Here is a 56,537-nt window from a genome sequence, read left to right on the forward strand (position 1 = left end):
GACCTTGCAGCGGCTAGACAAACACCATGCAGAGAAGCTCGCCTAGCCACCGGGCAAGCAGAATCCCTTGGTCTACTTGGCGACCAGGCGGCCAATCAATCGCTCGCGGCGCACAACGGCATCAGAATCGCTTCGACAAGTGAAGCGCTGCGAGACGTAGGCTTGCGGAGCCCGTGGATGACGGCGGCACTAAGCTTGGTGGGCATTCAAGTCCGACGCCGGAACGAGGCCATCACAAGGCGTCGACGCCGATCCGAAGGCCGCAAAAGCGGTCAGACGCGCGGCACGCGTTCACTCGGCGCGTCTGGCATCGAGTTGACTTCGGGCGACCGGCCCGCACCGGGAATGCCTTCGCCGATGCGGCGTTCGGTCTCGACGCCAACCTTGGGCGCGGTGCCTACCTTTGTAACGCCTTGGCCGCAGCAATCGGACGGGCCGCCTGGGACCGCCGTTGCCCCATGGCGCGGGCGGTGATCTCCGTCAGCCTGGTACGCGTGATCCTTGCCGCTGATCGGTGTCGACTCCATCGCTTCGGTGGCCTCGGCACGCTCGCCGTTAGGATCGAGCTGAATGTTGCTGGACATGCGTGGCTCCTGGAAGTGATGCTGCAGACTAGTCGTTGAGCGCTGGCCTGAATGTCGGACGCGCAGACGCCGATCAGCGTGGGTCCCGCCGACTGCATTGCATGGCCCGCACCCACGAAGCCGTCCGCACGCGTTCTCCGGATCACAAGGCGTCATCGCAAGTCCAGACAGCGCTCCAGCCGCCCGCCACGTAGCCCGGCCTGGGGTGCCCGCCGTGGCCAACCTGTGGCCGCGCCGAGGAGCGCAGGACTGCGGGCGGCGGCGCAGCACGCCTCAATGACTGACTCATTGCACTTGTTCGAGGTGAGTGAACGCAGTGAACGGTGCGAGTTGTGCAATGCGCCCGCAGGCCGAGCACCGCAGGCTGCCCGAGCCCCTAGGCGAGGGACGCGTCCACCGGGCGGCCACGGCGGGCACCCCAGGCCGGGCGGACACCAGTGAGCGCGGCCCCCAGAGAGAGCGCCCCTCCCGACTGCAAAGCGAACGTGAATCGCATGGGGCTAAGAACCGCGCGCTGGCCGCAGTTGCCTTCGCCAGTCGTTGATTGCCAAACACCGCATGTTCGCAACACACTTCCGCCCTCGGCGTTGGACAGCGACACAACATGAGTCGCAACCGAACGACGACCGTTTGCCTCACAGTGACTGGACCCATGACCGACCTCACTCCCGACCAACTCACCCGCCACCTGCGCCGCGCCGACGTGGTCGCGCGTCGCGCCATGGCCATGGGGCGCCACCCGTTCGGCGCTCTGCTGCTGGCACCCGATGGCGAGACCGTGCTGGCCGAGCAGGGCAACATCGACACCGTGAACCACGCCGAGTCCACCCTCGCCCGCACGGCAGCGCACAACTACCCGGGCGCCTATCTCGCGCAGTGCACGCTGGTGACCACCTTCGAGCCCTGCGCCATGTGCGCCGGCACCATCTACTGGGCGCAGATCGGCCGTGTGGTCTATGGCGCTGGTGAAACGGCGTTGCTGGCGCTGACCGGCAGCCACCCCGAGAACCCCACGCTCTCGCTGCCCTGCCGCGAGGTCTTCGCGCGCGGTCAACGGGCGGTCGAGGTGATCGGCCCCGTGGCCGCCGTGGCCGATGAACTGGTGGCCACGCACCAGGGTTTCTGGAGCGCACGATGAGCACCGCCACCTGGGTGCTGCTTGCCGTCGTCGCCATCGCGCTGGTCTGGGCCATCGCCGCCTACAACCGTCTGGTGCAGGCACGCAACCGCATCGCCAATGCCTTTGCACAGATCGACGTGCAGCTCAAACGCCGGCACGATCTGGTGCCCAACCTGGTCGAGGTGGCCAAACGCTATCTGGCGCACGAGGCCGGCACGCTGCAGGCCGTCACGCAGGCCCGTGGCGCGGCCCAGGGCGCTGCCGCTGCCGCGCGGCTGCAGCCGGCCAGCGCCGCCGCCATCGGCGCATGGGGCGCGGCCGAGCAGGCGCTGGGAGGCAGCCTGGGCCGGCTGCTGGCCGTGGCCGAGGACTACCCCGCGCTCAAGGCCGACGCGACCATGCAATCGCTCAGCGAAGAGCTGACCAGCACCGAAAACCGCATCGGCTTTGCGCGGCAGGCCTACAACGACCAGGTGCTGCACTTCAACGACGCGGCCACCCGCTTCCCCGATCTGCTGGTGGCGCGGCTGGGCGGCTTCGCGCCGGCGGCCATGCTGCAGTCCACGCAGTCGGCTGACGAACGCAGCGCGCCCAAGGTGCAGTTCTAGGGCGTCGCCACGGGTCCGACGGCCGTGCGCTTCTTCGAGCACCAGGACGAAGCCCGCCGCCAGACGCTGCAGCTGCTGGCCGGCTTCGCGCTGGCTGTACTGGCCACCGTGGCCGGCGTGCACGCGGCCTTGGCATTGGCATGGCAGGCACTGTCATGGGTGCTGGGCGGCCTGGCCTTCCCGGCGTTCTTCTTCAGCGTGAACGTGGGCGTCACGCTGCTGCTGGTGCTGGGCGGCTGGTGGATCGAGGTCTCCGACCGCGACGCGCCCGGCGCCGCCGAGCGCCTGGCCCGGCGCGCTGGTGCACGCGAGGCGCGGCCCGCGCAATCGCACGCCGAACAGCGGCTGTGCAACATCGTGGCCGAGATCAGCATCGCCGCCCACATGCTGCCGCCGCGCGCCATGGTCGTCACGCGCGAGCCGGGCATCAACGCCTTCGCCACCGGCTGGAGCGAGCAGGACGCCGTCGTCGCCGTGACCGAGGGCGCGCTCGAATGCCTCACGCGCGATGAGCTGCAGGGCATGGTGGCACACGAGTGCAGCCACATCCACGAGGGCGACACGCGCCTGAACATGCAGCTCAGCGGCATGGTCTACGGGCTGGAGCTGGTGCACCACTTCGGCACCACGCTGTGCGAGCGCGGTGGCCTGGCGGGGCTGGCGGGCTGGCCGGTGCGCGTCATGGGATCGTTCGGCTGGCTGGCCGGGCGCGTGCTGCAGGGCGCTGTGTCGCGCCAGCGCGAATACCTGGCCGACGCCCGCACCGTGCAGTGGACGCGCAGCCGTGACGGCCTGGGTGGCGTGCTGCGCAAGGTGATGACCGAGCAACGCCAGGCGAGCGCGCTGCATTTGCCCGCACACCCGTTGCACCCTGCCCTGCACCACCTGCTGCTGGTCAGCGACGGTGGGCCGGGCGCCGGCTGGTTCGACGCACACCCGCCACTGACCGAGCGCGTGCGGCGCATCTACGGCAGGCCGATGCCGCCGCTCGCGTTGGCGCCGGTTGAAGTCGATGCAGAGCCGGCTGTGGCCCGCGCCGCGCCGGTGGTCGAGGGGCCGTTCACGCTGGTGTAGTGGGGGCGCGGCTGGGCTCGGTGGCAAGGCGAGGCGCCGAGGTGCCGCCGTCGCCGCGCCCGCTCAGCTCTCCATGCTCATCGGCACGGCATACCCATGCGTCTTCAGCAAAGCATGGCGGCGGGCCACTTCGAGATCGGCGGCGACCATCTCTTGCACCATCTCATCCAGCGTGATCTGCGGCACCCAGCCCAGGTCCGCCTTGGCCAGCGCCGGGTCGCCCAGCAAGGTTTCGACTTCCGACGGGCGGAAGTAACGCGGGTCGACCTGCACCAGCACATCGCCCACCTTCACAGCCGGGGCCTTGTCGCCCCGCACGGCCGAAACGATGCCCTTCTCGTCCACACCCTTGCCTTCGAACTTCAGCGTCACGCCCAGCTGCGCGGCGGCCTTGGAGATGAACTCGCGCACGCTGTACTGCACGCCGGTGGCGATCACGTAATCCTTGGCCTCCTGCTGCTGCAGCATCATCCACTGCATGCGCACATAGTCCTTGGCGTGGCCCCAGTCGCGCAGCGCGTCCATGTTGCCCATGTACAGGCACTTGTCCAGACCCTGCCCGATGTTCGCCAGGCCGCGCGTGATCTTGCGGGTGACGAAGGTCTCGCCGCGGCGCGGGCTCTCGTGGTTGAACAAAACGCCGTTGCAGGCGTACATGCCGTAGCTCTCGCGGTAGTTCTTGGTGATCCAGTAGGCATAGAGCTTGGCCACGCCATACGGGCTGCGCGGGTAGAACGGGGTGCTCTCTTTCTGCGGAATCTCTTGCACCAGGCCATACAGCTCGGAGGTGCTGGCCTGGTAGAAGCGCGTCTTCTTCTCCATGCCCAACAGGCGGATCGATTCGAGCAGGCGCAGCGTGCCGATGGCGTCCACATCGGCGGTGTATTCAGGTGCCTCGAAGCTCACCGCCACATGGCTCTGCGCGCCCAGGTTGTAGACCTCATCGGGCTGCACCTCTTGCACGATGCGCGTGAGGTTGCTGGTGTCCGTCAGGTCGCCGTAGTGCAGGTGCAGCTTGCGGTTGTCGACGTGCGGGTCCTGGTAGAGGTGGTCGATGCGCTCGGTGTTGAAGGACGAGGCGCGGCGCTTGATGCCGTGCACTTCGTAGCCCTTGTCGAGCAGCAGCTCTGCAAGGTAGGAGCCGTCCTGGCCGGTGATGCCGGTAATGAGTGCGCGTTTGGACATATTTGGATCTGGAGAGAAAAAAAGGGGTCTGGGGTCAGGCCGGCTGCTGCTGCAGGAAATCCTGGTACGCCTTGGCAATGCCATCGCGCAGCGGCACGCTGGCCTGCCAGCCCAGGTCACGCAGGCGGGTCACGTCCATCAGCTTGCGCGGCGCACCATCGGGCTTGGTGGCGTCGCAGGCGATCTCGCCCTGGTAGCCCACCACCTCGGCCACCAGGCCGGCCAGTTCGCGGATCGACAGGTCCTCGCCCGTGCCCACGTTGATGTGGCTGAGCATGGGCTTGGTGTGGGCGGCGTAGACATCGTGCGCCAGGTCCATCACGTGGATGCTGGCGGCGGCCATGTCGTCCACGTACAGAAACTCGCGCTTGGGTGTGCCCGTGCCCCACATCACCACCTGCGGCGCGCCGGCCTCGCGCGCCTCATGGAAGCGGCGGATCAAGGCCGGCAGCACATGGCTGTTTTGCGGGTGGTAGTTGTCGCCCGGGCCATACAGGTTGGTGGGCATCACGCTGCGGTAGTCGATGCCGTGGCTGGCGCCGTATTGGCGGTTGTAGCTCTCGCACAGCTTGATGCCGGCGATCTTGGCGATGGCATAGGGCTCGTTCGTCGGCTCAAGCGTGCCCGTCAACAGCGCATCTTCGGCCATGGGCTGCGGCGCCATGCGCGGGTAGATGCAGCTGGAGCCGAGGAACAGCAGCCGCTTCACGCCCGCCGCAAACGCCTGGTGGACCACGTTGGCCTGCAGCATCAGGTTCTGGTAGATGAACTCGGCCGGGTAGGTGTTGTTGGCGTGGATGCCGCCGACCTTGGCCGCCGCCAGATACACCTGGCCGATGCCCGGGTTCTGCGCGAAAAAGTCTTGCACAGCGGCTTGGTTCGTCAAGTCCAGCTCCGCATGCGTGCGGGTGACGATCTGATCGGCCGGCACGCCGCGCGCGCGTAGCTGGCGCAGGATGGCGCCGCCCACCATGCCGCGGTGGCCCGCGACGTAGATCTTCTGTTGGCTGTTCATGTGCTCGCCCATGGGAATTGCAAATTCAGGTTGGATTGTTCCTTAAGTCACCCACCCACCCGCAAGCAGGCCGGCGGCGACGTGCTCAGGGTGCTCGCGGTCGCACTGAAGCGCTTCGCACCATTCCGGACTTTCGGCACACAATATTTGTCCATCGTTATGCATACTGCTGTGAACACCACGTCAGATGTCAGAAGACGGAGTCCCCATGTTGGATATGTTGCTGCTGTCCGCCAGTCTGTGGATCTCACCCGCAGTGCCCCTGGACACGGCGCCCCCCGTGCCCGTCAACGTCCATGTGGGCCTGGACAGCTGGGTCCGCCCAGACGTGTGGTCCATTCCCGTCTACAAGGCTGCGCGAAGCGACCCGGCGGTGCAGATCCTGTTCAACCCGAACGCCTGGTACAAGGTGGCCGCTGGCGAATGGCAGCGATCGGCCAACCGGGCCGATGTGGAGGCAGAGATCCTGGCGTCGTCCACGCCGGTGTTCCCGTTCCGCGGCAACGTGTTCTCGTCGACCTCCACCACGAGCTGGCAGCTGCCTGCCGTGTTCAACGAAATCAAGAACGTGCCCGGCGCGACGCCCACCATGCTGTTGCCCAAGACCGCCCTGCCGGCCCCGGGCCCTGACGGCCACATGGTGGTCTACCAGCCGAACGGCGATGTGGTGGAGACCTTCGCCACCATCAGACTCTCGTCCGGCCCGGTGGTGGTGCTGTCATACAGCCGAAACCGGGCCGATCGCATGGGCGACGGCCACGAGAACGGCCAGACCGCCTCGATGGTGCCGGCCTACCTGGGCCTGATCAACGAGGAGGAACTGAAGATGGGCCGCATCGGCCACGCCATGGCCATCACGATACCGAGCCACATGCTGACGCCCGTCGTGGCCTATCCGGCCTATGCCTTCGACAGAGGCGCGATGACCGAGGTCCCACGCTATGCCGGCACCCTGCCGATGGGTTCGCGGCTGGCGTTGAGCGCCCACGCCCAGCCCGACGCGCTGGGGCTGCAAACCCCTGAAGGCAAGGTGATCGCGCGGGCCGCGAAGGAGTTCGGCTTCTTCGTCGTGGATCGCGGCGGTGAAGGCATTTCGCTGCGCGTGCAACGCAACCCGAGCGGCCGGCCCAACAAGACCATGCGCAGTTGGAACTACGGCCTGCATCTGGACCTGTACAAGATCTTTCAAAACCTGGTGTGGGTGTCGCAGCCTGGCAGCGCCGCCAGCGCCGCTGCGGCCGCAGACCGGTAGAGGCGGCCGCTCAGGCCGGCGCCCCGCCCATCCGCAGCCGTTGGAAGCCGGCCGTCAAGCTGCGGCGCAGCGCCGGCTCGACATAGCGGGCGACGGTCCACGCCAGTCCCACGATCACCGCCAGCGGCACCAGGGGCAGCCATGGCAGCGCGGCTTGCGGCAGCTGCGGCCAAGCCTTGCCTAGCTGCGCGGTCATCGAGATGAGCGCGTTCTCGTGCAGCAGGTACAAGGGGTAGCTGATGAAACCTGCAAACTGCCACAGCCGCATGTTCAAGAAGCGCTGCACAAGGGGGCTGCGCAGCGACGCCACAAAGAACAGCACGACCACGATGGACGCGGCAGCCGCCACGCCCCTGGAGCCCGGCAGCACCGCCGACGCCGAGCCCAGCGAGCTGAAGATCGCCAGCGCCAGCCCGGCCACGAGCCAGCCCCGGCGGCGCTGCACATAGAACACATACAGCATGGCGCCGGCCCCAAACCAGCCGAAGTGCTGGAACGACATCGCCTGCGCTGCGGCGAAGGCCAGGTCGGTCTGCGGTGAAGGCAGCGCCATCTGCAGCACGCGCAGCGCCACTGCCAGTCCATAGGCCGCCGTGGTGCACACCACCAGCGCCAGACGACCACGCCAGAAGTACACGAACGCGGCGAACACGTAAAACTTCGCCTCGACATAGAGCGACCAGAACGATTCCTCCAGCGGCGTCTGCACAAGGCCAGTGGCCCACTGCCACACAGCGGGGCTGAGAAAGGTGATGCCGGGCAGCAGGCTGGCGAGCGTGGGCTGCCCGCCTGGGCGCTGCGTGAGCCAGTCCGCGGTGCCGAGCAGGAGCAGCGAGCAGACCAGCATGCCCGGGAACAGCCGCAACCAGCGCCGGTGCAGGAACTCGCCCCGGCCAGCGCACTTCTCCAGGGTCATCAGGATCACGAACCCGGAGGCGAGGAAGAACAGGCGCACCCCGAGCCAGCCGAACTGGAACAGCGGCACCTGCGCGAAGCGATCGCCATAGGGCACGCTCTCCGGCCAGCGCGCGAACAGGTGATAGCCGATCACCAGGGCAATCGCCACACCGCGGTGGCCGTCGAGAAAGGCGATGCGGTGGTCTTGCAAGGCCATGTGGATCACACCCAACGGTAGAGCCACGCGGGCAGGTACTTGCGCCGCCGGTTGAACACCGTCCCCAGCACCTTGCCACCGAAGCGCTGCACTTCATCGCGCGCCCAGCGCACCGCCTCACGGCGACCGTGCTCGGCACGCACCACGATCACCGTGCCGTCGCAGTAGCGGCTCAATGCGAGCGAGTCGACCTCCACAGCGGCGGCCGCGCAATCCAGCACCACGGCGGCGAAACGCTGCTTCAGCAAATCGAGCAGGTCCTTCATGTCCTGGCTGTCGAGCGCCAGCAGCGGGTTCTGGCCATCGGCCAGGCGCGCGCTGTGCAGGAACGGCAGGTCCGGCACCGCCTTTGCGGCTTCCCATGCCTGCCCGCCTGCGGCCAGCGTGCCGATGATCGACGGGCCGCCACCACGGGCGCAGTCCAGCAACAGCACCGGTTTTCGATATTCCATCGCGGCGGCCATGCTGAACTCGCGCGCCACGGTGGTGGTTCCGGCGCCGGCAGCCGCCGCAATGAACTGCAGCGCATAGGGGGCGTCGCTGGCGCGCAGGCCATCGACCGCATAGAACAGCGCGACCACGTTGGCGTCCAGCCGTGGCGACGTCTGGTTGCGCTTTTGCATGCTGTCCTGCAGCCGCGCTTGCAGGGATGCGGCGAGCGTTGGCGCGGTGGGTGGTGCGGGCTCGGGCGACGAACCGAGCACCCCCGGCTCGGCACCCGCTCCGGTGGAGAACACGGGCACGCGCCGGTCGTTGAAAGGCTGTTCGACGCGCATGGGCTTGCCTAGAAGATGCTCTCGCCGACCTCGACGGTGTCGCCGGCCCGCAGCAGCAAGGTTTCGGTGGCCCTGGCACGCGGCATGCCGGCCCGGGTGACGTAGATCCTGTAGCGGCTGGCCTTGTCGTTGTAGCCGCCGGCCAGGGCGATCGCTCTGAGCACCGTCATGCCAGGGGCATAGGGGTACTTGCCGCCCTGCATCACCTGCCCCATGACGTACACCGGCCGGTACTCGACCACATTCACCGCCACCTCGGGGTTGCGCAGTTCACCCTTCAGAAGCTCGGCAATGCGCCGTTCGGCCTGGCGCATGCTGAGCGAGCGCAGCTCCACCGCACCGGCCTTCAGCAGTGAGACGCGGCCCGTGTCGTCCAGCGTGTAGCGTCCAGACAGATCGGTCTGTCCATAGACGTCGACCTGAATCTGGTCGCCTGCATCGAGCGTGTAGGCGCCGGGCGCGTCCTGCGGCATCTGAGGCAACGGGACGCAGCCCACCAGCTGCACCAACGCGCAGAGCAGCGCGCAGACCCACGCGGCAAGGCGCGCGACGGGCCCGGTCAAACCATGGCGCATCGGGCTGGCCATCTCAGGGAGCCCGTTCATCGGCGTGCCGGCGATACAGCAGGGGCCGCAACAACTTCATGACGGCGATGGACGCTGCAAACCGCAGGCGGCTCGGGATCGCCAGCGCGCCAGCGACGGCAAACACCCGCGGGTCCATGATGAGCCTCGGCCACAGCGTCAAAGCCCTGGTGAGCAGCTGGAAGGCGACCGCGTTCTGCCCCGATGTGGCAGCTCGCCATGCGGCGATGCGGTAGTGCTCCGCATGCCCCTCGCGGAACCTGCGGTCGGGCACGCAGGGCATCTCCTTGCGCAGGAACGCCATGGCCGCGTCCGCGTTCAGGGTGAACTTGGACCAGTTCGCGGTGAGGCTCGTCTCACGCAGGCGGTACTGCGTGAGTGGCAGCGGCAACCCCTCGGCCCGGTACTCGGTCGCCCAGAGGATGCGGCACCACATCTCGTAGTCCTCGCAGCTCTTGAGTTCCTCGCGGAACACCCCGGCCATCTCGAAACACGCTCGGCGGGCGATGACCGTGGAGCCGTTGCCGAAATGGTTGCGCCGCAGCATGTCGTGCAGCGAAGGCTTGAGCTTGCGCGCCACCAGCATGCCGTGCGTGACCTCGCCGGCATCGCTCATGTAGCGCGAGTGGCTGAAGGTCAAACCGACTTGCGGCGTGCTCTCGAGCAGCCTCACGTGGTGCGCCAGCTTGTCGGCGCGCCAGATGTCATCGCCATCGAGAAAGCCGATGTACTGGCCGCGCGCGTGGGCAATACCGGCATTGCGTGCGGCCGAGAGTCCACCGTTGCGCTGCGTGACGCAGCGCAGCCGCGGGTCGCGCCGCGTTGCGATCAGGCGCTGGATGATGGCGGCGGTACGGTCGGTGGAGCCGTCGTCCACCGCGATGACCTCCAGCAGGCCGTAGCTCTGCTCCAGCGCCGACACGATGGCCGCTTCCACATAGGCCTGCACGTTGTAGCAAGGGATCACGATGCTCACCATCCCAGCCACGGGCGTGGGTGCGGCGTCGTGGGACGCCAAGGTCGGATGCACCTGGGCGATGGGCGGTGGTCTCTCAGAGCTCAGATCGGTATGCATGGGTTCTGCTCCACGAATGGTTCAAGGCAGCGATGTGAGGCGAGCTCGCACCGAAGTCGGTTGTGCACCGCCCGCGCGCGCAGCGGCATGCCCGGGACCCAGCGTGGCGCCGATCCAGACAAAGAAAAAAAAGCAGGGCAACGTGAGGCTGTAGAGCGACTCGTAGAACGATGCCAGGCACAGCACCGTCCACAGGCAGAAGGCGACGGCCAGGTCCTTGCGGTGCTCCGGCTCGCGCGTACCCGCAGCCGCGATGCCGATGGCCACCAGCGTGATCGCCATCGCCGCGACGAAGGCGCCGAACACCGGCGCGCCGCCCGTGTACAACAGACCGAACACGGTCGAATGGCTGCCGATGGGCAGGTGCTCGATCGGATGCACGGATGCGCCGACCCAGCCATGGCCGATCCAGGGCGATTCCAGGAAGCCAGCCCAGCTGGCCTCGTAGATCAGCGTGCGCGCCATGGACGAGCCGGACCGCGCTTCGCCCACGGCGGTCTGCGCGTCAACCACCGTGCTCAGGGCGTCGAAGCCGTTCAGATAGGCCAGCAGCATGAGGCACACACCGCCCAGCACTGCGGTGGCACGCAGCCACGCCGGCAGCCGCAGCAGCAGCATGAGCGCGGCCACGGCGACGGCGCAGCCCATCGCCAGCCGGCCCCAGCTGAACACGACACCCAGTGCACTGCCAGCCCAGCCGAACCAGCGCCATCCGCCGTGGCCCACGCGCGAGCAAATGAGCCCGAGACCCACGCTGCCGATGCCCAGCGCAGGCGACCACGGGTACATGAGGCACAGGCGGGTGGTGACCTCGCCCAGCGTGGACTCCCGCACGAAGAACAGCGCCGAGGTATAGAAGCGCACGGCTTCGCCGCCACCGGCCAGCATCATCACGGGCGTCGTCCAGGTCAATTCCTCCACGCCGCTCCAGCTCAGCAGCAACGCAGGCACGCCCAGCACCAGCGTGTAGATCGCCAGCCAATTCATGAGGGCGGCCAGCTGCTTGCCGTGCTGCCCCATCGCGGTGCCTGCAGCCATCGCCAGGCCAGCGGCCACCCAGCCCAGCACGGTGAAGGACAGCGCATTGCGCAGGCCGAGCGCCAGATCGCCCACGACGATCCCATTCAGCACCGAGGCCAAGGCCTGCGCCACGCCGACACCGATCCACAGGCAGCAGGTCAGTGACAGCAGCGCGGGGCGCGGCCATCGCCGGCAGGCCATGGCGGCGATCAACACGGCAAGGCCGGGGTACAGCAGTCCGCCCAGCCACAGCAGTGGCGACCAGCGGATCACCCTGGCCAACGCCCGCGCCAGCGGATCGACCGTGTGCGGCGCAGGGCCGGGGTCCATCGCGGGATGGGCCAGCACCTGCGGCGCGGTGAACGGGGGGACGCCGGAGAAGACGCTCATCGCGGGAGTGGCTCCGTCGGCTGGACCGGGGCCAAGGCCACCTTCTTGAGCTCGCGGTGCGCGGCCCAGGCGATCAAAGCCGTCTGTAGCACCAGCGCCAGGGCGATGCCCCACACCCGCCCCAGATGCAGACCGATCGGCACCAGCAGCACCAGCGCGCACTTGAGCAGGACCAGGCGGTTCACTGACACCAGCGCCTCACGCGCCCGCAATGCGATCTCGATCGGGCCCGAGATGTAGCGAAACGGCACGCAGCACAGGAAAAGGGGGGCCAGCCACGCCACCTCGGGGGCGCGATAGGCCAGCCAGGCGAGCAGCGGCGCCACGACCATCAACACGGCCGCAGTGAGCAGGCCACGCATCAACATCTGCCAGCGCAGTGCGTGCAGAAGAGAAGGGTCCGCGCACAGGCGCGGGTACCAGACCACGAGGCGCGACCACAGGGGCGTGTCGGCCACCGTCAGGAACTGGCGGCACAAGCCGAATCGGCCGAGTTCTTCTCGCGTGGCGAACGGCGTGACCACCATCACCGCCATCTGCTCGGCCACCAGGCCCAACGTGTCCGGCACCAGAAAGCGCATGCCGCGCCGCAGATGCTGGCCGATGGCCGCCAGCCCGCACCAGCGGTAGGAGACCCCCGAGAACACCAGCGCGATGCCCACCATCCGGCCGACGGCCAGCGCCCCGGCAAAGGCCACCAGGCTGTCTGCGAAGAAGGCGCCCCACAGCATGCCGCACAGGCTGCCCAAGGGCCCGAAGACGACCCGGCGCGTCTTGTCCTGCAGCACCAGCAGGGCGTCCGCGATCGAGGTGTGCGCAAAGTAGCTGCCGCCGAGCGCCAGCAACATGATGGCCGCCGCTTCGTCATGGTCTTGGCCGAACACCAACCCCAGCAATGCGCTCACGGGCAGCGCCAGCAGCAACGCCAGCACGGCTGCGCACAGCCCCAGGGCATTGCGCTCGCCAGCCGCCAGCTGAGACTTGGCCAGCACGTAGGGCATGCCGAAGGTCAGCATCGTGGCCTGCACCACCACGCCCACCGAGGCGATGGTGAGCGTGCCCACGCCGGCCATGCCGAAGCGGTGCAGCACGATGATCGACAGCAGGAAGCCCAGGCCGTTCTGCAGCAGCCTGGCGATGGTGACCATCCGTGCCCCACCGGCTTCGGCCAGCCGCGCGTCGGCCCTGCCCGAAGCCCAGCGCGCGCGCAGCCCTTGCAGAAAACAGGCAGCCGATACCAAGGCTCAGCTCCGCACCTGCTGGCGCATCGGGCGACGGGCTGCCGCCTGTTCGTACACGCGCACGTACCGAGTGGCCACCTGTTCCCAGCGTGGAATGCGCGATGCATCGACAGTGGCACGCACGCCGCCGTCGGCCGAGCGCGCCGCGATGGCGGCCGACAGGCCGGCCACGTCGCCGGCGGTAAAGCACACCGGCGCCGCCCCCACGACCAGCTTGTTCTCTGGAATGTCGCTGACGATCAACGGCAGGCGGTACGCGATGGCCTCCAGCAGTGCCAGCGACATGCCCTCGATGTAGGAGGGCAGCACGAAGGTGTGCGCGTTGCTGAAGATCTCGCTCAGCTCGCCGCCCTGCAGGTGGCCCACGAACACGGTGCGCGCAGGGTCGGCGATGGCGCGGATCTGCGCGATGTAGTCCTGCGCACCGTTGCCGCCCGCAATCACCAGCTTCAGGGCGGTGGGGGTGTTGTTGAATGCGTGGATCAGATCGTGGCAGCCCTTCTCCGGCGTCAGGCGGCTGGCGAACAGCAGGTAGCTCCTGGGGGCCAGCCCGTGGCGGGCCAGCAGCGCACCCGGCGGCACGGGCACCACCGCCGGATAGCCGTTGGGCACCAGGTCGACGGGCAGGTCGTAGCGGCCGCGGAAGTAGCGGCGCAGGTTCTCGGACACCACCGTCAGCTGGGTCGCGTTGCGCACCAGCGACTTCTCGGCCAGGCTGAGCGCAGTCTTGGCCAGCACGCCCCATTTTTCGCGCTGCTGGTCGAGCGCATGCACCGTCACCACCGACGGCTGTCCGGTCAGGCGCGTGAAGGCCGACAGGATGCCAGGCCCCGTGGCGTGGAAGTGCAGCACGTCGTAGCGGCCGCTGGCACGCGCGGTGGCCAGCATGCTGCGCGACAGGTTCGACAGGTGCTTGCCGCCGAATGAGCGCGTTGGCAGGTTGCGCACGCCCGCCACGGCGCTGACCGGGCTGCCCTGCTGCGCGTAGACGTCCACCTCGTGGCCCATCGCCGCGAGACGGGGGCACAGCTCATCGAGGCACCGTTCGATGCCGCCGTAGTAGGTACCCAGGCCTCGCGTGCCGATCATTGCAATGCGCATGGCGTGTTCCTTCCGCTTTCAGCAAGCGTCATGGCGTGCCTTCGAAGCGGTGCAGCGCAGGGAAGGCGAAGCCGGGGCCATGGCCCGGGCGCTGTTCATCGATGCAGGCCAGCACCGGCAGACCGAGTTCCGTTGCCAGTCGCTGCGGATCGATGAAGCTGCGACGAAAACTGTGGCCCAGTACCGCTGCAATGGCTGCCGACAAGAGGCCGAGCAAGACGCCCGCAGTCGCGATGGCCAGACGCGATCGTGTCGGTTCGCGTGCCGGCTCCGGTGGCGTCAGGACCCTGACGTTGGCCACGCGCTTCGACTCGATCTCTTCGATCGAAGCGCGCTCCTGCAGCGACTTGGTGGACGACACGTAGGCCTGTTCGGTCAGCGTCTTCTGGCGCACCAGCGATTCGAAGTCGGCATGCTTGTCCTGCAGCGCGGTGACCTGTGACCGCACGCTGGCCACCTGACCACCGAGTTCGTGTCTGCGCTGCGCCAGCGAAACCGATTCCGCTTGCGCCCGCAGGAAGGCGAGCTCGGTGTTGGTGCGGATCTCGTTGGGGCCGCGTCGAACCGTGGATGGCGCAGATGCGACCAGCAGGTTGGCCAGTTCCATCTGCAGCGCGTCGATCTGACCTTGCACCACCGTCACCTTCTGGCTTCTTTCGGTAAAGGTCTCCAGCAGTTGGGCGCGCTGGCGGCGCAGGTCAGACAGGCTGTCGCGCACCGCCTGTGCGCGCCTGTCGGATTCGGCGTCCACGTACTGCACCACGCTGTCCGGCATGCCCACCAGCTGGGCCTTGAGCGTGGACAAGCGCTTGGCAGCCTCGCCCAGTTCGGTACGGGCCGCCTGTTCGGCCCGCTGCAGGTCGGACAGTCGGCGCAGCAACAATTCCATCTGCACCTGGTAGTCGGAGATGCCGCTGTCCGCCTGGTAGCCGGCCAGTGCGCGCTCGGCAGCCGCCAGGCGACTCTTGGCGTCGGCCACCTTGGTTGCGATCAACTCGGACTGTGCATTGCGGTACAGCGATGCGCGGCGCCTTTGGAACGCCTGCAATACCTGCTCCAGCACCCTGGCACCGATCACGGGATCGGAATGGCTGAAGCTGACGGTGAGCGTGCCGCCCCGCTTGTCGCTTATGGCCCTGAGCGACCGCAGCACGCGGTCGGTCGCGACCTCGGCAGGGTCGCTGGCACCTTTCAAGCCAAGATGGACAAGCAGAGCGCCCAGCGCACCCACGTGCTCAGCTGCGGGGTAGATGCCTTGGGGCGAGAGGCCGCGCACCACCTCTCGCACGATGCCAGGGCTCGTGAGGATGCTCAGCTCAGCGTTGAGGATGGCCTCGCGCTCCATCACCATCGGCGCCGCAGTGGCCTGCGTGGACAACGCGACCGGCTGGTTGCCATAAGCGTCGGACGCCAGCACGAGCAGGGTACTGGACGTGACGTAGGTCGGTGGCCGCAACAGGCTGACCGCAAGCGCCACCGCCATGACCAAGGCGCCGATGGCGGCAAGGCGAACCCTGTCATGCCAGATGGAAATCAGGAACGAGCGCATTCAGCATGGGCTTGCTGCGCAGCCCCACGAACAGGCGGGCATGGCCACTCGATGTTGTCCACGGTGCTCCCGGCCTTCATCGATCGAGGAGTCGCCTTAGCGCGATGCACGCGACCAGGCCCCAGCTGGCGAGGATCAGCCCCAAGCTGGCCCCCGGTTCTTCATCCACCCTGGCCTGTGCAGTGACCTGCGCTTGGGCGTTGCGCGCTGCCTCGATCTTGGGTGGCGGGTCCTTGGGCAAGACGAGCGCGGGAATGCCAACGATCGCGTCGCTGCCCGACCTGGCGGTCGCGTGAACGGCTGCTTGTGCGGGGCCGTGCTTGGCCAGCGGCATTGCATTGGCCACGGCAGACCAAGCCACCGTCGCACACGCCACATGGCAAAGGACAACACCCCATCGCTCGGTTCGATCCATCTCGTACTCCCTGAAGACCGCGATCGGCATTTTTTTCGGCACACACCGGTATCGAAGATATTTACTTGTGTACGCATATGCAAAGAATCTTGTGTAAAACTTTTATGCATGCACCATGTGACCATCGTCATCTCGGCACCCCATCTGCGCAAAGGTGTCGCGAATGCTCCAGGGGGGTGCCCGATCCATGGGGATGCTGAAAAATGATCAACGGCCTTGACACCGATAAGAGCTTCTTGCGGCGCCGGTTCACGTTGACCAGCGCGGCAGAAGCCTTTCTCGATCCGGTGGTGGCTCTGCTCACGCTGCAGCTGTGCTTGGCGCTGTATGGCGGTGTGCTCACGCCGCGCTACTTGCTAATGGGACTGCTCGCGTTCTCGCTTCTGTTTCCGAGCAACGTCGGCTTTCATGAAGAGCATGGGCGCGTACTGCGCAAGGTCATCACGAACTGGTTCGTGTTCGTGCTGATCCTGGCCACGGTCGAAATGTTGACCGGTTACCTGGCCGGCTTTCACAGGCCTGTATTGATCGCCTGGGTGGTGCTCACACCGTTCACGCAACTGATCTGCCACGCGCTGCTGCGCCGCTGCATTCCGCTGCTGCTCCGCTGGCTGACGGAGGAGCGGTTGGCGCTGGTGGTAGGCGCCAACGAGGTGGGGCTGCAGTTGATGCGCCAGATCGACGGCAACGCGCACCTGCACACGCGGGGTGGCCGGCTTCTTTGACGACCGGCATTCGGAGCGGCTGGACGAACTGGGTGACACGCCCATGCTGGGGCCGTTGAACGACATGCCGGCCTATGCGAAGGGGCACCGGGTGCACGAAATCTATCTGGCGCTGCCGATGGCATCGCAGCCGCGCATCCTGCACCTGCTGGAAGAGCTCAAAGACACCACGGCCTCCGTCTACTTCGTGCCGGACATTTTTATGACGGACTTGATCCAGGGCCAGATGATCACGGTGGGCCCAATGCCGGTGATGGCCATCTGCGATACGCCTTTCCATGGAATCCATGGGGCAGTGAAGCGGGCGTCCGACATCGTCATCAGCACCGTGGTGCTGGTGCTGGGCGCGCCGCTGCTGCTGGGGCTGGCAGTGGCTGTCAAGCTCAGCTCACCGGGGCCGGTGATCTTCAAGCAGCGGCGCTATGGGCTGGATGGGCAGGAGATCCTGGTCTACAAGTTCCGCTCGATGACGACGACGGACAACGGGGCCGAAGTGAAGCAGGCCACGCGCAACGATGCGCGCATCACGCGGCTCGGCGCCTTCATGCGCAAGACATCGCTGGACGAGCTGCCGCAGTTCGTGAACGTGCTGCAAGGCCGCATGAGCATCGTGGGCCCGCGCCCACATGCGGTGGCGCACAACGAGCTGTACCGCAAGTTGGTCAAGGGCTACATGGTGCGGCACAAGGTGCGCCCGGGCATTACCGGCTGGGCGCAGGTGAGCGGCTACCGGGGCGAGACGGAGACGGTGGAGAAGATGAGCAAGCGCATCGAGTACGACCTGGAATATCTGCGCAGCTGGTCGCTGGGGTTCGACCTGTGGATCATGGTGAAGACCGCGTTGATGGTGTTCAACGACAAAAGGGCCTATTGACGGCCAGCAAGCGCACCCCACTGGCGTTGCCCGCACGCTGGCCAACCAGCTCACGGCCGGCAATGGCTGGGCCGACCTCCCACACGTGACCGGAATTCACCTCATGGATGTCGAGCTGTTCGAACAGGAGCAGGCCCACTGGTGCTTCGAGCTTCCTGCTTCGACCCTCTCGGTGCGGAGCCCGCACGAGGTGTTCGAGTAAGCCCGCTTCGCGCAGGGCGAGCAAGACCATCCAAGGACGGTACCCGTGGCGTATCGATTCAGGGTGTTGCGGCGACGTCCCACGACCGCGGCGATGCCCGTCCGCTACATTGATCGCCATGTTGCAACGCAGAACACTATTGACCGCAGGCGGCACCGCTGCCGCCCTGGCCGCGCTGGGCCTGTCTGAACAGGCGCTGGCGCAGTCGGGCCTGAAGCTCGGGCCCGCCAAGCCATTTTCCTTCGACGACCTCGTGGCGCAGGCCCGGGCGCTGGGTTCCAGGCCCTACACGCCACCGCCGCCGTTGCCGGCCGACGTACTGGAGCGCATCGACTACGACGCGCACGGCAAGCTCAAATACAAGTCCGAGTTCGCCTTGTTCAAGGATGGGCCAGGGCCTTTCCCGGTGACGTTTTTTCATCTGGGGCGCTACTTCCAGGTGCCGGTGCACATGCACGTGCTGGATGCGGCGGGCGGCGGCGGCAAATCGCGCGAGCTGCTGTATGACACGGCGTACTTCGAGATGCCGGTCGACAGCCCGGCGCGCGCGCTGCCGCCCGGTGCGGGGTTTGCGGGCTTTCGCTTTCAGGAGAGCCGGCTGGGTGACCAGAGCAAGCTGCCGTGGCAGGGCAACGACTGGGTGGCGTTCCTGGGCGCTTCGTACTTTCGCGCCATCGGCGAGCTGTACCAGTACGGTCTGTCGGCGCGGGGCATTGCCATCGACGTGGCAGCGGCGGGCCGGGCTGAAGAGTTCCCCTCGTTCACGCAGGTGTGGTTCGAGCCGCCGGCCGAGGGGGCCGACACGGTCGTCATCTACGCGCTGCTGGAGGGGCCGAGCGTGGCTGGCGCCTACCGCTTTGCGATGCGGCGCAGCAAGTCGGTGGTGATGGACATCGACTGCCGGCTGTTCCTGCGCAAGGATGTGGCGCGGCTCGGCATTGCGCCGCTGACGTCGATGTACTGGTATTCAGACAAGCTGAAGCCGGGCGGTATCGACTGGCGGCCCGAGGTGCACGATTCGGACGGGCTGGCGCTGTGGACGGGCAGCGGCGAGCGCATCTGGCGGCCGCTGAACAACCCGGGGCGCACGGGCATTTCGTCGTTCGCAGACAAATCGCCCAAGGGCTTCGGCCTGATGCAGCGTGACCGCAACTTCGACCACTACCTGGACGGCGTGCACTACGACAAGCGGCCCAGTCTGTGGGTGGAACCGCTGGTCGATTTCGGCGAGGGCGCGGTGGAGTTGGTGGAGATCCCGACGGACGACGAGATCCACGACAACATCGGCGCGTTCTGGGTGCCCAAGGCGCCGGCAACTGCGGGCAGCAGCTACAACCTGCGCTACCGGTTGCACTGGGTCGATGGCGAGCCCTTCCCCAGCCCGCTGGCGCGCTGTGTGGCCACGCGCATCGGCCGCGGCGGCGTGCCGGGCCAGCCACGGCCGGCGGGGGTGCGCAAGTTCATGGTGGAGTTTCTGGGTGGGCCGCTGGCCAGCCTGCCGTTCGGCGTGAAGCCAGAGGCGGTGCTGACGGCCTCGCGCGGGCAGTTCTCGTATGTCTTCACCGAGGCCGTGCCCAACGGCGTGGCGGGGCACTGGCGGGCGCAGTTCGACATCGCGGCCGAGGGCAATGAGCCGGTGGAGCTGCGGATGTACTTGAAGACCGGCGAGCAGACGCTGTCGGAGACGTGGCTCTACCAGTTGTTGCTGGCATGAGCCTCGCCCGGCCGCCCGAAGAGGCTCGCTCCGCAGGCGAAGCCGAAGGTACCCCAGCGAGCTGGCACGCCTCGCTCGCGCTGCGCTACCACCACGAGGCCGCCCGCACCGTGGCGCGCCACCGGCACGAGGGGCCGCTGCGCATTCTGCAAAGCCTGTACCCCGAGGGCGACGCGGTCTGCCACAACGTGCTGGTGCACCCGCCCGGCGGGCTGGTGGGCGGCGATGTGCTGGACATCACAGTGGATGTGGACGCCGGTGCGCACGGGCTGGTGACGACGCCGGGCGCGGCGCGCTTCTACCGGTCTGAGGGCGAGCCCGCCGTGCAGCGCAGCAAGGTCCAGCTGGCCGCCGGTGCGCGACTGGAATGGCTGCCCGCCGAGGCGATCTGCTATGACCAATGCCGGGCTGAGAACAGCCTGGTCTGCACGCTGGCACCAGGCGCCGAGATGATGGCGTGGGACGTGACTGCGCTGGGCTTGCCGCATGCGCACAAGCCGTTCTTGCGCGGCAGCCTGCAGCAGCATCTGGAACTGCCCGGCCTGTGGCTGGAACGCGCGCGCATCGATGCGCAGGACCAGCGTTTGATGGACAGCCCGCTCGGCCTGGCCGGCCAGCGTTGCATGGCGACGCTGCTGTTCGCGTGTGGCGAAAAGCTGCCGCGCGCCCGGCGCGAGAAGGTGCTGGACGCGGCGCGCGCCGTGATCGACGCGCACCCGCTGAAGCTGACCGCCGGCGCGACGAGCCCGCACGCGCAGGTGGTGGTGGTGCGCGCGCTGGCGCCCGTGGTCGAGCCGGCGATGGCGCTGATGCAGCAGGTGCGCGCAGCGTGGCGCGCGGCGTGTTGGGAGATGGCGGCGACAGCGCCGCGGATTTGGGCGATGTAGTGACTTGTTGGGCCACTCCCTCCTCGTGCGCGAGGGGCTGGCCACCACGACACCCTGCGTCCAACGGACGCCGTACCTGCAAACGATCTGAACCGCACTGGAGTCTCAAGGAGTGGGAGGCGCCGCGACCCGCATGCGCGCGCGTGCGCAACATCCCCCAGACAGTGGACGCGCGCCACTCGCCCCGCGCGTACATTTCTTCACACCCTTCACGGTAGGAGACCCTCATGCGGCTGGGCTGGATGACCGTGGTGGCGGCAGCCACCTTGTTGCTGGGCTGTCCGTTGCCGCCGCCGCGCGCCGAGCGGCCGACGCCGGTCGACCAGACGCCTCACGGCCTGCTGGCAGCGGCGCAGCTGGCGGCCGAGCAGCCACGCATCGACGCGTTCTGGCGCGACCTGGGCGTGGCGGGTGCGTTCCAGGGGGTGGATGGACTGACCATCCGCTTCATGCGCTTTCGCCAGCCGCAGCCGGGGCCGGCGATCGTGATCTCGGCCGGGCGGACGGAGTTCACCGACAAGTACCGCGAGCTGGTGTTCGACTTCTGGCGTCACGGCTACTCGGTCTACATCCACGACCACCGCGGTCAGGGCCGTTCGGACCGGTTGCTGCCCGACAAGCCGCAACTCGGCCACGTGGAGCGCTTCGACGACTATGTGCAGGACCTGCACAGCTTCGTTCAGCAGGAAGTCGCCGGGCACGCGGTGAAGTTCGTGGTGGCGCATTCGATGGGCGGCGGCATTGCGACGCGCTACCTGCAGCAGCACCCTGGCGTCTTCCGCGCTGCGGCGCTCAGCTCGCCGATGCACGCGCCGAACCTCGCGCCGCTGGGCCAGATGGGCTGCCCGTGGATGCGGACGCTCGGGTTTGTCTGCCCCACCTGCTATGCGCCACTGTTTGTCGGCGGGCCCTACAAAGCGCCGACGTTCAGCGGCAACATCTACACAACGTCAGCCGAGCGCTTTGCGGCGTGGCAGTCGGCGGTACAAGGTCTGCAAGAGAACCAGCGGCTGGGCAGCGCCTCACGCCACTGGGTGGCGCAGGCGTGCGTAGCAGCCGATGCCATGCTGGCCGACGTGGGCCAGATCAAAGTGCCGGTGATGGTGTTCCAGTCGATCCAAGACAAAGCGGTTGCGCCCGCCGCGCAAGACGCCTTCTGCGCCGCCATGGCCCAAGCCGGCAACGCCTGCAAGCCCCACGGCTGGCCGGTGCCCCACGACGCGCAGCACGAGCTGTTCATCGAGCGCGACGAGGTGCGCAACGATGTGGTGGCGCGGACGCTGGATTTCTTCGGCCCATTGCGCGGGCCGTGAAGTTGCACGTCCAGGGAGGGCATCTCGCCAGCAGTCTCGGTGCTATCCTCTGCTGCATGAACGCCCGGGTAGACCGCCTCCTCGATGAAGCTCTCGACCTGCCGATGGATGAGCGGTCAGCGTTGGTCGCCGCGTTGCTGGACAGCCTGGAAGGCAGCGACGACGCTGCGATTTCCGATGCCTGGCGCCAGGAGCTCCTGACGCGCCGGGCAGCGCTGCGATCCGGAATGGTCAAGCCCGTTCCGTGGTCAGAAACGCGGGCCCGACTGAGCGCCCTGTGACTGTGTTCACCGTGGAGGTTCTGCCTGAAGCTGAGGCAGAAATCGGTGACGCGTTCCAGTGGTATTTCGAGCGCAGCCCCATGGCGGCTGACGCGTTCCGAGCAGAAGTCTTTGACGCGATCGATCTGCTCGCCACGGACGCCCTGATGTGGCCTGAGGACGCAGACGCATTCAGGCGCTACATCTTGCGGCACTTTCCCTACAAGATCTTCTACGACATTGTCGGCACGACGGTGACAGTGATGGCCGTCGCACACCACCGGCGCGCGCCTGGATACTGGCGAAAGCGTTGACTGTCGCTAAGTCCGTTTACCCCGCCCCCACCAGCAGCTGCACAAACATCTGGATCTTCGCGTTCGTCTCCGAACTGATCGACGTGAACTCCAGCCCGGCCAGCAGGCGCTCGCCTTCGCGCTTGACCTTGGCGACGCGGGCGCGGATGTCGCCGACGTGGTGTTCGACCAGCGTCAGGTCGAAATCGAGCACGACTTCGACCTGGTGCGCCAGCGGGCGCTCCAGCTCCAGCAGCAGGCCGTGGTAGCCGATGTCCCGGATCAGCGCGCGCACCGGGGCGCCGACGGGGGCGCCGTCTTCCAGCAGGCGGAAGCTGCAGGGCACGCGCACTTCCACACGGTGGCTGCGGCGGAATTCCTGGCGCGGCACCTTCAGGCGGCGCGAGGCGATCGCGATGAGCTCACGCACCTTGACCGGCAGGCTCTTGCCGGCGACGAACACATCCTTGGGCTCGGTGGCCGAGACCACACCGTTGCAACGCGCGTAGGTGTTCTCGCTGATCAGCACCTGCCCGCGCAGGCTGAACGATTCGATACGCGAGGCCAGGCTGACCTGGTTGCCGATGACGGCGTACTCCGAATAAGCCTGCGTGCCGAAGCGCCCCGCCATCACCGCGCCGGTGTTGATGCCGATGGCCAGGTGCAGCTCGGGCATCTGGCGGCGCAAGTAGTGGTTGTTCAGCTCCAACATGGCCTGTTGCATCTCGACGGCGCAGCACAGCGCGCGCAGCACGTCGTCCTCTCGCGCCACGCTGGCGCCGAACAGCACCTGCAGTGAATCGCCGGTGAACTTGTCGATCGTGCCTTCGTAGCGGAACACCACCTCGGACAAGCGCGCCAGGCACAGGTTCAGCATGGTGACGATGGTGCCTGCCGGCTGCGTGGCCGTCAGCGCCGTGAAGCCGCGCAGATCGGCGACCAGGATGGTGACTTCGCGCTGCTCCACGCCCAGCTTCATCTGCGCTGCGGGAGCGCGGGCCAGCAGGCCCGCCAGCTCGCTCTGCACAGCGCCAGATACCGGGGCTCCGGTCTCCCGGGCGAGCAAGGCAACGATGGGGGCGAGCGCGGGATGGGGGTCTGCCAATGGGTCCATGCGAAGCGGTCCTTGCGAGTGAGCGGGCCGAGTGGGCTCCGCGCGGCAGTATAGGGGCGGGGACCAACAGGATCGTCAAGGCAATTTGTCACTACAGTGTGCGTATTCCGACAGGTGCATAGGACGTTTCCTACACGAATACGGCATCCACATTTCTAGAATCCCGCACTCCATGCCCACCACCGATCTGCCGACGACCTCACTTTCGCGACGCTTGCCTGCCGGCTGCGTTGCTTTCGCACGGCTGTGAACGCGCGCGACGTGACGTCGGCCAAGGCCGTGCAGGGTTGGGGCGGGGTACACGCGCGGCTGCCGCTGCCGCTGGGCGCGCTGGCCGGGTTTGCCGTTGCACTGCTGGCGGTGCTGGTGATCGCCTGGTTTTCCTACAGCTCACTGGAGACTCGGGCCGTCGCCGCGCGCAGCGTGTCGCAGAGCAACGCCGTGCTGGAGCAGTTGCAGGTCACGCTGGGGGCCATGAAGAACGCGGAGACCGGGCAGCGCGGCTTCCTGTTGACCGCCGCTGACCGGTACCTGGAGCCCTACAACAACGCCCGCGTGACGCTGCTGGTGCAGTTCAAGCGCCTGGCGGGGCTGATGGCCGACAACCCGCAGCAGCTGGAGCGGCTGGACGCGATGCAGCGCTACGGCGACCTGAAACTCGACGAGATGGCGCAGACCATCACGCTGCGTCGCACCGGCGACATGGATGCGGTGCTGGCCGAGCTGCAGAGCGACCGTGGCAAGAATGCGATGGACCGCTTCCGCGCCATGGTGAACGAGGCCGCGCAGGACGAGCGGCTGCGGCTGCAGTCGCGCCAGGAGGAATGGGAACGCGCGGTCAACACCTCCTCGCAGGTGCAGGCGCTGGGCGCGGCCACCTTGCTGACCCTGATCCTGGTGGCCGGCGCCATCGCCACGCGCGACCACAAGCGCCGTGAAGATGAGGTCTGGCTGCGCGCCGGCCACGCCGGGCTGAGCGTGCAGGTGCAGGGCGAACATCGGCTGGACGTGCTGGGCGACCGCGTGCTCAGCCACCTGGCCGACACGCTGGAGGCGCAAGTGGGGGCGCTCTACATCGCCGAGGCGGGCACGTACCGGCGCGTCGCCGCGTTCGCCGCGCCGGCCGACGATGTGCGCGTGCACCCCGGTGAGGGCCTGCTCGGCCAGGCCGCCAAGGACCGCCGGCCCATCCTCGTGCGCGATGTGCCCGATGGCTATCACCTGCCGATCAACTCCACGCTGGGCCGCATGAACCCGCGCGAACTGCTGCTGGCCCCGGCCATGGTCGACGGGGTGGTGCGCGCCGTGGTCGAGCTGGGTTTCGTGCGGCGCCTGCAGCCGCTGGATTTGCAATTGCTCGAGCGCGTCTCCGAAGTGCTGGGCGTGGCGGTGCGCAGCGCGCACGACCGCACGCGTCTGGAGGAGCTGCTGGAGGAAACCCAGCGCCAGGGCGAAGAACTGCAGGCGCAACAGGAGGAACTGCGCGTCTCCAACGAAGAGCTGGAGGAGCAGGGCCGCGCGCTGCGCGAGTCGCAGGCGCAACTGGAATCGCAGCAGAGCGAGCTGGAGCAGAACAACGCCCAGCTGGAGGAACAGGCCCAGCTGCTGGAGGCACAGAAGGACGAACTGTCCCGATCGCAAGCGGTGCTGACGGACCGCGCCGCCCAGCTGGAGAAATCGAACCAGTACAAGAGCGAGTTCCTGGCCAACATGAGCCACGAGCTGCGCACGCCGCTGAACAGCACGCTGATCCTGGCCAAGCTGCTGGCCGACAACAAGGACGGCAACCTGACGGACGAGCAGGTGAAGTTCGCGCAGACGATCTCCGGCGCGGGCAATGATCTGCTGACGCTGATCAACGACATCCTCGATCTGTCCAAGATCGAGGCCGGCAAGGTCGAGGTGCACCCCGAGCCGGTGCGCCTGGCCGGCATGCTGGAGGGTTTGGTCAAGAGCATGCGGCCGGCCGCCGACCAGAAGGGCCTGCGGCTGCTGCTGGAGATGGCGCCGGGCATGCCGGCGCAAATCGAGACCGATGTGCAGCGGTTGGGTCAGATCCTCAAGAACCTGCTGTCCAACGCGCTCAAGTTCACCGCCCTGGGCGAGGTGACGCTCGCCGCCGCAGCTGCGCCAGACGGGTGCTTGCGCCTGGAGGTACGCGACACCGGCATCGGCATCGCGCCGGAGCAGCAGGACCTGATCTTCGAGGCCTTCCGCCAGGCCGATGGCAGCACGCACCGCAAGTACGGCGGCACCGGGCTGGGGCTGTCGATCTCGCGCGATCTGGCACACCTGCTGGGCGGCGAGCTGACGGTGGCCAGCGCCGCCAACGAGGGCAGCACGTTCAGCTTGACGCTGCCGCTGCGCTACGCGGCACCGGCCGGCGGCGCCACGCCAGGGGCGGCGGCACCCTACCCCGCCGCCGCGCCACGGCCCGCGCCGGTGCCCTACGCTGCCAACAGGCGCCCCCCGGCACCGGGCGGATTGCGGGCCGAGCCGCCGGGCCATGCACCTGGGCCCGCGCCCAGCACTGCGGCGCGCCAGCTGGAAGACGACCGCCACACCTTGCAGAGCGGCACACGGCTGATCCTGGTAGTGGAGGACGATCTGCGCTTTGCCGCCATCCTGCGCGACCTGGCGCACGAGATGGATTTCCAGTGCGTGCTGACGCACACGGCCAACGAGGGACTGCAGGCGGCCGCCACCTACCGGCCCAGCGCGATCCTGCTGGACATGAATCTGCCCGACCATTCCGGCCTGGGCGTGTTGGACCAGCTCAAGCACGACGCGCGCACGCGGCACATCCCGGTGCACGTGCTGTCCGTGGCCGACTACACGAAGGAAGCGCTGGAGCGCGGCGCGCTGGGCTATGACCTCAAGCCCGTGCAACGCGCGCAGCTGGTCGATGCGCTGCGCAAGCTGGAGGCCAAGTTCCTGCAGGGCCTGCGCCGCGTGCTGGTGGTGGAAGACGACGAGCGCCAGCGCGAGAGCATTCGCCAGCTGCTGGACAGCGACGAGGTGGAGATCACCACCGTGGCCAATGCCGCCGACGCCATCGCCGCGCTGGCCGAGCGCACCTTCGACTGCGTGATCATGGACCTGAACCTGCCCGACCTGTCCGGCTACGAGATGCTGGAGCAGATGGCGGCGCAGGAACACACCGCCTTCCCGCCGGTGATCGTCTACACCGGGCGATCGCTGACGCGCGAGGAAGAGCAGCAACTGCGCCGCTTCAGCAAGTCCATCATCATCAAGGACGCGCGCTCGCCCGAGCGGCTGCTGGACGAGGTGACGCTGTTCCTGCACCAGGTGGAATCGACGCTGCCGGCCGAGTCGCAGCGGCTGCTGCAGCTGGCGCGCGACCGCGACGCCACGCTGGAGGGCCGCCGCATCCTGGTGGTGGAAGACGACGTGCGCAACATCTTCGCGCTGACCGCCGTCCTGGAGCCCAAGGGCGCCAAGATCGAACTGGCGCGCAACGGCCTCGAGGCGCTGGCCGCGCTGGAGCGCAGCCGCACCACGCCGGACGCCGCCATCGACCTCGTGCTGATGGACATCATGATGCCGGAGATGGATGGCCTGACGGCCATGCGCGAGATCCGCAAGCAGCCGGTGTGGAAGAAGCTGCCCATCATCGCGCTGACGGCCAAAGCCATGCGCGACGACCAGGAGAAGAGCCTGTCTGCCGGCGCCAACGACTACATCGCCAAGCCGCTGGATGTCGAAAAACTGCTGTCACTCGTTCGCGTGTGGATGCCGAAGTGAGGACGCCGAATGACAGACCGCACCTTCGACATCGAGATGGGCCTGCTCGTGGACGCGATCTACCTGAAGTACCACTTCGACTTTCGCGGCTACGCGGGTGCCTCGATGCGGCGGCGGCTGAAGGCGGCGATGGCGCGCTTCGCATGCACCACCGTCTCGCAGCTGCAGGACCGCGTGCTGCACGACGCGAGTTTTTTCCCGGCGCTGCTGGACTACATGACGGTGCAGGTCAGCGAGATGTTCCGCGACCCCTCGTATTTCCTGGCGCTGCGCCAGGAGGTGGTGCCGCTTTTGCGCACCTACCCTTCGCTCAAGATCTGGGTGGCCGGCTGCAGCACGGGCGAGGAGGTCTATTCGCTGGCCATCCTGCTGCGCGAGGAAGGGCTGCTCAAGCGCTCGCTGATCTACGCGACCGACATCAACCCGCAGGCGCTGAAGCGGGCCGAGGCGGGCATCTACGACCTGGACCGCATCGCCAGCTTCACGCTGAACCACCAGCGCGCCGGGGGCCGCAGCTCGCTGTCCGACTACTACACGGCGGCCTACGACCGCGCCGTGTTCGACAAGAGCCTGCGCGAGCAGGTGGTGTTTTCGGACCACAGCCTGGCCACCGACAGCGTGTTCGCCGAGATGCAGCTGGTGTCGTGCCGCAACGTGCTGATCTATTTCGACCGCACGCTGCAGGACCGGGCGTTGGGGCTCTTTCGCGATGCGCTGTGTCGCAAGGGCTTTTTGGGGCTGGGCAGCAAGGAGTCGCTGCGCTTTTCCAGCTGCACCGACGCGTTCACGGATCTTGTGCGCGAAGAACGCATCTACCAGAAGTGCATCGAATGACGCCCTCCCACCCACCCAAGGACGCACGTCCCGTGAACGCCGTGCCCACGCTGCACAACCGCATCGACGCGGTGGCGATCGGCGCCTCGGCCGGCGGCGTGGAGGCACTGCTGGTGCTGCTGCCGGCACTGCCACGCGGCATGCGCGCGGCGGTGTTCGTGGTGCTGCACCTGCCGCGCGACCGGCGCAGCCTGCTGGTGGACATCCTTGCGCCGCGCTGCGCCGTGCCCGTGCGCGAGGCCGAGGACAAGGAGCCCGTGGCCGCAGGCACCGTGTACATCGCGCCGCCGGACTACCACCTGCTGCTGGACGGCGGGCCGCGGCTGGCGCTGTCGATCGACGACCCGGTGCACTACTCGCGCCCGTCGATCGACGTGCTGTTCGAGTCGGCTGCCGATGCCTATGGCCCACGCCTGCTGGGCCTGGTGCTGACCGGCGGCAACCAGGACGGCGCCGCCGGGCTGGCCGCGATCCGCATGGCTGGCGGCCTGGCCGGCGTGCAGGACCCGGCCACGGCCCAGATGCCGCTGATGCCGCAGTGCGCCTTGGCCGCAGGGCCGGCCGATTTCGTGCTGGGGCTGCCCGCACTGGCGGCGCTGCTGGGCACGCTGGATGTGGGGAGCGGCGTGCACACCGCCGCGCCACCCCAAGGCGCTCGCGCCGCAGGCCGTCAGGCCGGAGGTTTGGAATGAGCCGCCGTCCCACCGACACACTGCCAGTCAAGTGCCTGCTGGTCGACGACCTGGACGAGAACCTGCTCGCCCTGTCGGCGCTGCTGCGGCGCACCGGTGTGGAACTGTTGTGCGCACGCTCGGGCATGGAGGCGCTGGAGATGCTGCTGCAGCACGACGTGGCGCTGGCCATCCTGGATGTGCAGATGCCAGAGATGGACGGCTTCGAGCTGGCCGAGATGATGCGCGGCAGCGAGCGCACGCGCCATGTGCCCATCATCTTCGTGACCGCGGGCTCGCGCGATGCGCACCGCATGTTCAAGGGCTACGAGGCCGGTGCCGTGGACTTTCTCTACAAGCCGATCGAGCCGCACATGCTGCGCAGCAAGACCGATGTGTTCTTCCAGCTGCACCGCCAGAAACTGCAGCTGGCGCACAACCTGGAAGAGCGCACCGAGACGCTACGGCTGCACGAGATGTTCACTGCGGTGCTGGGCCACGACCTGCGCGGCCCGCTGTCGGCCATGATGATGGCGGCCGAGGTGCTGGCGCGCCGGCCCGACGAATCGGTCAACGTGGTCGGCGCCCGGTTGCTGCGCAGCGGCCGCTGGATGGGCCGCATGATCGAAGACCTGCTGGACCTGGCCCGCACGCGCGTGGGCGACGGCATGCCGGTGGTGCCCGCGCGTTGCGACCTGGGCGCGCTGGCCGAGCGTGTGGTGCAGGAGCGCGAATGCACGGTGCCCGGCAAATCGGTGCAGCTGACGACCAGCGGTGACCTGCTCGGCGAGTGGGACGAGGACCGCCTGACGCAGGTGCTGTCCAACCTGCTGGGCAATGCGCTGCGGCACGGCGACTCACAGACGGTGGAGGTGACGCTGGACGGCACGGCACGCGACACGGTGCGCGTGCAAGTGGCCAACGGCGGCACCATCGCGCCGGAGATGCTGGCGCACATCTTCGACCCGTTCCGCAGCGGCAAGGGCCGCAACAACCGGTCCGAAGGCCTGGGCCTGGGGCTGTATATCGTGCAGCAGATCGTCTGGGCGCACGGCGGCACGCTGCAGGTGGACTCGACCGGTGAGCGCACCACGTTCGAGCTGGAGATGCCGCGCCGTGCGACAGCGTCGGCCGCCGCACTCCTCTGAGCTGAACCTGACCGGGGCCTGAGACGGGCGCTGGCCCCGCGCCGATGGTCGGCCGCGTCCTACCCGGCCATGCGCCGCGTACCGGCCAGGCCGAGGCGGCTGCGGCGCGAGACTGCTGGAAGCGGGCGATCCGCCCTGCCACCATCACCTCGAAAGGCCACACCATGACGCAACGCGAACTTCCCGAGCAGCCAACCGTGCAGGAAGAAGACCAGGGCCGCTTCCAGGGCGGCGCCGGTGGACCAGCCTCGAACACCGGCGTGTTCGCCGACACCGAGCCGTATGGCGGCCCCGACGACCAGCTCGGCTACGGCTCCACGCCGGTCGACGGCGAAGCCGACGGGGAAGACGGCGAGAAGACGCCGCGCAAGGACAAGCCGGTCACCTCCGTGGGCGCAGGCCCCGGTGGCAGCATGGGCGGCACGGCGGACGCGGGCTGATCGGGTCCAGCTTCCACGCCGCTTGGGGCAGCGTACACACAGGTAGGGGGCGGCCGCCGAAGCCGCCCGCGCGCCGAATCAAAACTTGACGCTGGCCGACACCCCCGCCAACCAGGTGCGCCCCGGCGCAGGCTCGAAGAACCGGCTGTTGCCTTCGTTGACGATCACCGAACCCACGTAGCCCTTGTCCAGCAGGTTGTCCACGCGCACGAAGCCCTGCAGATCCGAGCCGGCCCACTGCGCGGCATAGCCGACAAAGGCAGCGGCCACGGCGTGGCCGGCGGCAGCGTCGCTATTGGCATCGTTCACATAGACACGGCTCAGCGCCCGCCATTCCACACCGCCACGCCAGCCCAGCGGCGGCTGCCAGGTGGCGCTGGCGTACACGTTGTGCTTGGCCAGGGCCGGGATGCGCGCGCCATTGGCGTAGCGCGCGTCCAGCGCGGTGTAGGCCAGCTGGGTGCGCAGGTGGCGCCAGTAGTCTTTGCCCCACGACAGCTCCAACCCGTTGCGCCGGGTCTGGCCCGCGTTCTGGAACGTGGTGCGCCCGCCGCTGCTGGCCAGCGTGGTGATCTCGTTCTCGGTGTTGGTGCGAAACACAGCTGCCGTCCAATCGCCCATCGCGGCGCTGCGCGACTTCAGGCCAAACTCCACACTCTTGCTGCGCGCCGCGTTCAACGCGAAGTTCAGCCCGGTCTGGCCGCCTGGCCGGTACGACAGCTCGTTCAGCGTGGGCGTCTCGAAGCCCTTGCCGGCCGAGGTGTAGATGCGCAGGCCCTCGGTGATGGCGAAGCTGGCACCCACCACCGGCAGCGTGGCGCCGTACTGCGCGGTCCCGCTGTCGTCGGGGTTGGGGCCCACGACGAAGCGGTCCTGCGAATCGAAGCGGATGCGGCTGTGCCGCACCCCGGCGTTCAGGTTCCAGCGGGTGCCGGGCTTCCACTCGGCCTGCACGTACTGGTCGAAGCTGCTGACGCGGTTGTGCTCGTCGCGGCGCAGGTCGCCCTGCACGCCCAGCGTGGTGCCGATGAAGTTCTGGTAGCCGCGGCGGTCTTCGCGCAGGGCGTCGTAGGTCAGGCCGCTGACCAGGGTGAATGGCGCGTCGGCCAACTGCGTGGTCCAGGTCCAGCGCAGATCGCCGCCCGCGTAGTCGCGCTGCAGGTCGATCATGCCGCCGGGATGCAGCGGGCCGTTCTGCGGCCCGACGGGGATGGACTGAAACTGCGTGGTGCTGCGCTGGCCGCCGTAGACGCTGGCCTGCAGCGCGTGCGCATCGCTGAGGTAGTGCTCATACACCAGCCCGGCCTGCGTCTGGTCCATGGTCTTGCGGGTGTTGAAGTTCAGCGCCGCCGGGTCCACGCCGCGCGGGTTGGCGGTGAACTGGGCGCGGCTCAACCCCAGCGGGTCTTGCGCCTTGGGCAGCACGACGCGGTTGGCCACCAGGGTCAGCTTGCCGTCCTCGTGCGGGCGCAGCGTCAGCTTGGCATTGGCCAGCGCGCGGCGCGTGGCGCTGTGGTCGCGGTAGCCGTCGGTGTGGAACTGGCTGCCCGAGAGCACATAGCCCACGCCGCTGTCGTTGGCGCCGGTGTTGCCGCTGAACTTGGCGCCGTAGCGCAGCAGGCCGTCGCTGCCGGCGCCGCTCGACAGCGTCAGCCGCGGGGCGCCGCGGCCCTCTTCGGTGAAGACCTGCAGCACCCCGCCGGACGAGTTGCCGTACAGCGCAGAGAACGGGCCGCGCAGCATCTCGATGCGATCCACCGAGGCCAGGTCCACATGCGAGATCTGGCCCTGGCCGTCGGGCAGCGTGGCGGGGATGCCGTCCACGTACAGGCGCACGCCGCGGATGCCGAAGGTGGCGCGCGCGCCGAAGCCGCGCACCGAGATCTGCACGTCCTGAGCATAGTTCTGCCGCTCGCGCGCCTGCAGGCCCGGCACGGCGCTCAGCGCTTCGGAGATATTGACCTGGGCGCGGCCCAGCCGCATCTCGTCGCCATCGATGCGGTCGACCGAGGCCGGCACGTCCAGCGTTCGCGCCTCGGTGCGCGTGGCGCTGACGACCACGGGGCTGAGTGTGGCCTGCGGTGGCGCGATGGCCGGATCGGTCTGGGCCAGCGCCAAGGTGGGGGCCAGCAGGAAGGTCGTGGTCAGGCGGTACATGGGGCCGGGGGCGGCGACGCCCGGTCAAAAAAATGGGTTGGACATTCTGCGCAAACCGCGTGCTCGGCGCGGTGTAGGACAGCGCCGCAACATGCGTGGAGCATACCTGTGGTGCAGGAAGTCGAGGCGTTGGCTGGCGCACGGGCGCAACGCTGCTGCGTATAAGCAAGGCACACCGCTTCCGCACCACAACAGCATCACAGGATTGCCCGTGCCCGTCACCATCACCGCCCCCTCTCCCAACGCGCTGCCTCCTGCCGACTTCGACGACACACTCATCGAGTTCGGCGTACCCGGTCTGGACGACGTACTGGGCGGCGGGCTGACTTCCAACCGGTTGTATCTGGTCGAAGGCACGCCCGGCGCCGGCAAGACGACGATTGCGCTGCAGTTCCTCATCACCGGCGCGCAGCGCGGCGAGCAGGTGCTGTACGTGACCCTGTCGGAGACAGAGCGCGAGCTGGCCGGCGTGGCGCGCTCGCACGGCTGGGACCTGAGCGGCATCCACGTGCGCGAGATGCTGCCCACCCAGGGCACGCTGGAGCCGGACGAGCAATACACGATGTTCCACCCCTCCGAGGTGGAACTGAGCGAGACGACGCTGAAGATCCTGGCCGACGTGGACGTCATCCGCCCCACGCGGGTGGTCTTCGATTCGCTCTCCGAGCTGCGGCTGCTGGCCGGCAGTTCGCTGCGCTACCGGCGCCAGATCCTGGCACTCAAGCAGTTTTTTGCCGTGCGCAACTGCACCGTGCTGCTGCTGGACGACATGACCGCCACGGCGCACGACCTGCAGGTGCAAAGCATCTCGCACGCGGTGCTGCGGCTGGAGCAGCTCCAGTCGGATTACGGCTCCGGCCGCCGGCGCCTGGTGGTGGCCAAATACCGCGGGCGTGACTTTCGCGCCGGCTACCACGACTACCGCATCGTGCGCGGCGGGATGGAGGTCTACCCGCGCCTGATCGCGGCCGAACACACGCAGCCGGTGGACCAGACACGCATGCCCAGCGGCTTGCCCGCCTTCGACGTGCTGATGGGCGGTGGGCTGGAGCGCGGCACCAGCACGCTGATCGTCGGCGCGCCGGGCACCGGCAAGTCCACCGTGGCGCTGCAGTTTGTGCTGGCGGCCGCACAGCGCGGCGAGCACTCGGCCTTGTTCGTCTTCGACGAGAGCCTGCACACGCTGCGCACGCGCTGCGGCGGCATGGGGATGGACATCGAGCCGCATCTCGCATCCGGCTGCATCCAGTTGCGCCAGGTCGACCCGGCCGAGCTGTCGCCGGGCGAGTTCGTGCACCTGATCCGCCAGGCAGTGACCGGGCACCAGGCGCGCCTGATCGTCATCGACAGCCTGAACGGCTACACGAACGCCATGCCGGACGAGCGCTTCCTGATCGTGCAGCTGCACGAGTTGCTCAGCTACCTCGGCCAGCACGGCGTGGCCACGCTGCTGGTGGGCGCGCAGAGCGGGCTGATCGGCGTGAACATGGCCTCGCCGGTGGATGCCAGCTACCTGGCCGACGCGGTGATGCTGCTGCGCTACTTCGAGGCCGAAGGCGAAGTGCGACAGGCGATCTCGCTGCTGAAGAAGCGCGGCGGCGCGCACGAGCGCACGATCCGTGAGTTCACGATGAGTGACACCGGCATCGCCATCGGCCCGCCGCTGCGGCATTTCCGCGGCATTCTGACCGGCGTGCCGGTTCCCATCGACGGTGTTCGGAGCGCGCAATGAGCCTTGCCCGGCATCCCGAAAGCGCGCTCTCCCCCTTTCTCACCGGGGCGCAGGGCGCAGCGCGCGCGGCTCAGCCCGCAGAGCCGGTGCATCCCTGCGCGCGCAGCGACCACGAGGGGGCGGCGAACGCGGCGCCGCACCCGGACAGTGGCGTTGCCACCCTGGAGCGGCGCGTGCTGCTGCGCGCCGCCACGTTGAAGGACGGCCTGATGTCGGTGGCCGTGCTGGAGCGCGCCGGTCTGGTGGCCCACGTGTGCTCCTCGCTGCAAGCATTGGTGGCCGAGGTCGACCGTGGTGCCGGCGCCATCGTGCTGTGCGAAGAAGCGCTGGGCGATCCGGCCGCTTCGCAGCTGGTGGCATGGCTGCAGGGCCAGCCCAGCTGGTCGGACCTGCCGGTGCTGGTGCTGGCGCGCCAGGGTGCCGATTCGCGTGTGATCGGCCAGGCCATGGACACGGTGGCCAACGTGACGGTGATCGAGCGCCCGGTGCGCGTGGCCTCGTTCGTCAGCTCGGTGCGCTCGGCGCTGCGGGCGCGTGCCCGCCAGTACGACCTGCGCGCCACGCTGGAGGGCCTGCGCGATGCGGACCAGCGCAAGACCGAGTTCCTGGCCACGCTGGCCCATGAGCTGCGCAACCCGCTGGCGCCGCTGATGACGGCGCTGGCCCTGCTCAAGCGCAAGCGCCCCGGCCCCGACGAGGCCACGCGCTACCACGACATGATGCGCCGTCAGGTGGACCACATGGTGCGGCTGGTGAACGACCTGATGGAGGTCTCGCGCATCACGCGCGGCAAGATCGAGCTGGACCCAACCGCGCTGGACCTGCAGCGCGTGCTGGAAGAAGCGGCCGACCTCAGCCGCCCGCTGCTCGAAGGCGCGCAGCACCAGCTGCACGTGCACATGCCGGCGCAGCCGCTGGTGGTCCACGGCGACGGCGTCAGGCTGACGCAGGTGTTCTCGAACCTCCTGAACAACGCGGCCAAGTACACACCTCGCGCCGGCCACATCACGCTCAGCGCCGAGCGCGAGGGCAACGACGCCGTCATCACCGTGCGCGACGACGGCATCGGCATCGCGCCGGACATGCTGGGCGATATCTTCGACATGTTCGTGCAGGTCAGCGGCACCGCCAAGACCGCCCAGGGCGGGCTGGGCATCGGGCTTACGCTGGTCAAGAGTCTGGTGGAACTGCATGGCGGCCAGGTCTGGGCCGACAGCGCAGGGCCGGGCCAGGGCAGCACGTTCGGCGTGCGCCTGCCGTTGGCCGAGGCCGCACTCGCGCCAGCGGAGCCGTTGGTCAGCGACAAGGCGCCAGTCGGCCGTGCAACCACCGTGCTGGTGGTCGACGACAACCAGGACGCGGCCGACAGCCTGGCCGAGGCGTTGCGCGCGATGGGCCTGCAGGCCGGCGTGGCCTACAGCGGCCCGCAGGCGCTGGCAGCTCTGGCCGAACTCAAGCCCGGCGTGGCGGTGCTGGACATCGGCATGCCGGGCATGGACGGCTGCGAGCTGGCCTCGCGCATCCGGCAAGACCCGGCGCACGCCGGCATGGTGCTGGTGGCGTTGACCGGCTGGGGCCAGCAACGCGACCGCGAGCAGACCCAGGCGGCCGGCTTCGACCACCACCTGGTCAAGCCCATGGATATCGACCGGCTGGTGGCCATCCTGCAAGGCGTGCACACGCCGGCGGCCCTGCCCGGTTCAGGCGCTGAGTAGCTCCCCGACCGGCTGCAGATCTTCCACGTGGTCGCAGATGGCTTTGAGGACCATCATGATCGGGATGCCCAGCAGCAGGCCGGGAATGCCCCACAACCAGCCCCAAAAGATGACGCCGACGAACACGGCCACCGGGTTCATGCGGCTGGTGCGGCTGGTGAGCCAGGGCACCAGCAGCTGGCCCACCACGGTATGGATGAACAGCGAGCTGCCGGCCACCGCGGCGGCCATCTCCCACGAGTTGAACTGCACCAGTGCGAGCAGGCCCGCGCCCACCATTACGACGAGCGAGCCGACATAGGGAACGAGGTTGGTGACGCCGGCCACGATGCCCCAGACGGCGGCGTTCTCCAGCCCCAGCGCCCAGAACACCAGGCCGGTGGTCACGCCGACGACCACGCTGGTCAGCACCTGCACAATCAGGTAGCGCTCCACGTGCCCGGTGATGTCGTCCAGCACGTGCAGCGTGATCTTCTTCTTGCTGAGGCTGGCACCGGCGATGCGCACCAGCTTGCGCCGAAACGTGCTGCCCGAGCCGAGCGCGAAATAGGTGAGGAAGGCCACCATGGTCAGTTGCCCCGCCAGGCCGATCAGGCCGACGGTGCCGGTCCACAGATAGTCGTGCACATTGAAGCGCGCCCGTTCGATCTGCACCCGCGTCACGCCGCGGGCCGCCTGGGGGCGGGCGTCGGGCGCTTCGGCGGCCTGCTCCAGCTGGGCAGCGGCCTTCTGCACGGTCTCCAGCGTGCTGGTGTCGCCGCGACGCTGGCTGTCGTGCATGCGCACGCGCAGCTTCTGCGCCGCCAGGGGCAGTGACTCCACGAGCGACGCGGCGCTGTCGGACAAGGCATAGGCCGTCCACCCCGTCGCGCCCATCAGGCTCAACAGCACGACGCCGGCGCCGATCCAGCGCGAGATGCGCAAGCGCTCCAGCGCATCGACCAGCGGCGCCAGCGCATAGGTTCCCAGCAGGCTGAGCATCAGCGGAATGAAGACCGGCGCCGCCCAGCGCAGAGCGAAGACCGACGCCAGCACGGCCAGCACCATGACGGCGACGCCGCGCATGTCGACGGCGGCGTCCGGCAGAACATGGCCACCGTCCAGCGCGACGGGCTCGGTGGGGCCCGGCTCCCCCGTCTCCTGGCCCGATTCCTGACCTGTCTCCTGCACTGTTGTCATCGTCCGCTCCAAATTGGGCGCATCTTGGGGCCGCAATGCCCCGACTTCGGCCGGAGGCCGCGCAGCGCCGACGACAGACAACGCCGCGTCGACAGACGGTCGCATTTCCTCTTCCCGAAGATCGAAGCGTTGACGCCGACGTAAGGCCACACCCACACACCTGCAGCCTGGCCACCGGCATACCGGCCAGTCACGCGCCGTCATGCTGCGGCATCACCATTGGAGCTCTCACTGCATGTCCTACACGAACGTTTCACGCCCCACCCTTCCCCTGTTGCTCGCGCTCGTAGCCAGCGCCGCCCTGGTTGCCTGCGGTGAGACGTCGAAACTGCCGCCGAACGCCGTCACAGGCCCGGACCCCCAGTTGCCCGCCCCCTCGGGCAGCCTGATCCCCACCGTACAGACCGCGCTCGCCAAGGGCTGGCCCGAGGGCGCCATGCCCGTGGCAGCGGCAGGCACCAGCGTGACCGCGTTCGCGCGCGGGCTGGACCACCCGCGCTGGGTCGTCACGCTGCCCAACGGCGACGTGCTGGTGGCCGAATCCAACAAGCCGGCGAACGCCGGTGAGGGCAAGAAGCCTTCCATCAAGGGCTGGGTGCAAGGCCTGTTCATGAAGCGCGCCGGCGCCGGCGTGCCCAGCGCCGACCGCATCAGTCTGCTGCGCGATGCCGATGGCGACGGTGTGGCCGAGGTCAGGAGCGTGCTGCTGCAGGGCCTCACGTCGCCCTTCGGCATGGCGTTGGTGGGTGACACGCTGTACGTGGCCAATGCCGATGCGGTGATGAAATTCCCCTACCAGGCAGGCCAGACGCAGATCACCGCGCCGGGCACCAAGCTGCTCGACCTGCCTTCCAAGATCAACCACCACTGGACCAAGAACCTGATCGCCAGCGCCGATGGCAGCAAGCTCTATGTGACGGTGGGCTCGAACAGCAACATCGGCGAGAACGGTTTGGAGAATGAAGGAGGCCGCGCCGCCATCTGGGAGGTGGACGCGAAGACCGGCACGCACCGCATCTACGCCTCGGGCCTGCGCAACCCCAACGGCCTGGCCTGGTCCGGCAGTATGCTGTGGACGGTGGTCAACGAGCGCGACGAACTGGGCAACGATCTGGTGCCCGACTACATGACGTCGGTGCAGGACGGCGCCTTCTACGGCTGGCCGTGGAGCTATTTTGGCGACGTGGTCGACACACGTGTGGAGCCGCCCCGGCCCGACATGGTGGCCAAGGCTATCAAGCCCGACTACGCGCTGGGCGCACACGTGGCGGCACTGGGCCTGGCGATCTCGGACGGCAAGCCCATGGGCGGCGCCTATGGCGAAGGGGCCTTCATCGGCGAACACGGGTCGTGGAACCGCAAGCCACCGAGTGGCTACAAGGTCGTCTTCGTGCCGTTCACCGGCGGCAAGCCGACGGGCGCGCCACCGCAGGATGTGCTGACCGGCTTTCTGAACAGCGAGGGTGAGGCCCTGGGGCGGCCGGTGGGCGTGGCCTTCGACGCCAAAGGCGCACTGCTGGTGGCCGACGACGTGGGCAACGCCATCTGGCGCGTCGCCCCGGCAGCGCGCTGAGCCAGCCGCAGCGCCTGGCATGCCGGGCGCCGGCCACAACGCCCATTCGGCGCGGCTTCGGCCTCGGTCTGGCGGTGATTCCGCCTGCCGAACGACCGGCCCGGGTTGACCGGGTCAGCGAGGCGTGTGCCTAGAACGTCGCCTGCGGCAGATCCTTGCGCGAGAACACCAACGAAACCTTGGCCTCCTCGGGGATGGGTGGCAAGCTCGCGTTCCACGACTCCCAGGCGGCCCGCAGCTCGGCCAGCAGCGCTGGCAGGCGGTCGCGCAGGTTGGCGCGCTCGCGCGGGTCGACCGCCAGGTCGAACAGGTACTCCACACCATCGACCTGCAGGTACTTCCAGTCGCCCCGCACCAGGGCGCGCTGGCCGCGGTGGTTCATGCGCCAGCACAGATCGCGCGGGTCGGGGCCGGCGGCAGCGCCCTCGCCCCCCGCGGCCAGGTGCGGCAGCAGGCTGCGGCCGTCCAGCGGGTAGTCCGCGTGCGGCGCCACGCCGGCGGCGTCGAGGAACGTTGCGGTCCAGTCCATGGTCAGGCTGGCGACATCGCTGGTGCCGGCGGCGGCGATGCGCGCCGGCCAGCGCGCCAGCAGCGGCACGCGGATGCCGCCCTCCAGCAGGTCCATCTTGCCGCCGACAAACGGCCAGTTGTTGGAGAAGCGTTCGCCGCCGTTATCGCTGGTGAACACGACCAGCGTGTTGTCGGCCAGGCCCTTGCGCTCCAGCGCATCGAGCACCCAGCCGATGCCCTCGTCCATGTGGTGGATCATGCGCTGGTAGGTGGCGATCGAGCCGCCATCGGTGTGCTTGCCGATGCCGGCGATGCGCTCGGACTCGGCCTGGTCGTCACGCGTCAGCCACGGCCAGTGCGGCGCGCTGTAGTGCAGGCTGAGCAAGAAGGGCTGGTCGGCGCCCTGGCGTCCGACGAAGTCCGCCGCGCGGCGGCTGAGCAGGTCGGTCAGGTAGCCGGCTTCCTGGATCGGCGTCTCGTTGTGCCAGAAGTCGGGCACCCCGCGCGGGTTGCAGTGCTTGAAGTAGTCGGCCCCGCCGGCGTGAAAGCCATAGAACTCCTGGTAGCCCGACTTGCGCGGGCCGAAGTGCGGCGGGTAACCCAGGTGCCACTTGCCGACCAGGGCCGTGGCGTAGCCGGCGCTTCGCAGCAGCGAGGCCAGCGTGGGGTGCTCCGGTTGCAAGCCCAGCACCTTGTCGCCGGCGGTCGCGCTGGGGATGGGCTCCTCCGCCCCGCCGCGCAGTCGGTACTGCCAGCGCCCGGTGGCCAGCGCGAAGCGCGTGGGCGAACAAACGGCCGAGTTGGCATAGCCGCGCGTGAAGCGCAGGCCCTGCGCGGCCATCGCGTCCAGGCGTGGCGAGACATCGGTCGCCACGTTGTAGGCGTCGCGTGCACCAGTGCAGCCGAGGTCGGCATAGCCGAGGTCATCGGCCAGGATGAAGATCAGATTGGGGCGGGTGGTCATGCGGGTCATTTTGGTCCCACTACACTGCCGCGCTGGCCCGCACGGGCACTTCGGGCACCACGCCGCATGACCTCCATCGATCCCCAAGCCCCCTTTGCCGCTCTCGGCCTGCTGCTGCCCCTGGCGCAAGCCGCCGACGCGCAAGGCTATGCCGCACCGACGCCGATCCAGACCGAGGCCATCCCCGCCATCCTGGAGGGCCGGGACCTGCGTGGCCGCGCCCACACCGGTTCGGGCAAGACGGCCGCCTACCTGCTGCCGCTGCTGCAGCGCTGGCACACGGCCCCGCGCCACCGCTCGCAACGCCGTCTGCACACGCTGGTGCTGGTGCCCACGCGCGAGCTGGCAGCGCAGGTGGCCGACAGCCTGCGTACGCTCGCGCAGGGCCTGCCGGAGCAACCCAAGGTCGTGCGCGCCATCGGTGGCCTGTCGGTCAACCCGCAGATGCTGGCGCTGCGGGGCGGCGCCGACTTCGTCATCGGCACGCCGGGCCGCGTGCTCGACCTGGCCGAGCGCAACGCCTTGAAGCCGGGCGAGCTGTCGGTGCTGGTGCTCGACGAGGCCGACCGCCTGTTGGACCTGGGCTTTGCCGAGGAGCTGAACCGCATCCTCGCGCTGCTGCCGGCCGAGCGCCAGACGCTGTTCTTCTCGGCCACCTTCCCGCCTGCTGCGCGGGCGCTGGCCGACACGCTGCTGCGCACGCCGGTGCAGATCGACACCCCCGTGCTCCCCACCTCGGTGCCCGACATCACGCAGCGCGCCATTGCCGTGGACACGGCCCAGCGCACCCAGCTGCTGCGCCACCTGATCGCCACCGAGGGCTGGGCGCAGGTGCTGGTCTTCGTGGCGACCAAGCATGCCTGCGAGACCGTGGCCGACAAGCTGCGCAAGGCCGGCCTCATGGCCGAGCCGCTGCACGGCGAGCTGAGCCAGGGCAAGCGCACGCAGGTGCTGGCCGACCTGAAGGCAGGCCGTGTGCAGGTGGTGGTGGCGACCGACCTGGCGGCGCGCGGCATCGATGTCGTGCAGCTGCCGGCCGTCGTCAACTTCGACCTGGCGCGCTCGCCCACCGAGCACCTGCACCGCATCGGCCGCACCGGCCGCGCCGGCGCCAGCGGGCTGGCGATCAGCTTCGTGCCGGCCGCCGCCGAGGCGCATTTCCAGCTGATCGAAAAGCGCCAGGGCCAGGCCGTGCCGCGCGAGCAGATCGAAGGCTTCGTGCCGACCGAGCAACCGCCCGCCGTGCCCAACGTGGGCGGGGTCAAGGGCAAGCGGCCGAACAAGAAGGACAAGGCACGGGCAGCGGCGGCGCGCACCGGTGGGACAGAACAGGCATGACCTGCAGCCGGCTGCCCGCTGACGTGCACCGCTGGCATGCGGCAGTCACCGCGCCATGACCACGCTGCACTACCTGCTCTTCGACACCAGCGAGGCCAGCGACGGCACCGGTCTGTTCGACGCCATGGCGGCCGTGGAGCCTGCGCATGCCGCTGCCGTTCAAGCCGAGATCGACCTCGTGCTGCAGTGGGCGCACACGCATTTCCCGGACGGACCGGCGCCGGTCGAGGATGGCGGCGATTGGGACGCCACCTGGCAGGCCGACGACGAGCCCGATGCCCACGGCACGCGCCGTGTGTTCACGCTGTCGATCGGCGGCTCGGCGGCCTTTTGCGCGGCGTTCGCCGAGCGGTTTGCAGACGCGCTGGCCTGAACGACCAGCCACCCTCGGCCCATCGCGTCCGCTCGCCGCAACCGGTCACGGCAGACGAGTGTCCGCCTCCCTCGCGCCAGCGGCGTCCGGCGTGTGGGCCACGCCCAGGCCCATCAGCCCACCGGCAGCCATGCCGCCACCGCCGCCACCTTGCCCACCGCCACCCCTGCCGCCGCGCGCCGCCCCATCCGACCGCGCCGCGCCGGCGCGACCGCCCGCGCCAGCCGCACGCACGGGGCCCTGGTTGGGGATGGTCATCTCGTCGGGCAGGGGTTCCAGGTCCAGCACCTCGCGAATGAACACGCGCAGCGAGCGGACCAGCGCGCCCGTCTCGATGGTGCGACCGGCCACCATGTCCTGCGCTGCCTGCGCAGCCAGGCGCACCTGCTCCTGTGTGCCCAGCAGGATCACGTCGGACAGCGCCGCCTCCACCGCGTCGCGGGTGCGGCGGCGGCGCTCGGAGCCGGCCTCCTCCGTAACGGCGTCTTCGTCGGGCGAGGCCATCTCGGGGCTGCCCTCCGCAGCATCGACCGCTGCCTGCGCCGCAGCGGCACGTAGCCGCAATTCGCGCAGGTGGCTCGGGTCCACGGCCAGGTTACCGGTGAACGATCCGCCCAGCGTCTTGTAGGCGGCGATCAGCGTCTTCAATCGCTCGTTGATCTGGCGGTTCTGCCGCTCACGCCGCTGCTGCACGCGCTGCATGACCAGCAGGCGGATGCCCACGGCGACGAGCGTGAACACCACCAGACCGAGCAAGGTCGACAACACGCCCTGCCAGGAACTGAAATCGATGAGGTTGCGCATGAACATCCCGCGAGCGAAAGAGCGCTAGCGTAGCCGCTGCGCGGCACGCTGCGCAGGCCGTCAGGCCGCCCGCGCGCCCAGCCCCGCCCGCACCTTGTCCACCGTGATCGGGAACTTGCGTACCCGCACGCCGCAGGCGTTGGTGACGGCATTGGCCACCGCCGCACCAGCGCCACAAATGCCCAGTTCGCCCACGCCCTTGATCTTCAGCGGGTTGGCCTTGTCGTCCACCTCGGGCAAAAAGTGCACCTCGATGGCTGGGATATCGGCATGCGACGGCACGTGGTAGCCGGCCAGGTCATGGTTGGCGAAATAGCCGAACTGGGGATCGATCAGCGCCTCTTCATGCAACGCGCTGCCGGCGCCCCAGATCATGCCGCCCACGGCCTGGCTGGTGGCAGTCTTCACGTTCAGGATGCGGCCGGCGGCGAACACGCCCAGCATGCGGCGCAAGCGCACTTCGCCGGTATCCAGGTGCACCGCCACTTCGGCGAAGTGCGCACCATAGCCCTGCTGCGAATAGCGCTTGAGCATGCTGCCGGGCTGGATCTCGCCAGTGGCCTCCATGCCCAGGGTGCCGGCCAGCGTGGCCAGGCTTTCGGCCTTGCCGTCGCCGCGGATGCGCCCGTCGGCAAAGATCGCCTGGGCCTCCGGGATGCCCAGCTTGCGGGCCAGTTGGCCGCGCAGGTTGGTGCAGGCGTCGAACAGGCCCGATCCGGCGCTGGCGGCGCCCCACGAACCGCCGGAGCCCGGCGTCTTCGGCAGGTCGCTGTCGCCCAGTTCGACACGCACCCGGTCCATCGGCAGGCCCAGCATCTCGGCGGCGATCTGCGTGAAGATCGTATAGCTGCCGGTGCCGATGTCGGTCATGGCCATGCGCACCGTCAGCACACCCTGGCGGTCCAGCGCCACCTTGCAACTGGACGCCATCAGCAGGTTGCTGCGGATGGCGGCGGCCATGCCCATGCCGACGGCCCAGCGGCCCTCCATGCGCGCCAGCGGCTTGGCCGTGCGGGCCGACCAGCCGAAGCGCCGCGCGCCATCGCGCAGGCACTCGGCGAACTGGCGGGTCGAAAAGGGCACGCCCTGTTCCGGGTCGGTCTGCGTGTCGTTGCGCAGCCGAAGCTCGACCGGGTCCATGCCCAGCTGCACGGCCAGCTCGTCCATGGCCTGCTCCAGCGCCAGCATGCCCACGGCCTCGCCCGGTGCGCGCGTCGAATCGGCCAGCGGCAGATCCAGCTTCACGAAGCGGTGCGTGGTCGAGCGGTGCGGCGCGGCGTAGAGCGTGCGCGTCTGCTGGCTGGCGTTCTCCATGAAGTTGTCCATGCGCGCGGTGTGCGCGATGGTGTCGTGCGCAATCGCCTGCAGCCGGCCGTCGCGGTCAGCCCCCAGCCGCACGCGCTGCAGCGTGTCGCTGCGGTGCGTCGTGAAGTGGAACATCTGCTGGCGCGTCAGCGCGGTCTTGACCGGCCGCCCAAGCTGGCGCGCGGCCATGGCGCTGAGCATCACCTCGCCGTAGACCGGCAGTTTGCCGCCAAAGCCGCCGCCGATGTATTTGCTGACGATGCGCACCTTGTCCGGCGCCACCTGCAGCGTGTTGGCCACGGCGTTCCTGGCGCTTTCCAACAGCTGGGCCGCGCAATGCACGACGACGCGACCATCCGGCCCATCAGGCCAGTAGGCCAGCACGGCGTGCGGCTCCATCTGCGCGTGGATGTGCACAGGTGTCGTGTAGCTGGCGTCGACCTGCACCGGCGCCGCCGCGAAGGCTTGCGCGAAGTTGCCCTTGGCCGTGTCGGCCTCGGCATCGAACAGCTTGGCCGGCTTCTCGGCGGCGCCCTTGTGCGTCTCGGTCTCGAATGCACCCGGTTCGACGCGGTAGCGCGCCTGCACCAGCAAAGCTGCGGCGCGCGCCTGCTCGAAGCTGTCGGCCACGACGAAGGCCACCGCCTGGCCGTAGTGCTCGATGCGCGTGTCGGCCAGCTGCGGATCGGCGCGGGCATAGCGGTCCTGGGCGTCCACGGGCCCCCAGGCAGCCTGCCTGGGCGCGTTGTGGTGCGTCAGCACCAGGCGCACGCCACTGGCGCGCTCGGCAGCGGCGGTGTCGACTTGCTCCAGCGTGCCGCGCGCAATGCTTGCGCCGACGATGAAGCCGTACAGCGGCCCGGGGCCCTCCTGCACCTCGTACGCATAGGCGGCGCGGCCCGTCACCTTGGCGATGCCGTCGACCCGGTTGACCGGCGCGCCGATCAGGCCGTTGCGGTTCTCGTCGATGGCGTTGCGCGCCGCCGGTTGGTTCATGTCCATCACGCCACTCCCTGTGCCAGGGCCGCGCGCAGGGTACCGCGCAGCAGATCGATCTTGAAGTCGTTGTGGCCGCGGCCGCGCGCGCCTGCCAGCACCTGCGCGGCAGCGGCATCGCTGATGGCCGCATCGCCACGGCTGCCCCGCAACGCGGACTCGGCCGCCGCCACGCGCCAGGGCTGGTGCGCCACGCCACCGAAAGCCATGCGCGCCGAACGCACGGTGCCGCCAGCCACATCGAACACGGCCGCGACGGACAGCAGCGCAAACGCATACGACGCCCGGTCGCGCACCTTGTAGTAGACGTGGCGCCCCGGCAGCGGGGGCGGCAGCGTCACCGTGGTGATCATCTCGCCAGGCTGCAACGCCGTCTCGCGCTCCGGCGTGTTGCCGGGCAGGCGGTGAAAGTCGGCGATCGGGATCACGCGCAGGCCGCGTGTGGAGACCACCTCGACCTCGGCGTCCAGCACGCGCATGGCCACCGCCATGTCGGACGGGTGCACCGCGATGCAGGCATCGCTGGCACCCAGGATGGCGTGCATGCGGTTCTGCCCGTGCAGGGCCGAGCAGCCGGTGCCCGGCTGGCGCTTGTTGCAGGGCCGCGCCGTGTCGTAGAAATACGAGCAGCGCGTGCGCTGCAGCAGGTTGCCAGCCGTGGTCGCCTTGTTGCGCAGCTGGCCCGAGGCGCCACTCAGCAGCGCCCGCGACAACACGGCGTAGTCACGCCGCACGCGCGCGTCGGCCGCCAGGTCGCTGTTGCGCACGGTGGCGCCGATGCGCAGACCGCCCTGGGGCGTGGGCTCGATGCGGTCCAACCCGAGGCGGGTCACATCCACCAGATGCGTGGGCACCTCGACCTGCAGTTTCATCAGGTCCAGCAGATTGGTGCCGCCGCCGATCAGGCGCGCACCGGGCCGCCCGGCGGCGGTGGCGGCCGCCTGCACCGTTTCGGGCCGTTCGTAGGTGAAAGCTTTCATGCCGCGCTCCCCGCCACGTCGCGGATGGCCGCGACGATATTGGGGTAGGCGCTGCAGCGGCACAGGTTGCCGCTCATGCGTTCGCGGATTTCCTCGTCGGTCAGCGGGCCGGGGGCCAGCAGATCGCGCGAGACATGGCTGGGCATGCCGGCGCGCGCCTCGGCCAGCATGCCGACGGACGAGCAGATCTGCCCCGGCGTGCAGTACCCGCACTGGAAACCGTCGCGCTGCAGAAAGGCCGCCTGCGTGGGGTGCAGCACCTCGCCCTTGGCCAGGCCTTCGATGGTGGTGATTTCGCTGCCGTCGTGCATGACGGCCAGCGTCAGGCAGGCGTTGGTGCGCCGGCCGTCGACGAGGACCGTGCAGGCACCACACTGGCCGTGGTCGCAACCCTTCTTGGTGCCTGTGAGCTGCAGGTTCTCGCGCAGCATGTCCAGCACCGAGGTGCGCGTGTCCAGCTGCATCCGGTGCTGCCGGCCATTGACGGTCAACTCGACTCCGACCATCTGCGGCGGCAGGTCCGCCGCAGCGGCTGTGGCGCCGTCGGGCGGCGCCGCCGTGGCGGCACAGCCGGCGAGCCCGGCGCCGGCCAGGGCGGCGCCAGCCTGCATGGCGCTGCGGCGCGACACGGGCCATTGCCCGCTGCCCGCCAGCCCGCAGCCCGTGGCGGCGGGCTCGTCGGGCCGCGCGTTCGCCGAGGGATCGGAGCGGTGATCGGCCCCATGCACCCGCCCATCGTGAGGCGTGTGGAGGTGTTGGTCGTTGGGCCGGTCGGTGCCGTGCCGAAGCTGTGCGGAAGCGGTGCGCATCATGGGTTCCTCGTCGTGGTGCCCGCGACGTTAGGGCCCGGCAGCAGGCCTGCACGTCGGCCTGCCGCGTGCGTGCGCGTAGGCGACGGGCGCCGCCCGCAACCCCTACTGCTCGATCATGTCGCGCACCTTGAGGGCCAGTGCCGCGATGTCGAACGGCTTGGTGATCACCTGCATGCCATGCGCCAGCAGGCCGTTGCCGATGGCGGCGTTCTCCGCATAGCCCGTGATGAACAGCACCTTCAGCGCCGGCCGGTTCACGCGCGCCGCGTCGGCCACCTGGCGGCCGTTCAGCCCGCCAGGCAGGCCGACGTCACTGAGCAGCAGATCGACGCGCGCATCGGACTGCAGCACCTGCAGCGCCGAGGGGCCGTCGCCCGCCGTGACGACGCGGTAGCCCGCTTCCTCCAGCATCTCTGCGATCAGCGTGCGGATGGTCGTCTCGTCCTCGACCACCAGGATGGTTTCCCCATCGGAGCGCTCCAGCTCCGGCGCGCTGGCTGCGGTGCCATCGGCGCCCTCGTCTTCGCCCAGCTCGCCCACATAGCGCGGCAGGTACAGGCACATGGTGGTGCCGCGGCCCACTTCCGAATAGGCACGCACCTGCCCGCCGGACTGGCGCACGAAGCCATAGACCATCGACAGCCCCAGGCCGGTGCCCTGCCCCATGGGCTTGGTGGTGAAGAACGGGTCGAAGATGCGCGCCACCACCTCGGGCGACATGCCGCAGCCTGTATCGGTCACGCAGACGGAGATGTACTGGCCGGGCGTCAGGTCGCGCTCCTGGCCGGCGCGTTCGTCCAGCCACTTGTTCGCGGTCTCGATGGTCAGGCGGCCACCGTCGGGCGCCATGGCGTCGCGGGCGTTGATGCACAGGTTCAGCAATGCGTTCTCCAGCTGCGGGCCGTCCACCATCACGGGCCACAGGCCGCCGGCGCCAACCACCTCGACACGCACCGACGGCCCCATCGAGCGGCGCACCATCTCCTCGATGCCGGCGACCAGCCGGTTCACGTTCAGTGGCTTGGGGTCCAGCGTCTGGCGGCGCGAGAACGCCAGCAAACGCTGCGTCAGCGAAGCAGCGCGGCGCACGGCGTCCTGCGCCATGCCGATGTAGCGCTCGGCGTTGTCGGTCTTGCCGATCAGCAGGCGGCGCTGCAGGATCTGCAGACTCGAACTCATGCTGCCCAAGAGATTGTTGAAATCGTGCGCGATGCCACCGGTCAGCTGGCCGATGGCCTCGGTCTTTTGCGACTGGCGCAGCGTGGCCTCCAGCTCCATCAGCTCGCGCGTGCGGGCCTCGACCTTGGCCTCCAGCGATTCGTTGGCCTCGCGCAGGCGCGCCTCGCCTTCGCGCACGGCGCCCTCGGCGCGCACGCGCTCGGTGGCGGTGCGGGCGCGGTCGGCCACCTCGCGGATGAAGGCCAGATCCTGCGCCGACCACGCTCGCGCCTCGACGTGGTTGACGAAGAACACCGCCACCAGCCGGCCGTGTTCCAGCACCGGCATGTTCACGAACGAGCGCGCGTGCCGGGCCTCCAGCGCCGCAGCCGCGTGCGCGGTGCGCGCATCCTCGCGCACGTCGGCGATGCTGATGAACTCATCGCGCTTCAGGCTGTCGATGAACGAGCCGAAATCGCGCAGCTGCACGACGCCGGACAGCGTCTGCACGCCAGGGGCCGTCCAGTCGCGCACCACATGCAGGGTGTCAGCCTCGGCCACGACGCTGCCGTATCCGACACGGCTCACGCCCAGGGTGTTGCCCACGAGGCGGGCCGCCACATACCCGATCTCGACCGCGTCATCCAGCGGCCGCAGCGCTTCGGACAGCGTGATCAGGGCCTCGCCGCGCTGCGCGTTGAGCGTGCGCTCGGTCACGTCCACGCCTTCGACGAACACGCCGCTGACGGCATGGTCGCCATCGCGGATCGGCTGGAACACGAAGTCCACATAGCGGTCCAGCACCGGCCCGCCAGGCGTGGACTGCACGGCATAGCGCGAGCCGACCGCGTGGTAGGCCTCGCCGCTGCGCAGGACCTGGTCCAGCAGCGCCAGGTAGCCCTGGGCCACGGCGTCCGGCAGCGCCTCGGCCACCGTGCGGCCCAGCAACGGGCGGTGGTCGACCAGGCGCTGGTAGTTGGGGTTGGCCATCACGAAGCGGTGCTCCGGCCCCTCCAGCATGGCCATGAAACTGGGCGCCTGCTGGAACAGGCGCTGCAGGCTTTCGCGCTCGTGCAGCAGCGCACGCTCGGCCTGCACCTTGCCGGTGGTCTCGACCACCAAGGCCATGACGCCGGCCGGCACGCCGTGCTCGTCCAGCAGGGGCGAGTAGTCCAGGTTCATCCAGACCTGCTCGGCGCGGTCATGGCGGTACAGCGTCAGCTCCTGGTCCCGGTACTGCAGCACGGCGCCGGCGAGGCAGGTGCGCATGACGTGGTCGTTGAAAGCGGCCACCTCTTTCCAGCCCTCACGCACGTTGGATCCCAACAGCTGCGGGTGGCGCCGGCCGGCGATCTCGGCATAGGCGTCGTTGTAGACCATCACGCCAGGCTCGCCCCACAGCATGACCATCGGCACCTGGCTGCGCAGCATCAACGCCGTGGCGGTGCGCACATGCGCCGGCCACTGCGCGATCGGCCCCAGGGCGGTGCGGCCCCAATCGAACGACGCCATCAGGCCGGCCATGGCTCCGCCGCCGTGCAGGAACGGCCATGGGTAGGGGTCTGTGGTCAACATGAAGCGCGTTCTCCGGCAAGGCTCAAGACAACAGGAAGAAATTGTCGAGGCGGCCGCAGGGTGCAGGCGCGGCGCCGCCACGTGTCGCGGCGCTGTCTGACAGACAGTGCGGTGCCGGCGCAACGGTGCGGCGTCGGCGGCGCGTCGTCGTCGCGGCGGCGTCGCGGCGGCGTCGTCGGCGCGTGCCTTCAGCGGCGCCCGGCCCGGCGCGGCGGCCAGCGCCACCAGCATGCGGCCACGGCCAGCGCGAACAGCGTGTAGGCCAGCGTGAAGACCCAAGCCGGCGCGTCCCAGTACAGCAGGCGCTGCAGCCAGTGCGCCACGAAGTCGCCGCCGTAGGTGCTGCCGCCAGCCTGGCGGCGCAGCCACATCTCCAGCGTGGTGAGCGGGCAGACGATGCCCCACCAGGCCTGCGCCGCGACATAGCCGATGGCCGCCAGATGCGCCAGCCGCAGCCACCAGCGGTTGACCCAGCCCCAGCCCAGCTGATTGCCCACCACCACCAGCACCAGGCCGCCAACGACGAACAGCACCACGCCCACGTGGAGCGCCAGCACCAGGTCGGCCAGCAGCAGCAGCGTCACGGATGCATCTCGTCCACTGCCTGCGGCGTGCGGTGCGCCGACAGGCACGACACCACGGCAGCGGTCACCAGCACCATGGCCGCTGCCTCAAGTGCGGTCGGCCAGCGCGCCTCCCAGATGAAGCCGTACAGCAGCGCGAACAGCGTCTCGAACACGATCATCTGGCCCACCAGCGTGAGCGGCAGCAGGCGGCTGGCCTTGTTCCACAAACCGTTGCCGATGACCGATGCGAGCAACGCCACGCCGGCCGAGACGCCGACGAAGCGCAGCCAGTCGCCGTGGGTGCGCGCCGACAGGTCCGCGAGCAGGAAGGCCGGCACCGCCAGTGCCAGCGCCTGCGCGCCGGTGACGACGCCGGTCAGCAAGCTCCAGTCATGCGCCGATACATGGGGCAGCCGCGTCAGCCAGCGGCTATTGACCACGGCATAGGCCGTCCACGACGCCAGCGCGCCCACCGCGCAGGCAAAGCCGAGCACGCGCGTGGCCAGCGGCACGTCGGTGGCCGTGGCGATGGCCTGCCAGCCGATGCAGGCGATGCCGGCCATGCCCAGCGCCAGGGAGGTCGCCAGGTGCCGCAACGGCACCGCGCCTTCGCCCCGGCTGCCGATCACGGTGACGGCCACCGGCAGGAAGCCGATCACCAGCGACGTCATCGCCATGCCGCCCAACTGCACGGCCGAGGCCAGCAGCACGTAGTACAGGATGTTGCCCAGGATGCTGAGCCAGAACAGCGCGCGCCATTCCGTGCGGCCGAGCTGGCCCGTCAGCATGCGCCAGCGCGGCAGCACCAGAGCGGCGGCGATCAGCCCGTAGGCCAGGTAGCGCGCGGCCGACAGCTGCATCGGCGTGAACATCGGCACCAGCTCGGGCGCGAGGAAGACCAGCCCCCAGGCCGCGCCGGCGGCGATGCCGCAGGAAACGCCGGCCCAGTGGGTTCGGGGGGAGTGGGAAAGGCTGGACGACATGGGGTGGGGAGCTTAGCCGGTCAGGTTGCGGACCCGATGGCACCACCCCCTGGCGTCACCCAACGCCGGCCCGATGTCTTCAATAATGGGTATATTGAAGACGTAATGCCTCACTGGAGCTTGCCATGTCCCACACCACCACCATGACCGTGCGCCTGAACGCGACGCTCAGTGATTTTGTCGCCGCCAATGTGCGTGAGGATGGCGCCTACGAAAACGTCAGCGAATACATGCGCGACTTGATCCGGCGCGATATGGAACGCAAGGAGCTAGTGGCCTTCGAGCGCCTCAAGACCGAACTGGCGCACGCCTTCGCGGCACCCGACACCGCCTACCGGCCCTTGACGGTTGCGGAAGTGCTGGCACGCAACGGCGCGGCGGGCCAGAAAGGCGCCTGAGCGATGCCTCGCGTCCGTGTTCAGGAGGCCGCGTCCTGGCGGCTGGACGAGATCTTCCGCTACACACGGAATCGCTGGGGCGAGCCGCAGGCGACGCGCTACATCACCGGGCTGTTCGAGGCGTTCGACCGCATCGAGGCGCATCGGGTGGCCTCAAAGCCCGTACCAGCCGATTTCGGGGTCGAGGGCTTCTTCTTCCGCTACGAGCGCCACTTTGTCTACTGGAAGCGCCTGCCTGACGGCGACATTGGCATCGTGACCATCCTCCACGAGCGCATGCACCAGATCGCTCGCTTCAAAGACGACTTCTTCAGCGAACACCCGTCGCCTGCAGACGGTAGAGAAGACGCATAGCGTTCAACATCGCGACAAGGTCGGCTCCACGGTCGGCGTGCCGAAGTTGACGGCGACAGCGCTCGGCACGCCCCCCTCACGCCTCCGCCAGCACCCTTCCAGCGTCTTCCCGCCCCTGCGCAAACATGCCCTGCAGCTCCATGCGCAGCTGGTAGGCCCGCGTCGTCGTGTCCATCGCCACGTCGTCCCAGCACAGGCTCTGCCCTTTCTTCACTGCCCGCACCAGCTTGATGCCGTGCGCCAGCCCCAGCGGCAGGCCGCCCATCTGCAACGAGCGTTGCGCCGGTAGCAGCTTGCCCCAGACGGTGTAGCCGCCCTCGCCATCGAGCACCTCGCCGGGCGACAGGTCGCGCTTGGCGGTGGCCACCACGTCGGCGTTCCAGCAGGTGGCAACGCCCGTGGGCTCGCCACGCAGCGCCACGCTGGCCACCGACATGCCGACCTCCAGCCCGATCAGGTGCCAGCGCTTGTACAGCGTGAAATAGCGCCCGCTCGGGTCGGTGTGGGCGTTGTATTCCTCAAAGCAGTTCTTGATGTACTCGGTCTCGGCCTCGACCGTGACCCACACGCCCATGCGGATGTCATAGCCGATCTGCCGGCCGTCCGGGTGCAGCGAGGACACCACCTCGACCATGCCCTTTTGCTCCAGCACGCCGCCCTCGCTGCGTGGCCGCGTGACGACCGGGATGTCTTCGATGCTGGCCGGCGGGTACAGCAGCCCATCGGATGGCACCAGCAGCCCCGTGGCGTTGGCCACGGCCGCGCTTTCGATCGACGGCTTGGAGCCATCCAGAAAGCTGTTGAACATCTTGGGGTTCAGCCCACCGCGCTGCGCCTGCTCGGGTGTCAGGCCGTAGTGGCCCCACACCGTCTCGGGCGTCGATTCGCTGAAGTGCGGCAACCACTTGTGGCCGCGCCCCGCCGCGACGACCGGAAAGCCGCAGGTGCGGGCCCAGTCCACCAGATCGCAGATCAGCGCCGGCTGGTCGCCGAACGCCAGCGAATACACCACGCCTGCTTCTTGCGCGCGGCGTGCCAGCAGCGGGCCGCAGAAGGCGTCGGCCTCCACCGTCACGTTGACCACGTGCTTGCCGTGCGCGAACGCGTCCAGGCAATGGTCGACCGCCGCCACCGGGTGGCCGGTGCACTCGACCACCACGTCGATGCTGGGCTCGCGCGTCAATGCCTGCCAGTCTTCGGTGATCCAGGTCTGGCCGGTTCGCAGCGCATCGCTCACCGATCGCGCGGCCGATTGCTGGGGCTGCCAGCCCACCCGCGCCAGGTTGGCGCGCGCGGCGTCCGGCGACAGGTCGGCAATGGCCACCAGGTGCACGCCCGGCGTGCGCGGGATCTGCGCCAGATACATCGAGCCGAACTTGCCGGCCCCGATCAGCCCGATGCGGATGGGCTTGCCGGCCGCCGCGCGTTGCTGCAGTTTGGTGTAAAGACTCATCACGCCTCCACCGCGTCGATGGGCTCGAGCGAGGTCTTCAGCGCACTCTCGGGCAGCCCATCCTTCCACGGCACCTCCACCGGGTAGGGCTTGAGCAGGCAGTCGTCCGGCAGCATGGCGATCGGCGTGAAGTCGCGGTGCGCGATGAACTCGGGCCGCTTGAAGCGCCGGATGTGGTTGCTGACCGCGCACAGGCTCAGGTACACGGCCACGCGGTTGAACGGCGACAGGTTGCTGCCCGAGGCATGCACCAGGCAGCTGTGGAACAGGATCATCGAGCCGGCCGGGCCCTTGGGCGAGACGATGCCACCCCCGACGTGGCGGCCCGCCGAGTCGTAATGTCCTTTGCCACCGGCCCGCTCGACCAGCTGGCCGATCAGCTCGTTGTCCACCGTCCACAGCGGGTAGCTGGTGGTGGTGAGGTCGTGCTTGGCATCGACCACGCCCTTCTGGTGGCTGCCCGGAATGAACATCAGCGGGCCGTTGTGCTCGTTCACGTCGTCCAGAAAGATCGCCACGTTCATCGCGCGCTCGGTCGGCATCTGGTCGTCGTTGAGCCAGGTGCCGTAATCCTGGTGCCACTGCCAGACATCGCCCTCGAAGGCCATCTTGCCGTTGATCTTGAACTGGTGCATGTAGACCTCTTCCTCGAAGAGATCGGAGACCGGGCCGACCATGCGCGGGTGCCGCGCCAGCCGCGCGAAGGGCTCGCTGATCAGATGCGCGGCGAAGTTCGTGCGCACGGCATCCTTGCCCTTCTCGCGCACGTTGAACGCTTCGCGCCGGCGGTACAGGTCGGGCACGGCATCGGTCAGGACCTTCGTCTCCTCGGGCGAGAAATGGCCCGGAAAGAACAGATAGCCTTCACGCTCGAACTGCGCGCGTTGCTCGGGGCTGAGTTTCATCGTCTGTCTCCTTGTTGCGGTTGAGGGGTGGTCGCCAAGCGTTCGGCCAGGCGCTGCGCCAGCATGGCGCTGGCCTGCGTGCCGTGTTCGTCGGAAAGCTGCGCGGCGCGCTCGACATCGCCGGCGGCAATGGCCTGTGCGATGGCGGCGTGCTCGTCCCACAGCGAGGCGCGCTGCGGTGCCGCCTGCAGCACCGCGCCCATGGCCCGGCGCAGGTGGCGCCAGTGCTGGTCGGCGCTCTGCGCGATCAATTCGTTGCCCGAGGCCACGTAGATGGCCTGGTGGAATGCCATGTCGGCGTCCAGCATGGCCTGCACGCTGCGACCCTGGGCCGCGCGCCGGCCCGTGGCGATCAGCTTGGGGTCCAGCTGCGTGTGCTGCGCCGCTGCCAGCCGCGCGGCCAGCACGTCCAGCGCGCCGCGCACTTGGTAGACCTTGGCCATCCACCCAGCGTCCAGCGGCGCGACCAGTACACCGCGGCCGGGCGCGTCCAGCACGAAGCCGTCCTTCTTCAGCAGGCGCAGCGCCTGCAAGACCGGCTGGCGAGACACGGCAAGCCGGTGGGCGATGTCCTCCTGCGTGATGCGCTCGCCCGGGGCCAGTGCACCGCTGCTGATGGCGTCCAGCAATGCGCGGTACACCTGGTCGACAAGGTCGGGTGCGGCGGCAATCTGGACGAGGTGAGCGGGCATGGTGGTGGTGGCAATCGTGTTCCGTATACAGAATACGGCAAAAGCTTCGAGTGAAGTCACCGGGGTTTCCCGCGCCGGCCGGCCCCCTTTGTCAGCCATTTCCGACACGATGAGGGCCTCATCGCTGCCCTGCCGATGTCGCGCCCGGCTCTGGCCCGGCGCGCGGCCGCACCCTACGCTCGTGCGATGCGCAAAAGCCTGGGTCTGCCCTCCAAGATCGCACTGGCGCTGCTCGCGCTGGTGATCCTTTTTCTGTTGCTGTTCGACTGGAACTGGCTGCGCGGGCCGATGAACCGCTACATCTCGCAGAAGACGCAGCGCACGTTCGACAGCTCCGACCTGGATGTGAAGCTGGGCTGGAACCCGGTGATCCGCCTGCGTGACGTGTACTTTGCCAACGCCGACTGGGTCAAAGGCAGCGCCGACAAGCCCATGGCACGCATCGGCACGCTGGAGTTTTCGGTCTCGCTGCGCAAGTTGTTCGATGGCGAGGTGCTGGTGCCCCGCGTCGCGCTGGACCAGGCCGACCTGAACTTCGAGGTCAGCGGCGAAGACCAACGCAACTGGGTACTGTCAGAGCCGTCGGAGACCCAGACGGAGAGCAAGTTCAGCATCAGCAGCTTGTCTGTCACCCAGGGCAAGCTGCAGTTCGTCGACCGCGGCATGCCGATGCAGATCGACGTGGCAGTGGACACCTTCGACCCGGCCGCCGCCGCCAAAGCCGGCGATGCGAAAGCCGCCCCGGTGAACGAGCGCTACACCACGCGCTACCGATTCAACGGCAACTACCACGACGCCAAGTTCCGAGGCGAGGCGCTGACGGGCGACGTGCTGAGCTTTCAGGATTCCAAGGTGCCCTTCCCGCTCAAGGGCACGCTGAACGCTGGCACCACGCGGCTGGACGTCGAAGGCACCGTGGCCGACGCGGTCAACATCAGCGGCATCGACGTGCGCCTGAAGATCGCCGGCCAGACCATGGCGAACCTGTACCCGTTCTTGCTGCTGCCGCTGCCGGCCTCGCCGCCCTACCAGCTGACCGGCCACCTGACGCTGGACGGCAACCGCTACGCCATGGAGGAGATCGTGGGCCGCATCGGCAAGACCGATGTGGCGGGCCAGGCCGCGTATGTGGACCGCGACGAGCGCCCCTTGCTCACCGCCAAGCTGCACAGCAAGCTGCTGCGGCTGGAGGACCTGGGGCCGCTGGTCGGCGTGACCACCAAATCCACCAAGGACGCTTCCCCGCCCACCCAGGCGCAGACCAGCACGCAGGCGCGTGCCGCCAAGACGGAGCGCGCGGCCAACGGCGAACGCGCGTTGCCGGCCGGCACCATCGGGGGCGAACGCCTGCTGCCCAGTGGCAAGTTCGAAGGCGGCCGCCTTAAGGCGATCGACGCGCAGGCCGATTTGACGGTCGAGCGCATCGACGCGCCCGATTTCATCGCGCTGCAGAACCTGCGCGTGGGCCTGAACCTGACCGACGGCGTGCTGCGGCTGGACCCATTCGATGTCGACCTGGCGGACGGCAAGATCGTCTCCAAGATGACGCTGGACGCGCGCGAGCCGACGCTGAAGATGAACGTCGACGTGCAGGCCAGCAAGCTGCGCCTGGCACGGCTGGTGCCACCCTCGCCTCGCCTGGCGCCAGCACGCGGCACCATCGGCGCGCGGG

The 56,537-nt window shown here is 68.7% G+C and carries 51 protein-coding genes (2 of these 51 only partly in view); 25 read left to right on the forward strand and 26 right to left on the reverse strand.

The window, feature by feature from the left end; all coding sequences use genetic code 11:
• A protein-coding gene (locus AC099J_RS27415) for a hypothetical protein (RefSeq protein WP_479618470.1) crosses the window boundary here: on the forward strand, positions 1-2 show a 2-nt sliver of it. Its footprint begins 355 nt before the window's first position; only 2 of the gene's 357 nt are visible here; the start codon falls outside the window, past its left edge; only part of the stop codon is in view: it crosses the left edge, with 2 bases visible at positions 1-2.
• A gap of 270 nt (positions 3-272) precedes the next feature.
• Here AC099J_RS27415 and AC099J_RS27420 read toward each other — a convergent pair whose 3' ends face one another.
• On the reverse strand, positions 273-584 hold the full coding sequence (locus AC099J_RS27420) for a hypothetical protein (protein ID WP_479618471.1): 312 nt from the start codon (positions 582-584) through the stop codon (positions 273-275).
• Positions 585-1,236: 652 nt separating this feature from the next.
• Here AC099J_RS27420 and AC099J_RS27425 point away from each other — a divergent pair.
• The 3 genes from AC099J_RS27425 to AC099J_RS27435 are packed head-to-tail and all read left to right on the forward strand — an operon-like array spanning position 1,237 to position 3,386.
• Positions 1,237-1,722, forward strand: a complete 486-nt coding sequence (locus AC099J_RS27425) for a nucleoside deaminase (RefSeq protein ID WP_479618472.1) — start codon at positions 1,237-1,239, stop codon at positions 1,720-1,722.
• Positions 1,719-2,312, forward strand: coding sequence for a LemA family protein (locus tag AC099J_RS27430; RefSeq protein WP_479618473.1), 594 nt, complete (start codon positions 1,719-1,721; stop codon positions 2,310-2,312). Before AC099J_RS27425 ends, AC099J_RS27430 begins: the two co-directional genes overlap by 4 nt.
• A 24-nt stretch (positions 2,313-2,336) precedes the next feature.
• Complete coding sequence (locus AC099J_RS27435) at positions 2,337-3,386, forward strand: M48 family metalloprotease (protein WP_479618474.1); 1,050 nt, start codon at positions 2,337-2,339, stop codon at positions 3,384-3,386.
• A 63-nt stretch (positions 3,387-3,449) separates the two neighbouring features.
• Here AC099J_RS27435 and gmd read toward each other — a convergent pair whose 3' ends face one another.
• Together gmd and fcl are read right to left on the reverse strand one after the other, a co-directional pair.
• Entirely contained in the window at positions 3,450-4,571 is a 1,122-nt protein-coding gene (gene gmd / locus AC099J_RS27440; protein WP_479618475.1) for a GDP-mannose 4,6-dehydratase, read from the reverse strand.
• Positions 4,572-4,605: 34 nt separating this feature from the next.
• Positions 4,606-5,586 (reverse strand): GDP-L-fucose synthase, encoded by a 981-nt coding sequence (gene fcl / locus AC099J_RS27445; RefSeq protein WP_479618476.1) that lies wholly within the window; start codon positions 5,584-5,586, stop codon positions 4,606-4,608.
• A gap of 208 nt (positions 5,587-5,794) precedes the next feature.
• Here fcl and AC099J_RS27450 point away from each other — a divergent pair, with 208 nt between their 5' ends.
• Positions 5,795-6,838, forward strand: coding sequence for a hypothetical protein (locus AC099J_RS27450; protein ID WP_479618477.1), 1,044 nt, complete (start codon positions 5,795-5,797; stop codon positions 6,836-6,838).
• A 10-nt stretch (positions 6,839-6,848) separates the two neighbouring features.
• Here the strand turns inward: AC099J_RS27450 and AC099J_RS27455 are convergent, their stop codons facing one another.
• The 9 genes from AC099J_RS27455 to AC099J_RS27495 form a co-directional block, all read right to left on the reverse strand.
• On the reverse strand, positions 6,849-7,952 hold the full coding sequence (locus AC099J_RS27455) for an acyltransferase family protein (RefSeq protein ID WP_479618478.1): 1,104 nt from the start codon (positions 7,950-7,952) through the stop codon (positions 6,849-6,851).
• Positions 7,953-7,957: 5 nt separating this feature from the next.
• Positions 7,958-8,728, reverse strand: a complete 771-nt coding sequence (locus AC099J_RS27460) for a P-loop NTPase family protein (protein WP_479618479.1) — start codon at positions 8,726-8,728, stop codon at positions 7,958-7,960.
• 8 nt (positions 8,729-8,736) lie between these two features.
• Entirely contained in the window at positions 8,737-9,333 is a 597-nt protein-coding gene (locus AC099J_RS27465; protein WP_479618480.1) for a polysaccharide biosynthesis/export family protein, read from the reverse strand.
• Positions 9,317-10,387 carry a glycosyltransferase family 2 protein gene (locus tag AC099J_RS27470; protein ID WP_479618481.1) on the reverse strand — a complete coding sequence of 357 codons (1,071 nt, stop codon included), beginning with the start codon at positions 10,385-10,387 and terminating at the stop codon, positions 9,317-9,319. Before AC099J_RS27470 ends, AC099J_RS27465 begins: the two co-directional genes overlap by 17 nt.
• A gap of 21 nt (positions 10,388-10,408) precedes the next feature.
• On the reverse strand, positions 10,409-11,797 hold the full coding sequence (locus tag AC099J_RS27475) for an O-antigen ligase family protein (RefSeq protein ID WP_479618482.1): 1,389 nt from the start codon (positions 11,795-11,797) through the stop codon (positions 10,409-10,411).
• The gene (locus tag AC099J_RS27480) at positions 11,794-13,038 is read right to left on the reverse strand and encodes a polysaccharide biosynthesis protein (RefSeq protein WP_479618483.1); all 1,245 of its coding nucleotides are present in this window, start codon (positions 13,036-13,038) and stop codon (positions 11,794-11,796) included. Before AC099J_RS27480 ends, AC099J_RS27475 begins: the two co-directional genes overlap by 4 nt.
• A 3-nt stretch (positions 13,039-13,041) precedes the next feature.
• Positions 13,042-14,139, reverse strand: coding sequence for a glycosyltransferase family 4 protein (locus tag AC099J_RS27485; RefSeq protein ID WP_479618484.1), 1,098 nt, complete (start codon positions 14,137-14,139; stop codon positions 13,042-13,044).
• 28 nt (positions 14,140-14,167) lie between these two features.
• Positions 14,168-15,688 (reverse strand): GumC family protein, encoded by a 1,521-nt coding sequence (locus AC099J_RS27490; RefSeq protein ID WP_479618485.1) that lies wholly within the window; start codon positions 15,686-15,688, stop codon positions 14,168-14,170.
• A gap of 76 nt (positions 15,689-15,764) precedes the next feature.
• Positions 15,765-16,145, reverse strand: coding sequence for a hypothetical protein (locus AC099J_RS27495; protein ID WP_479618486.1), 381 nt, complete (start codon positions 16,143-16,145; stop codon positions 15,765-15,767).
• A 161-nt stretch (positions 16,146-16,306) separates the two neighbouring features.
• Between AC099J_RS27495 and AC099J_RS27500 the strand changes: the two genes are divergently transcribed.
• From AC099J_RS27500 to AC099J_RS27530, 7 genes are all read left to right on the forward strand, one after another.
• On the forward strand, positions 16,307-16,828 hold the full coding sequence (locus AC099J_RS27500; protein ID WP_479618487.1) for a hypothetical protein: 522 nt from the start codon (positions 16,307-16,309) through the stop codon (positions 16,826-16,828).
• Positions 16,812-17,702 (forward strand): undecaprenyl-phosphate glucose phosphotransferase, encoded by an 891-nt coding sequence (locus AC099J_RS27505; protein ID WP_479618488.1) that lies wholly within the window; start codon positions 16,812-16,814, stop codon positions 17,700-17,702. Before AC099J_RS27500 ends, AC099J_RS27505 begins: the two co-directional genes overlap by 17 nt.
• 320 nt (positions 17,703-18,022) lie before the next feature.
• The gene (locus tag AC099J_RS27510) at positions 18,023-19,618 is read left to right on the forward strand and encodes an OpgD/OpgG family glucan biosynthesis protein (RefSeq protein ID WP_479618489.1); all 1,596 of its coding nucleotides are present in this window, start codon (positions 18,023-18,025) and stop codon (positions 19,616-19,618) included.
• Positions 19,615-20,505 (forward strand): urease accessory protein UreD, encoded by an 891-nt coding sequence (locus AC099J_RS27515; RefSeq protein WP_479618490.1) that lies wholly within the window; start codon positions 19,615-19,617, stop codon positions 20,503-20,505. The genes AC099J_RS27510 and AC099J_RS27515 overlap by 4 nt, the downstream gene beginning before the upstream one ends.
• A 227-nt stretch (positions 20,506-20,732) precedes the next feature.
• On the forward strand, positions 20,733-21,818 hold the full coding sequence (locus AC099J_RS27520) for an alpha/beta fold hydrolase (RefSeq protein WP_479618491.1): 1,086 nt from the start codon (positions 20,733-20,735) through the stop codon (positions 21,816-21,818).
• 56 nt (positions 21,819-21,874) lie between these two features.
• Complete coding sequence (locus AC099J_RS27525; RefSeq protein WP_479618492.1) at positions 21,875-22,099, forward strand: addiction module protein; 225 nt, start codon at positions 21,875-21,877, stop codon at positions 22,097-22,099.
• Positions 22,096-22,392 carry a type II toxin-antitoxin system RelE/ParE family toxin gene (locus tag AC099J_RS27530; protein ID WP_479618493.1) on the forward strand — a complete coding sequence of 99 codons (297 nt, stop codon included), beginning with the start codon at positions 22,096-22,098 and terminating at the stop codon, positions 22,390-22,392. The genes AC099J_RS27525 and AC099J_RS27530 overlap by 4 nt, the downstream gene beginning before the upstream one ends.
• 16 nt (positions 22,393-22,408) lie before the next feature.
• Here AC099J_RS27530 and AC099J_RS27535 read toward each other — a convergent pair whose 3' ends face one another.
• Complete coding sequence (locus tag AC099J_RS27535; RefSeq protein ID WP_479618494.1) at positions 22,409-23,485, reverse strand: adenylate/guanylate cyclase domain-containing protein; 1,077 nt, start codon at positions 23,483-23,485, stop codon at positions 22,409-22,411.
• A gap of 246 nt (positions 23,486-23,731) precedes the next feature.
• Here AC099J_RS27535 and AC099J_RS27540 point away from each other — a divergent pair, with 246 nt between their 5' ends.
• The 5 genes from AC099J_RS27540 (at position 23,732) to AC099J_RS27560 (ending at position 30,343) form a co-directional block, all read left to right on the forward strand.
• Positions 23,732-27,250 (forward strand): response regulator, encoded by a 3,519-nt coding sequence (locus tag AC099J_RS27540; protein WP_479618495.1) that lies wholly within the window; start codon positions 23,732-23,734, stop codon positions 27,248-27,250.
• Between the two features lie 9 nt (positions 27,251-27,259).
• Entirely contained in the window at positions 27,260-28,084 is an 825-nt protein-coding gene (locus tag AC099J_RS27545) for a CheR family methyltransferase (RefSeq protein WP_479618496.1), read from the forward strand.
• Positions 28,081-28,776, forward strand: coding sequence for a chemotaxis protein CheB (locus AC099J_RS27550; RefSeq protein ID WP_479618497.1), 696 nt, complete (start codon positions 28,081-28,083; stop codon positions 28,774-28,776). Before AC099J_RS27545 ends, AC099J_RS27550 begins: the two co-directional genes overlap by 4 nt.
• On the forward strand, positions 28,773-29,903 hold the full coding sequence (locus AC099J_RS27555) for a hybrid sensor histidine kinase/response regulator (protein ID WP_479618498.1): 1,131 nt from the start codon (positions 28,773-28,775) through the stop codon (positions 29,901-29,903). The genes AC099J_RS27550 and AC099J_RS27555 overlap by 4 nt, the downstream gene beginning before the upstream one ends.
• Positions 29,904-30,067: 164 nt before the next feature.
• Positions 30,068-30,343 carry a hypothetical protein gene (locus tag AC099J_RS27560; RefSeq protein ID WP_479618499.1) on the forward strand — a complete coding sequence of 92 codons (276 nt, stop codon included), beginning with the start codon at positions 30,068-30,070 and terminating at the stop codon, positions 30,341-30,343.
• A 78-nt stretch (positions 30,344-30,421) separates the two neighbouring features.
• Here the strand turns inward: AC099J_RS27560 and AC099J_RS27565 are convergent, their stop codons facing one another.
• Positions 30,422-32,500 carry a TonB-dependent receptor family protein gene (locus tag AC099J_RS27565; protein WP_479618500.1) on the reverse strand — a complete coding sequence of 693 codons (2,079 nt, stop codon included), beginning with the start codon at positions 32,498-32,500 and terminating at the stop codon, positions 30,422-30,424.
• A 247-nt stretch (positions 32,501-32,747) separates the two neighbouring features.
• Here AC099J_RS27565 and AC099J_RS27570 point away from each other — a divergent pair, with 247 nt between their 5' ends.
• The gene (locus tag AC099J_RS27570) at positions 32,748-34,232 is read left to right on the forward strand and encodes an ATPase domain-containing protein (protein WP_479618535.1); all 1,485 of its coding nucleotides are present in this window, start codon (positions 32,748-32,750) and stop codon (positions 34,230-34,232) included.
• On the forward strand, positions 34,229-35,947 hold the full coding sequence (locus tag AC099J_RS27575) for a hybrid sensor histidine kinase/response regulator (protein ID WP_479618501.1): 1,719 nt from the start codon (positions 34,229-34,231) through the stop codon (positions 35,945-35,947). The genes AC099J_RS27570 and AC099J_RS27575 overlap by 4 nt, the downstream gene beginning before the upstream one ends.
• Here AC099J_RS27575 and AC099J_RS27580 read toward each other — a convergent pair.
• On the reverse strand, positions 35,933-37,126 hold the full coding sequence (locus AC099J_RS27580; RefSeq protein ID WP_479618502.1) for an AI-2E family transporter: 1,194 nt from the start codon (positions 37,124-37,126) through the stop codon (positions 35,933-35,935). The genes AC099J_RS27575 and AC099J_RS27580 overlap by 15 nt on opposite strands.
• A gap of 235 nt (positions 37,127-37,361) precedes the next feature.
• Between AC099J_RS27580 and AC099J_RS27585 the strand changes: the two genes are divergently transcribed.
• Entirely contained in the window at positions 37,362-38,699 is a 1,338-nt protein-coding gene (locus AC099J_RS27585; RefSeq protein ID WP_479618503.1) for a PQQ-dependent sugar dehydrogenase, read from the forward strand.
• Positions 38,700-38,829: 130 nt separating this feature from the next.
• Here AC099J_RS27585 and AC099J_RS27590 read toward each other — a convergent pair whose 3' ends face one another.
• Positions 38,830-40,173 carry a sulfatase family protein gene (locus AC099J_RS27590; protein WP_479618504.1) on the reverse strand — a complete coding sequence of 448 codons (1,344 nt, stop codon included), beginning with the start codon at positions 40,171-40,173 and terminating at the stop codon, positions 38,830-38,832.
• A gap of 66 nt (positions 40,174-40,239) precedes the next feature.
• Here AC099J_RS27590 and AC099J_RS27595 point away from each other — a divergent pair, with 66 nt between their 5' ends.
• Both AC099J_RS27595 and AC099J_RS27600 read left to right on the forward strand, forming a co-directional pair.
• Positions 40,240-41,511, forward strand: coding sequence for a DEAD/DEAH box helicase (locus AC099J_RS27595; RefSeq protein WP_479618505.1), 1,272 nt, complete (start codon positions 40,240-40,242; stop codon positions 41,509-41,511).
• Between the two features lie 55 nt (positions 41,512-41,566).
• Entirely contained in the window at positions 41,567-41,884 is a 318-nt protein-coding gene (locus AC099J_RS27600; RefSeq protein ID WP_479618506.1) for a hypothetical protein, read from the forward strand.
• Positions 41,885-41,929: 45 nt separating this feature from the next.
• Here AC099J_RS27600 and AC099J_RS27605 read toward each other — a convergent pair whose 3' ends face one another.
• From AC099J_RS27605 to AC099J_RS27635, 7 genes are all read right to left on the reverse strand, one after another.
• Positions 41,930-42,688 (reverse strand): hypothetical protein, encoded by a 759-nt coding sequence (locus tag AC099J_RS27605; protein WP_479618507.1) that lies wholly within the window; start codon positions 42,686-42,688, stop codon positions 41,930-41,932.
• A 60-nt stretch (positions 42,689-42,748) separates the two neighbouring features.
• Positions 42,749-44,995, reverse strand: coding sequence for a molybdopterin cofactor-binding domain-containing protein (locus tag AC099J_RS27610; RefSeq protein ID WP_479618508.1), 2,247 nt, complete (start codon positions 44,993-44,995; stop codon positions 42,749-42,751).
• Complete coding sequence (locus AC099J_RS27615) at positions 44,995-45,969, reverse strand: FAD binding domain-containing protein (protein WP_479618509.1); 975 nt, start codon at positions 45,967-45,969, stop codon at positions 44,995-44,997. Before AC099J_RS27615 ends, AC099J_RS27610 begins: the two co-directional genes overlap by 1 nt.
• The gene (locus AC099J_RS27620; RefSeq protein WP_479618536.1) at positions 45,966-46,580 is read right to left on the reverse strand and encodes a 2Fe-2S iron-sulfur cluster-binding protein; all 615 of its coding nucleotides are present in this window, start codon (positions 46,578-46,580) and stop codon (positions 45,966-45,968) included. Before AC099J_RS27620 ends, AC099J_RS27615 begins: the two co-directional genes overlap by 4 nt.
• Before the next feature lie 303 nt (positions 46,581-46,883).
• Positions 46,884-49,514, reverse strand: coding sequence for an ATP-binding protein (locus AC099J_RS27625; protein WP_479618510.1), 2,631 nt, complete (start codon positions 49,512-49,514; stop codon positions 46,884-46,886).
• A gap of 188 nt (positions 49,515-49,702) precedes the next feature.
• Positions 49,703-50,098, reverse strand: a complete 396-nt coding sequence (locus tag AC099J_RS27630) for a DUF2784 domain-containing protein (protein ID WP_479618511.1) — start codon at positions 50,096-50,098, stop codon at positions 49,703-49,705.
• On the reverse strand, positions 50,095-51,063 hold the full coding sequence (locus tag AC099J_RS27635) for a DMT family transporter (protein WP_479618512.1): 969 nt from the start codon (positions 51,061-51,063) through the stop codon (positions 50,095-50,097). Before AC099J_RS27635 ends, AC099J_RS27630 begins: the two co-directional genes overlap by 4 nt.
• Positions 51,064-51,188: 125 nt before the next feature.
• Between AC099J_RS27635 and AC099J_RS27640 the strand changes: the two genes are divergently transcribed.
• Together AC099J_RS27640 and AC099J_RS27645 are read left to right on the forward strand one after the other, a co-directional pair.
• The gene (locus AC099J_RS27640; RefSeq protein ID WP_479618513.1) at positions 51,189-51,461 is read left to right on the forward strand and encodes a ribbon-helix-helix domain-containing protein; all 273 of its coding nucleotides are present in this window, start codon (positions 51,189-51,191) and stop codon (positions 51,459-51,461) included.
• Between the two features lie 3 nt (positions 51,462-51,464).
• Positions 51,465-51,815 (forward strand): type II toxin-antitoxin system RelE/ParE family toxin, encoded by a 351-nt coding sequence (locus tag AC099J_RS27645; RefSeq protein WP_479618514.1) that lies wholly within the window; start codon positions 51,465-51,467, stop codon positions 51,813-51,815.
• A 76-nt stretch (positions 51,816-51,891) separates the two neighbouring features.
• Here AC099J_RS27645 and AC099J_RS27650 read toward each other — a convergent pair whose 3' ends face one another.
• The 3 genes from AC099J_RS27650 to AC099J_RS27660 are packed head-to-tail and all read right to left on the reverse strand — an operon-like array spanning position 51,892 to position 54,865.
• Positions 51,892-53,268 (reverse strand): NAD(P)H-dependent oxidoreductase, encoded by a 1,377-nt coding sequence (locus tag AC099J_RS27650; RefSeq protein ID WP_479618515.1) that lies wholly within the window; start codon positions 53,266-53,268, stop codon positions 51,892-51,894.
• On the reverse strand, positions 53,268-54,173 hold the full coding sequence (locus AC099J_RS27655) for a phytanoyl-CoA dioxygenase family protein (RefSeq protein ID WP_479618516.1): 906 nt from the start codon (positions 54,171-54,173) through the stop codon (positions 53,268-53,270). Before AC099J_RS27655 ends, AC099J_RS27650 begins: the two co-directional genes overlap by 1 nt.
• The gene (locus tag AC099J_RS27660; protein WP_479618517.1) at positions 54,170-54,865 is read right to left on the reverse strand and encodes a GntR family transcriptional regulator; all 696 of its coding nucleotides are present in this window, start codon (positions 54,863-54,865) and stop codon (positions 54,170-54,172) included. Before AC099J_RS27660 ends, AC099J_RS27655 begins: the two co-directional genes overlap by 4 nt.
• A 186-nt stretch (positions 54,866-55,051) precedes the next feature.
• On the opposite strand from AC099J_RS27660, the gene AC099J_RS27665 reads away from it, so the two are divergent.
• A protein-coding gene (locus AC099J_RS27665) for an AsmA family protein (RefSeq protein ID WP_479618518.1) crosses the window boundary here: on the forward strand, positions 55,052-56,537 show its 5' portion. It continues 575 nt past the right edge of the window; the window shows 1,486 of its 2,061 coding nt (coding positions 1-1,486); its start codon is at positions 55,052-55,054; its stop codon lies beyond the right edge, outside the window.

This window comes from Rhodoferax sp. RT4P68 (assembly GCF_056521305.1).

What these genes read in the sequence shown, in the direction of transcription:
- AC099J_RS27655 (WP_479618516.1), bottom strand. Translation starts at nt 54,173, where the DNA reads ATGAAACTCAGCCCCGAGCAACGCGCGCAGTTCGAGCGTGAAGGCTAT.
- AC099J_RS27635 (WP_479618512.1), bottom strand. Translation starts at nt 51,063, where the DNA reads ATGTCGTCCAGCCTTTCCCACTCCCCCCGAACCCACTGGGCCGGCGTT.
- AC099J_RS27550 (WP_479618497.1), top strand. Translation starts at nt 28,081, where the DNA reads ATGACGCCCTCCCACCCACCCAAGGACGCACGTCCCGTGAACGCCGTG.
- AC099J_RS27460 (WP_479618479.1), bottom strand. Translation starts at nt 8,728, where the DNA reads ATGCGCGTCGAACAGCCTTTCAACGACCGGCGCGTGCCCGTGTTCTCC.
- AC099J_RS27615 (WP_479618509.1), bottom strand. Translation starts at nt 45,969, where the DNA reads ATGAAAGCTTTCACCTACGAACGGCCCGAAACGGTGCAGGCGGCCGCC.
- AC099J_RS27470 (WP_479618481.1), bottom strand. Translation starts at nt 10,387, where the DNA reads ATGCATACCGATCTGAGCTCTGAGAGACCACCGCCCATCGCCCAGGTG.
- AC099J_RS27485 (WP_479618484.1), bottom strand. Translation starts at nt 14,139, where the DNA reads ATGCGCATTGCAATGATCGGCACGCGAGGCCTGGGTACCTACTACGGC.
- AC099J_RS27425 (WP_479618472.1), top strand. Translation starts at nt 1,237, where the DNA reads ATGACCGACCTCACTCCCGACCAACTCACCCGCCACCTGCGCCGCGCC.
- AC099J_RS27430 (WP_479618473.1), top strand. Translation starts at nt 1,719, where the DNA reads ATGAGCACCGCCACCTGGGTGCTGCTTGCCGTCGTCGCCATCGCGCTG.
- AC099J_RS27465 (WP_479618480.1), bottom strand. Translation starts at nt 9,333, where the DNA reads ATGAACGGGCTCCCTGAGATGGCCAGCCCGATGCGCCATGGTTTGACC.
- AC099J_RS27525 (WP_479618492.1), top strand. Translation starts at nt 21,875, where the DNA reads ATGAACGCCCGGGTAGACCGCCTCCTCGATGAAGCTCTCGACCTGCCG.
- AC099J_RS27520 (WP_479618491.1), top strand. Translation starts at nt 20,733, where the DNA reads ATGCGGCTGGGCTGGATGACCGTGGTGGCGGCAGCCACCTTGTTGCTG.
- AC099J_RS27625 (WP_479618510.1), bottom strand. Translation starts at nt 49,514, where the DNA reads ATGTTGACCACAGACCCCTACCCATGGCCGTTCCTGCACGGCGGCGGA.
- AC099J_RS27515 (WP_479618490.1), top strand. Translation starts at nt 19,615, where the DNA reads ATGAGCCTCGCCCGGCCGCCCGAAGAGGCTCGCTCCGCAGGCGAAGCC.
- AC099J_RS27560 (WP_479618499.1), top strand. Translation starts at nt 30,068, where the DNA reads ATGACGCAACGCGAACTTCCCGAGCAGCCAACCGTGCAGGAAGAAGAC.
- AC099J_RS27565 (WP_479618500.1), bottom strand. Translation starts at nt 32,500, where the DNA reads ATGTACCGCCTGACCACGACCTTCCTGCTGGCCCCCACCTTGGCGCTG.
- AC099J_RS27650 (WP_479618515.1), bottom strand. Translation starts at nt 53,268, where the DNA reads ATGAGTCTTTACACCAAACTGCAGCAACGCGCGGCGGCCGGCAAGCCC.
- AC099J_RS27605 (WP_479618507.1), bottom strand. Translation starts at nt 42,688, where the DNA reads ATGCGCAACCTCATCGATTTCAGTTCCTGGCAGGGCGTGTTGTCGACC.
- AC099J_RS27580 (WP_479618502.1), bottom strand. Translation starts at nt 37,126, where the DNA reads ATGACAACAGTGCAGGAGACAGGTCAGGAATCGGGCCAGGAGACGGGG.
- fcl (WP_479618476.1), bottom strand. Translation starts at nt 5,586, where the DNA reads ATGAACAGCCAACAGAAGATCTACGTCGCGGGCCACCGCGGCATGGTG.
- AC099J_RS27420 (WP_479618471.1), bottom strand. Translation starts at nt 584, where the DNA reads ATGTCCAGCAACATTCAGCTCGATCCTAACGGCGAGCGTGCCGAGGCC.
- AC099J_RS27575 (WP_479618501.1), top strand. Translation starts at nt 34,229, where the DNA reads ATGAGCCTTGCCCGGCATCCCGAAAGCGCGCTCTCCCCCTTTCTCACC.
- AC099J_RS27640 (WP_479618513.1), top strand. Translation starts at nt 51,189, where the DNA reads ATGTCCCACACCACCACCATGACCGTGCGCCTGAACGCGACGCTCAGT.
- AC099J_RS27475 (WP_479618482.1), bottom strand. Translation starts at nt 11,797, where the DNA reads ATGAGCGTCTTCTCCGGCGTCCCCCCGTTCACCGCGCCGCAGGTGCTG.
- AC099J_RS27595 (WP_479618505.1), top strand. Translation starts at nt 40,240, where the DNA reads ATGACCTCCATCGATCCCCAAGCCCCCTTTGCCGCTCTCGGCCTGCTG.
- AC099J_RS27645 (WP_479618514.1), top strand. Translation starts at nt 51,465, where the DNA reads ATGCCTCGCGTCCGTGTTCAGGAGGCCGCGTCCTGGCGGCTGGACGAG.
- gmd (WP_479618475.1), bottom strand. Translation starts at nt 4,571, where the DNA reads ATGTCCAAACGCGCACTCATTACCGGCATCACCGGCCAGGACGGCTCC.
- AC099J_RS27555 (WP_479618498.1), top strand. Translation starts at nt 28,773, where the DNA reads ATGAGCCGCCGTCCCACCGACACACTGCCAGTCAAGTGCCTGCTGGTC.
- AC099J_RS27600 (WP_479618506.1), top strand. Translation starts at nt 41,567, where the DNA reads ATGACCACGCTGCACTACCTGCTCTTCGACACCAGCGAGGCCAGCGAC.
- AC099J_RS27610 (WP_479618508.1), bottom strand. Translation starts at nt 44,995, where the DNA reads ATGGACATGAACCAACCGGCGGCGCGCAACGCCATCGACGAGAACCGC.
- AC099J_RS27490 (WP_479618485.1), bottom strand. Translation starts at nt 15,688, where the DNA reads ATGCGCTCGTTCCTGATTTCCATCTGGCATGACAGGGTTCGCCTTGCC.
- AC099J_RS27455 (WP_479618478.1), bottom strand. Translation starts at nt 7,952, where the DNA reads ATGGCCTTGCAAGACCACCGCATCGCCTTTCTCGACGGCCACCGCGGT.
- AC099J_RS27450 (WP_479618477.1), top strand. Translation starts at nt 5,795, where the DNA reads ATGTTGGATATGTTGCTGCTGTCCGCCAGTCTGTGGATCTCACCCGCA.
- AC099J_RS27500 (WP_479618487.1), top strand. Translation starts at nt 16,307, where the DNA reads ATGATCAACGGCCTTGACACCGATAAGAGCTTCTTGCGGCGCCGGTTC.
- AC099J_RS27535 (WP_479618494.1), bottom strand. Translation starts at nt 23,485, where the DNA reads ATGGACCCATTGGCAGACCCCCATCCCGCGCTCGCCCCCATCGTTGCC.
- AC099J_RS27590 (WP_479618504.1), bottom strand. Translation starts at nt 40,173, where the DNA reads ATGACCACCCGCCCCAATCTGATCTTCATCCTGGCCGATGACCTCGGC.
- AC099J_RS27620 (WP_479618536.1), bottom strand. Translation starts at nt 46,580, where the DNA reads ATGCAGGCTGGCGCCGCCCTGGCCGGCGCCGGGCTCGCCGGCTGTGCC.
- AC099J_RS27510 (WP_479618489.1), top strand. Translation starts at nt 18,023, where the DNA reads ATGTTGCAACGCAGAACACTATTGACCGCAGGCGGCACCGCTGCCGCC.
- AC099J_RS27660 (WP_479618517.1), bottom strand. Translation starts at nt 54,865, where the DNA reads ATGCCCGCTCACCTCGTCCAGATTGCCGCCGCACCCGACCTTGTCGAC.
- AC099J_RS27545 (WP_479618496.1), top strand. Translation starts at nt 27,260, where the DNA reads ATGACAGACCGCACCTTCGACATCGAGATGGGCCTGCTCGTGGACGCG.
- AC099J_RS27585 (WP_479618503.1), top strand. Translation starts at nt 37,362, where the DNA reads ATGTCCTACACGAACGTTTCACGCCCCACCCTTCCCCTGTTGCTCGCG.